53 protein-coding genes, 1 pseudogene and 1 riboswitch (2 of these 55 running past the window's edge) are annotated in these 55,701 nt (G+C 63.9%); of the genes and pseudogenes, 19 read left to right on the forward strand and 35 right to left on the reverse strand.

Features of this window, described 5'->3' with window-relative positions:
* Window positions 1-665: the 3' portion of a GlxA family transcriptional regulator gene (locus tag C7I87_RS26770; protein WP_306440518.1), read on the forward strand. The gene continues 286 nt to the left of window position 1, outside the view; 665 of the gene's 951 nt are visible here — the last part of the coding sequence; its start codon lies beyond the left edge, outside the window; its stop codon occupies window positions 663-665.
* Window positions 666-726: 61 nt separating this feature from the next.
* The gene (mutL, locus tag C7I87_RS26775; RefSeq protein WP_149907045.1) at window positions 727-2,616 is read left to right on the forward strand and encodes a DNA mismatch repair endonuclease MutL; all 1,890 of its coding nucleotides are present in this window, start codon (window positions 727-729) and stop codon (window positions 2,614-2,616) included.
* A gap of 36 nt (window positions 2,617-2,652) precedes the next feature.
* On the opposite strand, the gene C7I87_RS26780 is transcribed toward mutL, so the two are convergent.
* Window positions 2,653-3,546 (reverse strand): DMT family transporter, encoded by an 894-nt coding sequence (locus tag C7I87_RS26780; protein ID WP_149907046.1) that lies wholly within the window; start codon window positions 3,544-3,546, stop codon window positions 2,653-2,655.
* Window positions 3,547-3,635: 89 nt separating this feature from the next.
* Between C7I87_RS26780 and C7I87_RS26785 the strand changes: the two genes are divergently transcribed.
* Window positions 3,636-4,562: a LysR substrate-binding domain-containing protein gene (locus C7I87_RS26785; protein WP_149907047.1), complete on the forward strand. Its 927-nt coding sequence runs from the start codon at window positions 3,636-3,638 to the stop codon at window positions 4,560-4,562.
* 59 nt (window positions 4,563-4,621) lie between these two features.
* On the opposite strand, the gene C7I87_RS26790 is transcribed toward C7I87_RS26785, so the two are convergent.
* A complete protein-coding gene (locus C7I87_RS26790; protein ID WP_149907048.1) occupies window positions 4,622-5,221 on the reverse strand; it encodes a hypothetical protein in 600 nt (199 codons plus the stop codon).
* A 114-nt stretch (window positions 5,222-5,335) separates the two neighbouring features.
* Here C7I87_RS26790 and C7I87_RS26795 point away from each other — a divergent pair, with 114 nt between their 5' ends.
* A complete protein-coding gene (locus C7I87_RS26795) occupies window positions 5,336-5,569 on the forward strand; it encodes a DUF2093 domain-containing protein (RefSeq protein ID WP_149907049.1) in 234 nt (77 codons plus the stop codon).
* A gap of 119 nt (window positions 5,570-5,688) precedes the next feature.
* Here the strand turns inward: C7I87_RS26795 and C7I87_RS26800 are convergent, their stop codons facing one another.
* Entirely contained in the window at window positions 5,689-6,507 is an 819-nt protein-coding gene (locus C7I87_RS26800; protein ID WP_149907050.1) for an N-acyl homoserine lactonase family protein, read from the reverse strand.
* 95 nt (window positions 6,508-6,602) lie between these two features.
* On the opposite strand from C7I87_RS26800, the gene C7I87_RS26805 reads away from it, so the two are divergent.
* Window positions 6,603-7,493: a LysR family transcriptional regulator gene (locus tag C7I87_RS26805; protein WP_149907051.1), complete on the forward strand. Its 891-nt coding sequence runs from the start codon at window positions 6,603-6,605 to the stop codon at window positions 7,491-7,493.
* Between the two features lie 25 nt (window positions 7,494-7,518).
* On the opposite strand, the gene lpxK is transcribed toward C7I87_RS26805, so the two are convergent.
* The 6 genes from lpxK to C7I87_RS26835 form a co-directional block, all read right to left on the reverse strand.
* A complete protein-coding gene (gene lpxK / locus C7I87_RS26810) occupies window positions 7,519-8,547 on the reverse strand; it encodes a tetraacyldisaccharide 4'-kinase (protein WP_149907052.1) in 1,029 nt (342 codons plus the stop codon).
* A 1-nt stretch (window position 8,548) separates the two neighbouring features.
* Window positions 8,549-9,865, reverse strand: a complete 1,317-nt coding sequence (gene waaA / locus C7I87_RS26815; RefSeq protein WP_149907053.1) for a lipid IV(A) 3-deoxy-D-manno-octulosonic acid transferase — start codon at window positions 9,863-9,865, stop codon at window positions 8,549-8,551.
* Window positions 9,862-10,653, reverse strand: coding sequence for a lysophospholipid acyltransferase family protein (locus C7I87_RS26820; protein ID WP_149907054.1), 792 nt, complete (start codon window positions 10,651-10,653; stop codon window positions 9,862-9,864). Before C7I87_RS26820 ends, waaA begins: the two co-directional genes overlap by 4 nt.
* Before the next feature lie 5 nt (window positions 10,654-10,658).
* The gene (locus C7I87_RS26825; RefSeq protein ID WP_015318348.1) at window positions 10,659-10,904 is read right to left on the reverse strand and encodes a DUF4170 domain-containing protein; all 246 of its coding nucleotides are present in this window, start codon (window positions 10,902-10,904) and stop codon (window positions 10,659-10,661) included.
* A 76-nt stretch (window positions 10,905-10,980) separates the two neighbouring features.
* On the reverse strand, window positions 10,981-11,784 hold the full coding sequence (locus C7I87_RS26830) for a 3'(2'),5'-bisphosphate nucleotidase CysQ (protein WP_149907055.1): 804 nt from the start codon (window positions 11,782-11,784) through the stop codon (window positions 10,981-10,983).
* A complete protein-coding gene (locus tag C7I87_RS26835) occupies window positions 11,771-13,114 on the reverse strand; it encodes a TldD/PmbA family protein (protein ID WP_149907056.1) in 1,344 nt (447 codons plus the stop codon). The genes C7I87_RS26830 and C7I87_RS26835 overlap by 14 nt, the downstream gene beginning before the upstream one ends.
* Window positions 13,115-13,288: 174 nt before the next feature.
* Here C7I87_RS26835 and C7I87_RS26840 point away from each other — a divergent pair, with 174 nt between their 5' ends.
* Complete coding sequence (locus tag C7I87_RS26840) at window positions 13,289-13,705, forward strand: VOC family protein (protein WP_149907057.1); 417 nt, start codon at window positions 13,289-13,291, stop codon at window positions 13,703-13,705.
* 17 nt (window positions 13,706-13,722) lie between these two features.
* Here the strand turns inward: C7I87_RS26840 and epmA are convergent, their stop codons facing one another.
* Window positions 13,723-14,769, reverse strand: coding sequence for an EF-P lysine aminoacylase EpmA (epmA, locus tag C7I87_RS26845; protein WP_149907058.1), 1,047 nt, complete (start codon window positions 14,767-14,769; stop codon window positions 13,723-13,725).
* 165 nt (window positions 14,770-14,934) lie between these two features.
* Between epmA and efp the strand changes: the two genes are divergently transcribed.
* Window positions 14,935-15,504, forward strand: coding sequence for an elongation factor P (gene efp, locus C7I87_RS26850; protein WP_140808992.1), 570 nt, complete (start codon window positions 14,935-14,937; stop codon window positions 15,502-15,504).
* A 43-nt stretch (window positions 15,505-15,547) separates the two neighbouring features.
* Here the strand turns inward: efp and C7I87_RS26855 are convergent, their stop codons facing one another.
* The 5 genes from C7I87_RS26855 to C7I87_RS26875 form a co-directional block, all read right to left on the reverse strand.
* Window positions 15,548-16,420: a patatin-like phospholipase family protein gene (locus C7I87_RS26855; protein WP_149907059.1), complete on the reverse strand. Its 873-nt coding sequence runs from the start codon at window positions 16,418-16,420 to the stop codon at window positions 15,548-15,550.
* Window positions 16,417-17,817 (reverse strand): M16 family metallopeptidase, encoded by a 1,401-nt coding sequence (locus tag C7I87_RS26860; RefSeq protein WP_188394007.1) that lies wholly within the window; start codon window positions 17,815-17,817, stop codon window positions 16,417-16,419. The genes C7I87_RS26855 and C7I87_RS26860 overlap by 4 nt, the downstream gene beginning before the upstream one ends.
* Before the next feature lie 2 nt (window positions 17,818-17,819).
* Window positions 17,820-19,202 (reverse strand): M16 family metallopeptidase, encoded by a 1,383-nt coding sequence (locus C7I87_RS26865; RefSeq protein ID WP_149907061.1) that lies wholly within the window; start codon window positions 19,200-19,202, stop codon window positions 17,820-17,822.
* 118 nt (window positions 19,203-19,320) lie between these two features.
* Entirely contained in the window at window positions 19,321-19,875 is a 555-nt protein-coding gene (rsmD, locus tag C7I87_RS26870) for a 16S rRNA (guanine(966)-N(2))-methyltransferase RsmD (protein WP_149907062.1), read from the reverse strand.
* Window positions 19,872-21,959 (reverse strand): pseudouridine synthase, encoded by a 2,088-nt coding sequence (locus C7I87_RS26875; RefSeq protein ID WP_149907063.1) that lies wholly within the window; start codon window positions 21,957-21,959, stop codon window positions 19,872-19,874. Before C7I87_RS26875 ends, rsmD begins: the two co-directional genes overlap by 4 nt.
* Before the next feature lie 180 nt (window positions 21,960-22,139).
* Here C7I87_RS26875 and C7I87_RS26880 point away from each other — a divergent pair, with 180 nt between their 5' ends.
* Window positions 22,140-22,589 carry a nucleoside deaminase gene (locus C7I87_RS26880; RefSeq protein ID WP_149907064.1) on the forward strand — a complete coding sequence of 150 codons (450 nt, stop codon included), beginning with the start codon at window positions 22,140-22,142 and terminating at the stop codon, window positions 22,587-22,589.
* Between the two features lie 43 nt (window positions 22,590-22,632).
* Here the strand turns inward: C7I87_RS26880 and C7I87_RS26885 are convergent, their stop codons facing one another.
* The 3 genes from C7I87_RS26885 to C7I87_RS26895 form a co-directional block, all read right to left on the reverse strand.
* Window positions 22,633-23,304: a metal ABC transporter substrate-binding protein gene (locus C7I87_RS26885; RefSeq protein WP_149907065.1), complete on the reverse strand. Its 672-nt coding sequence runs from the start codon at window positions 23,302-23,304 to the stop codon at window positions 22,633-22,635.
* A gap of 204 nt (window positions 23,305-23,508) precedes the next feature.
* Entirely contained in the window at window positions 23,509-26,493 is a 2,985-nt protein-coding gene (gene ileS, locus C7I87_RS26890) for an isoleucine--tRNA ligase (protein WP_149907066.1), read from the reverse strand.
* Between the two features lie 282 nt (window positions 26,494-26,775).
* Window positions 26,776-27,588, reverse strand: a complete 813-nt coding sequence (locus C7I87_RS26895; RefSeq protein ID WP_149907067.1) for a MipA/OmpV family protein — start codon at window positions 27,586-27,588, stop codon at window positions 26,776-26,778.
* Between the two features lie 188 nt (window positions 27,589-27,776).
* Here C7I87_RS26895 and C7I87_RS26900 point away from each other — a divergent pair, with 188 nt between their 5' ends.
* A complete protein-coding gene (locus C7I87_RS26900) occupies window positions 27,777-28,331 on the forward strand; it encodes an HdeD family acid-resistance protein (RefSeq protein ID WP_149907068.1) in 555 nt (184 codons plus the stop codon).
* Window positions 28,332-28,356: 25 nt separating this feature from the next.
* Here C7I87_RS26900 and C7I87_RS26905 read toward each other — a convergent pair whose 3' ends face one another.
* The gene (locus tag C7I87_RS26905) at window positions 28,357-29,337 is read right to left on the reverse strand and encodes a bifunctional riboflavin kinase/FAD synthetase (protein WP_149907069.1); all 981 of its coding nucleotides are present in this window, start codon (window positions 29,335-29,337) and stop codon (window positions 28,357-28,359) included.
* Between the two features lie 6 nt (window positions 29,338-29,343).
* Entirely contained in the window at window positions 29,344-30,204 is an 861-nt protein-coding gene (locus tag C7I87_RS26910) for a TIGR01459 family HAD-type hydrolase (RefSeq protein ID WP_149907070.1), read from the reverse strand.
* Between the two features lie 259 nt (window positions 30,205-30,463).
* Here C7I87_RS26910 and C7I87_RS26915 point away from each other — a divergent pair, with 259 nt between their 5' ends.
* Together C7I87_RS26915 and C7I87_RS26920 are read left to right on the forward strand one after the other, a co-directional pair.
* Window positions 30,464-32,449 carry a TadE/TadG family type IV pilus assembly protein gene (locus C7I87_RS26915; RefSeq protein WP_188394008.1) on the forward strand — a complete coding sequence of 662 codons (1,986 nt, stop codon included), beginning with the start codon at window positions 30,464-30,466 and terminating at the stop codon, window positions 32,447-32,449.
* A gap of 125 nt (window positions 32,450-32,574) precedes the next feature.
* Window positions 32,575-33,207, forward strand: coding sequence for a LysE family translocator (locus tag C7I87_RS26920; protein WP_149907071.1), 633 nt, complete (start codon window positions 32,575-32,577; stop codon window positions 33,205-33,207).
* A gap of 11 nt (window positions 33,208-33,218) precedes the next feature.
* Here C7I87_RS26920 and C7I87_RS26925 read toward each other — a convergent pair.
* A pseudogene (locus C7I87_RS26925) lies at window positions 33,219-34,130 on the reverse strand (dienelactone hydrolase family protein).
* Entirely contained in the window at window positions 34,127-34,951 is an 825-nt protein-coding gene (locus C7I87_RS26930; protein WP_149907072.1) for a DUF2189 domain-containing protein, read from the reverse strand. Before C7I87_RS26930 ends, C7I87_RS26925 begins: the two are co-directional and overlap by 4 nt.
* A gap of 247 nt (window positions 34,952-35,198) precedes the next feature.
* Between C7I87_RS26930 and C7I87_RS26935 the strand changes: the two genes are divergently transcribed.
* Window positions 35,199-36,422 carry a TadE/TadG family type IV pilus assembly protein gene (locus C7I87_RS26935; RefSeq protein ID WP_149907073.1) on the forward strand — a complete coding sequence of 408 codons (1,224 nt, stop codon included), beginning with the start codon at window positions 35,199-35,201 and terminating at the stop codon, window positions 36,420-36,422.
* Window positions 36,423-36,498: 76 nt separating this feature from the next.
* Window positions 36,499-37,014, forward strand: a complete 516-nt coding sequence (locus tag C7I87_RS26940) for a CAP domain-containing protein (RefSeq protein ID WP_149907074.1) — start codon at window positions 36,499-36,501, stop codon at window positions 37,012-37,014.
* A 46-nt stretch (window positions 37,015-37,060) separates the two neighbouring features.
* Here C7I87_RS26940 and C7I87_RS26945 read toward each other — a convergent pair whose 3' ends face one another.
* From C7I87_RS26945 to C7I87_RS26975, 7 genes are all read right to left on the reverse strand, one after another.
* Window positions 37,061-38,596 (reverse strand): DHA2 family efflux MFS transporter permease subunit, encoded by a 1,536-nt coding sequence (locus C7I87_RS26945; protein WP_149907075.1) that lies wholly within the window; start codon window positions 38,594-38,596, stop codon window positions 37,061-37,063.
* 304 nt (window positions 38,597-38,900) lie between these two features.
* Window positions 38,901-40,079, reverse strand: coding sequence for an HlyD family secretion protein (locus C7I87_RS26950; RefSeq protein ID WP_149907076.1), 1,179 nt, complete (start codon window positions 40,077-40,079; stop codon window positions 38,901-38,903).
* Window positions 40,076-40,555 carry a MarR family winged helix-turn-helix transcriptional regulator gene (locus tag C7I87_RS26955; protein WP_149907077.1) on the reverse strand — a complete coding sequence of 160 codons (480 nt, stop codon included), beginning with the start codon at window positions 40,553-40,555 and terminating at the stop codon, window positions 40,076-40,078. The genes C7I87_RS26950 and C7I87_RS26955 overlap by 4 nt, the downstream gene beginning before the upstream one ends.
* 161 nt (window positions 40,556-40,716) lie before the next feature.
* Window positions 40,717-41,766, reverse strand: coding sequence for a FecCD family ABC transporter permease (locus C7I87_RS26960; protein ID WP_188394009.1), 1,050 nt, complete (start codon window positions 41,764-41,766; stop codon window positions 40,717-40,719).
* Complete coding sequence (locus tag C7I87_RS26965; protein ID WP_149907078.1) at window positions 41,766-42,713, reverse strand: ABC transporter substrate-binding protein; 948 nt, start codon at window positions 42,711-42,713, stop codon at window positions 41,766-41,768. The genes C7I87_RS26960 and C7I87_RS26965 overlap by 1 nt, the downstream gene beginning before the upstream one ends.
* 46 nt (window positions 42,714-42,759) lie before the next feature.
* Complete coding sequence (locus C7I87_RS26970; RefSeq protein WP_149907079.1) at window positions 42,760-43,548, reverse strand: ABC transporter ATP-binding protein; 789 nt, start codon at window positions 43,546-43,548, stop codon at window positions 42,760-42,762.
* On the reverse strand, window positions 43,545-43,922 hold the full coding sequence (locus C7I87_RS26975) for a DUF1636 family protein (protein WP_188394011.1): 378 nt from the start codon (window positions 43,920-43,922) through the stop codon (window positions 43,545-43,547). The genes C7I87_RS26970 and C7I87_RS26975 overlap by 4 nt, the downstream gene beginning before the upstream one ends.
* A 125-nt stretch (window positions 43,923-44,047) precedes the next feature.
* Window positions 44,048-44,256, reverse strand: a riboswitch (cobalamin riboswitch).
* Window positions 44,257-44,462: 206 nt separating this feature from the next.
* Here C7I87_RS26975 and C7I87_RS26980 point away from each other — a divergent pair.
* Window positions 44,463-45,296: an AraC family transcriptional regulator gene (locus C7I87_RS26980; RefSeq protein WP_149907080.1), complete on the forward strand. Its 834-nt coding sequence runs from the start codon at window positions 44,463-44,465 to the stop codon at window positions 45,294-45,296.
* A 7-nt stretch (window positions 45,297-45,303) separates the two neighbouring features.
* Here the strand turns inward: C7I87_RS26980 and C7I87_RS26985 are convergent, their stop codons facing one another.
* The 4 genes from C7I87_RS26985 to C7I87_RS27000 all read right to left on the reverse strand — a co-directional run bounded on the left by C7I87_RS26985 (window position 45,304) and on the right by C7I87_RS27000 (window position 49,965).
* Entirely contained in the window at window positions 45,304-46,254 is a 951-nt protein-coding gene (locus C7I87_RS26985) for a bifunctional helix-turn-helix transcriptional regulator/GNAT family N-acetyltransferase (RefSeq protein WP_149907081.1), read from the reverse strand.
* Window positions 46,255-46,328: 74 nt separating this feature from the next.
* Window positions 46,329-47,474, reverse strand: coding sequence for an alanine racemase (locus C7I87_RS26990; RefSeq protein ID WP_149907082.1), 1,146 nt, complete (start codon window positions 47,472-47,474; stop codon window positions 46,329-46,331).
* 2 nt (window positions 47,475-47,476) lie between these two features.
* Window positions 47,477-48,772, reverse strand: a complete 1,296-nt coding sequence (locus C7I87_RS26995; protein ID WP_149907098.1) for a D-arabinono-1,4-lactone oxidase — start codon at window positions 48,770-48,772, stop codon at window positions 47,477-47,479.
* A gap of 5 nt (window positions 48,773-48,777) precedes the next feature.
* A complete protein-coding gene (locus C7I87_RS27000; RefSeq protein WP_149907083.1) occupies window positions 48,778-49,965 on the reverse strand; it encodes an MFS transporter in 1,188 nt (395 codons plus the stop codon).
* Window positions 49,966-50,089: 124 nt separating this feature from the next.
* Between C7I87_RS27000 and C7I87_RS27005 the strand changes: the two genes are divergently transcribed.
* On the forward strand, window positions 50,090-50,716 hold the full coding sequence (locus C7I87_RS27005) for a TetR/AcrR family transcriptional regulator (protein WP_149907084.1): 627 nt from the start codon (window positions 50,090-50,092) through the stop codon (window positions 50,714-50,716).
* A 64-nt stretch (window positions 50,717-50,780) separates the two neighbouring features.
* Here C7I87_RS27005 and C7I87_RS27010 read toward each other — a convergent pair whose 3' ends face one another.
* Window positions 50,781-51,632 (reverse strand): hypothetical protein, encoded by an 852-nt coding sequence (locus tag C7I87_RS27010; RefSeq protein ID WP_149907085.1) that lies wholly within the window; start codon window positions 51,630-51,632, stop codon window positions 50,781-50,783.
* A 73-nt stretch (window positions 51,633-51,705) separates the two neighbouring features.
* Here C7I87_RS27010 and C7I87_RS27015 point away from each other — a divergent pair, with 73 nt between their 5' ends.
* From C7I87_RS27015 to groL, 3 genes are all read left to right on the forward strand, one after another.
* Complete coding sequence (locus tag C7I87_RS27015) at window positions 51,706-52,500, forward strand: class I SAM-dependent methyltransferase (RefSeq protein ID WP_149907086.1); 795 nt, start codon at window positions 51,706-51,708, stop codon at window positions 52,498-52,500.
* A gap of 231 nt (window positions 52,501-52,731) precedes the next feature.
* Entirely contained in the window at window positions 52,732-53,028 is a 297-nt protein-coding gene (gene groES / locus C7I87_RS27020) for a co-chaperone GroES (RefSeq protein ID WP_006203049.1), read from the forward strand.
* A gap of 64 nt (window positions 53,029-53,092) precedes the next feature.
* Window positions 53,093-54,748: a chaperonin GroEL gene (gene groL, locus C7I87_RS27025; RefSeq protein WP_149907087.1), complete on the forward strand. Its 1,656-nt coding sequence runs from the start codon at window positions 53,093-53,095 to the stop codon at window positions 54,746-54,748.
* Window positions 54,749-54,831: 83 nt separating this feature from the next.
* Here groL and C7I87_RS27030 read toward each other — a convergent pair whose 3' ends face one another.
* Window positions 54,832-55,440, reverse strand: coding sequence for a TetR/AcrR family transcriptional regulator (locus C7I87_RS27030; RefSeq protein ID WP_149907088.1), 609 nt, complete (start codon window positions 55,438-55,440; stop codon window positions 54,832-54,834).
* 97 nt (window positions 55,441-55,537) lie between these two features.
* Here C7I87_RS27030 and C7I87_RS27035 point away from each other — a divergent pair, with 97 nt between their 5' ends.
* Window positions 55,538-55,701 carry the 5' end (the start) of a zinc-dependent alcohol dehydrogenase family protein gene (locus tag C7I87_RS27035; protein ID WP_149907089.1) on the forward strand. 850 nt of this gene lie beyond the right edge of the window, so 164 of the gene's 1,014 nt are visible here — the first part of the coding sequence; its start codon is at window positions 55,538-55,540; its stop codon lies off the right edge, out of view.

Raw genomic sequence — 55,701 nt, forward strand, 5'->3', positions numbered from 1 at the left:
GCGCGCTCCTTGCCTTGGCCGAGGCCGGCACGCGCATCGGCGCCGCCTGCATCGGCACCTTCGTACTCGCCGAATCCGGCCTGCTCGACCGGCGGCCGTCGACGACCACATGGTGGCTGGCGCCGATGTTCAGGCAGCGCTATCCGCGGGTGCGGCTCGACGCCTCGCGCATGCTGGTCAATGACGGGCAGTTCGTCACCGCGGGTGCGGCGCTTGGCCATATCGACCTCGCCTTGCTGGTGATCCGGCAGGCGAGCCCGGAGCTTGCGGCGCTGACCGCGAAATATCTGATCGTCGACAGCCGGCCGCTGCAATCGGCCTATGCGATCCCGGACCACCTCGCCCATTCGAACCCACTGGTCGAGCGCTTCGAACGCTGGGCGCGCGGGAGGCTTGCCGAGGGCTTCAATCTCGATGAGGCGGCGGCGGCACTCGGCGCCAGCAAGCGCACGCTGGCGAGGCGCGTCAACGATGTGCTCGGCAAGACGCCGCTCTCCTATTTCCAGGATCTGCGCGTAGAGCAGGCGGTGCATCTGTTGAAGACAACGTCGGACAGCGTCGAGGAGATTGCCGCCAAGGTCGGCTATGGCGACGGGGTGACGCTGCGCAATCTGCTGCGACGGCGGCTACGCAAGGGCGTGCGCGAGATCCGCGCCGCCGGCTGATCCACAACCACCATCATTCTGCCTCTCCCCGACGAGATGCGAATCCGCCTATAGTACCTGCATGCCCATCCGCCAGCTATCCGAAACGATGATCAATCAGATCGCCGCCGGCGAAGTCATCGAGCGTCCGGCGAGCGTGGTCAAGGAACTGGTCGAGAACGCGCTCGACGCCGGTGCAAGCAAGGTAGAGGTCGTCACATCGGGCGGCGGGCTGAACCTGATCCGCGTCACCGATGACGGTTCTGGTATTCCAGAGAAAGAGCTTTCTCTGGCGATAGCGCGCCACTGCACCTCCAAGCTTGCCGAAGATATTCACGATATCCGCTCACTCGGCTTTCGCGGCGAGGCGTTGCCGTCGATCGGCTCGGTGTCGCGGCTGTCGATCCGCTCGCGCACGGCTTCGGGCGACAGCGCCGCCGAGATCGGCATCGAGGGCGGCCGCGTCCTGCCGGTCCGGCCGGCGGCGGCCAATCGCGGCACCACGGTCGAGGTGCGCGACCTGTTCTTTGCCACGCCGGCACGGCTGAAATTCATGAAAGGCGAACGCGCCGAAAGCTCGGCCATCAGCGACATCGTCAAGCGCATCGCCATCGCCTTCCCCACAGTGCGTTTCACGCTGGCCGGGTCCGACCGCACGACCCTGGAACTGCCGGCGACCGAGGACAGCGCGGACGGCAGCCTGCGCCGTGTCGCGCAGGTAATGGGCGCCGACTTTCCCGACAATTCCATTGCCATCGACGCGATGCGCGAAGGCGTGCAACTGACCGGCCATGTGTCGATCCCGTCCTTCACCCGCGCCAACGCGCTGCAGCAATATGCCTATGTCAACGGCAGGCCGGTGCGCGACAAGCTGATTGCCGGGGCCATCCGCGGGGCCTTCGCCGATGTCCTGCCGCGCGACCGCCATGCGGTGACAGTGCTGTTCCTGACGCTCGACCCGGCCACCGTCGACGTCAACGTCCATCCGGCCAAGGCCGATGTCCGCTTCCGCGATCCGGGCCTCGTGCGCGGGCTGATCGTCGGCGCGATCCGGCAGGCGTTAGCCGATGCCGGCATCCGTTCAGCCACCACGGGTGCCGCCGGTATGATGGCTGCGTTCCGGCCGGGCGCCGCATCCTATGATCACGGCGGCCCGACAAATGGCCATCGCAGCTACGAAGCGGCTTTCCGTGCGTCCGGCTCGGCCGGCTTCGACCCTTCGCGCTCGCCGCAGCGGCCACTCGACATGCAATTCGCAGGCGCCGGCTTTGAACGCGGCACCGCAAGAACCGGCGGCTTCGGTGAACCCGACCAGGCGGCATTCGATGCCGGCCCGCTCGCCAGCGCCGATGCGCGCGCCGGGCAGAATGAGGCAACCGAGACGCTGCTCGGCGCGGTGCTGGGGGCTGCGCGAGCGCAGGTGCACGAGAACTACATCGTCGCCCAGACCAGGGATTCGCTCGTCATCGTCGATCAGCACGCGGCGCATGAGCGGCTGGTTTACGAGGCGCTGAAGAACGCCCTGCATTCGCGGCCGGTCCCCTCCCAGATGCTGCTTTTGCCCGAGATCATCGACCTGCCGGAAGAGGACGCCGAGCGGCTCGCCATGCATTCCGAAACGCTCGCCCGCTTCGGCCTCGGCATCGAGCGTTTCGGCCCGGGCGCCGTCGCCGTGCGCGAGACGCCGTCGATGCTGGGCGAAACCAATGTCGGTCAACTGGTGCGCGACCTCGCCGACGAGATCGCCGACAACGACACAGTCGAGACGCTGAAAGAACGGCTGGACAAGATCGCGGCGACCATGGCCTGCCACGGCTCGGTGCGTTCCGGCCGGCTGCTCAAGGCCGAGGAGATGAACGCGCTGCTGCGCCAGATGGAGGCGACGCCAGGTTCCGGCACCTGCAATCATGGTCGCCCGACCTATATCGAGCTCAAGCTGGCCGACATCGAGCGGCTGTTCGGGCGGAGGTGAACCGGCTCCCAACGAGCCAGTGCAAGGCGCTTTGATTTACCGCCTCAAATTCACCACGATGACGCCGCCGAGCGCCAGCGCGCCGCCGAGGATGCCGAGCAACGTCGGCACTTCGCCCAGCCAGAAGAAGCCGATCAGCGCCGACATCGGCGAGACCAGGTACAGAAAGTTCGAGGCACGCGCCGCCGGCAGGCGCGACAACGCGGTCGCCCAGGCCGCATAGGCGATCAGGCTCGGCACGATGCCGAGATAGATGACGGCGCCGAGGCCGGCGGCGTTGGCGACAGTCGCTTGCTGGAGAGCGGCGGGCAGGAAGGGCGCCAGGCAGAGCGCGCCGAGCACCATGTTGGACGCCGCGATGGTCAGCGGATGGTGGCGGGCAAACAGTGGCTTCTGGACGATGGTGTTGACGGCCGAGCAGAGCGCCGAGCCAAGCACCAGCAGCGCGCCGGCATTGAAATGCAGGCCATGCCCGTCGGCGACGGCTATGATGCCGATGCCGGCGAAGGAAATGACGGTGCCGATCCAGGCCAGGCCGGAGAAACGCTCGCCAAGCAGCGCCATCGCCATGATGGCGGTGAAGATGGGGCTGACATTGATGATGAAGCCGGCTGCTCCGGCCGAGACGGTCAGCTCGCCGAAATTGAGCATCGCCGTATAGAGCGCGACGAAAATGGCGCCGCCGAAGGCGAAGCGCCACCAATCGCCGATCCTAGGCAGCGCCGGACGCTTGACGGCAAGGTAGATCGCCGCCGGCACGGCGGCGATGGCAAAGCGCAGGGCGCCAAGCTCCAATGGCTGGAAAGCGGCGAGCCCGGCCCGGATCGCCGGGAAAGCGGAGGCCCAGCCGATCACCGTCAGCGCCACGGCGATGGCGGCCGTGGTGTCCATTCGCTGTGTCGAATTCAACGTGCCTGTCGTCGCGCTCATCTCATTGCCTCGGATTCTTCAGTCTCGGCAGCAGAAAGCGCCTTTCCAGGTCGATTGACAAACGACCAAATCGAGGGTCACCTGTGAGCATGGATCACAGCTCGAACAGCCTGCTGCCGCTGGAGACCTTGCGCGCTTTCGACGCGGCGGCGCGCACGGGAAGCTTTTCGGCCGCCGCTGAAAGGCTCAACCTTACCCATGGCGCCGTCAGCCGGCAGATCGCCAAGCTCGAGGACTGGCTTGGCCTCAAGGTTTTCGAACGCGGCGCGCGCGGCGTGACGCTAACCAACGAAGGCAATCGCCTGCATCTCAGGACCACCGAAGCCTTCGCCCTGATCTCGGTCGATTCGGACCGCTGGGTGGAGCCGCGCGGCACCGCAGTGGTGCGCCTGGCCTCCATTCCCTCGGTGAGCGGCCTGTGGCTGATGCCGCGCATGGCAATGCTGGAAAACGACCCTACCCGCCTGCGCATCGTGCTCGACGTCGACAACCGTCAGGCCGATCTCGCCGATGAAGGCATCGATCTGTCAGTCCGCTGCGGTCGCGGCCGCATCCCGGGCCGTGTCTCGGTGCAACTGTTCGAGGAACATCTCTTCCCTATCGCCTCGCCGGGCCTCGCGCGAGAGATCGGTAGCGGCGATCCGGCCCGGCTGCTCAAATTCCCGCTGATCAACGATTCCGACGCTTCAGGCTGGCGCGCCTGGTTGGCAGCGCAGGACATGGACTACCGGCCGCGCCCGCAAGACCGCCGCTTCGAGGACTACAATCTGGTGCTCGATGCCGCAGCCCATGGCCTCGGCATCGCACTGGCGCGGCCGCCGCTCACCGAGCACCAGATACAATCGGGGCGCCTCGTCGCCGTCGACGATCGCACCGCGCTCAATCCGGTGTCCTACTGGCTCGACCGGCCGGTCGGCCGGCCGCGCGCCGCCGCGGCCGATCTCGCCCGGCGCATCGCGACACAGGCTGGGCTGGCCGCAGAAAAGGTCGACCAGTTCATCGAAGCCGAGAGTTAGGTTCTTGATCTTTGGGCAATTCCGGACGGAAAACCGCTGGGTACTTTTCCTGGAATTGCTTAGCTGAACATCCGCAAGGCCAAACCGAATGCCGCGGCCCCGAGCAGGCCGGCGGTTGCCGAGACGAAGGCAACCTTCAGCAACAGGCGCTCGGAATTCTGCTCCGGCATGCCGTTTGGCCGGGAAGTGGTCTGCCCTCGCTTGGCCGGGATATTCTGGTTGGATGCCTGGCGCCAGGCCGGAGCCATTGGCGTCACAGCCGCCGGCCCTGCCGCCGCCGGGCCGCCGGCCTGGTCGCCGTTCTCGGCTTTTACCAGAGGTACCGTCAAACCTTTTTGCGCCTCGACGTCCTGCGCGGACCGCCTTGCCACGGCAGCGGCCGTGGGGGTCGCATCGGCGCCATCGGCGGGTTCTGCCTGAGCCAGATAAGCCTCGACAATCCCGGCCGAAGCGATCTGCTGCACTTTGGCGGCCATCGCCGTTGAAGGCAGGGCCAACAGTACCGGCGCCGTCTGTTGTGCCAGCAGAGACGGCGCCGGCGGCTGGACCAACGCCTTGACCAGAGCCGCCTTGGCCGGATCGGCTTTCGCCGACGGCACAGCCTGCGGTGTCATCGTTTCCACCAGCAAAGACGCCAGCCGTGCAGAAGAAATATCCATGCCACCCTCAAAACTGCCGTTTCCGATTGTTCGATAGCAGCTCTGCATTGCGCCAAGCTTGACCTTCCGTGCGATTTATGGCGATGACATCTTCATGAAGCTCGGCACCACCGCATGATGAACCGTTTCGAAGGCCCCGGCGGCAAGGAAGCCCGCATCCGCTACCTCGATGGCGATTTCCAGGTCACCAGCCCCGGCTCGTTCGTGCGCTGCGCGGTGACTGGCGAAAGCATCCCCCTGGACGAGCTGAAGTACTGGAGCGTCGCCCGGCAGGAGCCTTACGCCAACGCCACCGCATCGCTGCGCCGCGAAATCGAGGTCCATCCGGAGTTGAGAAGCCGGCGATAAGGTTCGCTGCGCGAAAGCCCTCGCGCGTCGCGCTCCTTCGCCCTCTCTGTCCTCCCGGACATCTCCCCACTTGGGGTGAAATTGGATGTGATTGCGGCTTTCGCCAATCGCCATCGTTGCTAACCAGCCGATACGACCTGCCGGTTGACAAGGCGGAGACCCGATTCCGGATCATGCGTCGGCAGATAGATTGTCGGACGGCTTTGCGCAAAGGTCTTGATGGCATCAAGCGTGGCTTTTGCGATACCGTCACCGGCGCTCACCCCGTCGACCGTTCCTGAAAGCATGAGCGCCTGATTGTAGGAAGTGTCGCCGGCGAGGAAAATCGCGGTGTCGCCATCCTGAACAACGACAGACATATGGTTTGGTGTGTGTCCAGGCGTTGCTACCGCAACAATGTCGCCCGCCATTGTTAGCCGCTGGCTGCGCTTGAACGAGCCAAATTGTTCCAGTGGCAGTTCGACCGGCGTTGGGTCGAACCAAGTGGGCCAACGATGGGGAAGGTATCCCCGCACCCGCCCGAGCAATCCGCGAGCCTGCGCGAGTTCACCGGCTGGGACAATGATTTCGCTATTGGGGAAGTGCGCAAGGCCCCCGTCATGATCCATATGAAGATGAGTGAGCACGACTTTTTTTATGTCGCGCGGACCGATCCCCAAGGCCCGGAGCTGCGGCCCAATCTCGTGCTCGCGCTCGATTTGGAAGCCGACTTCCCATCTCACATAGGGATTGAGCTCACGCGAATGCTCCAACAGATGTGTCCCTTGGCCGCTGTCGACGACAATGACGCCTTCAGGATGCTCGATCGCCCATGCGAATGTCGGCACCCAGTCGGTCCAATTCGGATCGAGGAATATATCAATGAGGCCGTGGCCTCGGCCTTTGACCTGGGCGGTTTTGATTTTGACTGTCCCTGTCTGGATAGCATGGATGCGCATCTGGGTTTCTCCTGAAAGCGTCGGTGGACCCAAAATACGCCCTCCTCCGGATGAACGGAATTGTCGAAGCTTCTTGAGTAGGTATACAAGAATGCATGGACAAGAATCCAAGCTGGGAACTGTATAGGTCATTTCTGGCGGTCCTGCGCGAGGGGAGCCTCTCGGGTGCCGCGCGCTCCCTCAACCTCACCCAGCCAACCGTCGGTCGGCACATCCGTGAGTTGGAGGCCACTCTCGGTATGCCGCTTTTCACGCGCGCCCAAGATGGGCTGAGGCCGACCGCGGCGTCCGTCATTGCGCAGCCGCACGCCTTGGCCATGGCCGCCGCCGCCGAAACGTTGCAGAGAGCGGTTTCGAGCAAAGCGGGCCAGCCCCGCACAGTCGTCCGCCTCGCGGCCTCCGAGATCGTTGCGACGGAGATTCTTCCGCCAATTCTTACTGAATTGGAGCGAAGCCAGTCGGGATTGGTCGTCGAGATCTCCGCTTCTGACCGGCTGGAAGACCTATTGCGGCGGGATTGCGATATCGCCATTCGCATGGTGAGGCCGACACAGGCCGATCTCGTCGCGCGCAAGGTGGGTCAGGCTCGGCTGGGATTCCATGCTCACATGGACTACTTGGAAAAGAACGGCAAACCCGCCAATTTACGCGAGCTGAACCGGCATTGCCTGGTGGGCTTTGATCATGAGACCTCTGCTGTCCGAGCCGTGCATCGGCTCGGTCTGCAATTGAGGCGGGACGACTTTACACTGCGGTCCGACAGCGCTCTTCTTCAGTTGGCGGCCATTAGGGCGGGATTCGGAATTGGAATCTGCCAACGCGCGGCAGTGCGCGAGGACGCCCGACTAGTGCATCTCCTACCTGAAGAATTTTCACCGAGCCTCGACGTCTGGGTCACGATGCATCAGGACTTGCGCAATAGTGCGCCCATGAGATCAATGTTCGACCATTTGGTAGAAGCGTTGAAACTTGTCTACGGGTCATGATGAACTTGACGCAATGCTTCGAAACTCACCCCCGCATCTTACGCTGGCGCCACGCATCCAGCGTTTCGTCGATGATGCGTTCGGGCACGTGATCGAGTTCGAAGACGGCGTCGATATCGAGCACGTCGAGGAGATCGAGGAAGCCCGCCGGCGTCGCGCCGTGGCGCAACCGGGCGGCGTCCTTGGCGGTGGTGATCAGGCCAAGGCTTTCGGACCGCGCCGTCGCGACCAGTTCGGCCAGTTCGTCCTCGGCGTAGAAGTGATGGTCCGGAAAGGGCCTGGACAAGACCACTTCGCCACCGGCCCCACGCACCGTGTCGAAGAACTTTTCGGGATGGCCGATGCCGGCAAAGGCCAGAAACCGCTTTCCGGCGAGCCCTGCCTTGCTGCTCGGCTCAGTATGCGCCTCGAAGATCGCGCGGCCGGCACGCGCTGCCTGACGGACCACCGTGTCCGCGGCCGTGCCCTCGCCCATCTTCAGCAGGCCGCTGGTGAAGACCAGCTGGTCGACGATCCTGGCCCTGAGCGGACCGCCCGGAATGACGCGGCCGTTGCCGATCCCATAGCGGGCATCGACGACCACCAGCGCATAGTCGATGTGAATGCGCGCACTCTGGAAGCCGTCGTCCATGATCAGGAAATCGCAACCGTGTCTTTCCAGCAGCAGCCGGGCGCCGGCGGCACGATTGGGCGTCACCGCCACCGGAGCATGTTCGGCCAGCAGCAGCGGTTCGTCGCCGACATGTCTAGCGCTGTCATGGCTGACATCGACGACATGCGGCTCGGCAAAGGAGCCGCCATGGCCGCGCGACAGGAAGCCGGGCTTCAGCTGCATGCGCTTGGCCTGTTGGGCGAGCGCGATCGCCACCGGTGTCTTGCCGGTGCCGCCAACAGTGAAATTGCCGACGCACAGAACCGGCGCCTGGATCTTCTCGCGCCGGGCTCGCCGCATGCCGCGACCGGCGACCAGCGCGTAGACAGCCGACAGCGGCGATAGCGCCAGGACTTTCCAGTCCGGCTCTTCCCACCAGAATGGTGGTGCTTCCGAGGCCACGTCAGCGCCCGTTGGCGCCCTTCAGGCGCGCCTTGACCACCAGCGGCTGGATATAGGGTTCGAGCGATTTGAGCGTGCGTGCCAGCGCGCCGCGCATCTCATCGACAGTCGCGATCCCCGCCGCCATCATCTCGTGGCGCGCCACTTCATTGGTCAGGAGGAAATTGACAGCGCCAGCCAGCATGTCGCGGTCGCGCACCAGCTTGGCGCCGCCGCTATCGAGCAGGCGCTGATAGGCCTCGCGAAAATTCTGCACGTTGCGCCCGGCGAGAACGGCGGTGTCGAGCATGGCCGGCTCGAGCGGATTCTGGCCGCCTTCGGAGGTCAGCGAGCGGCCGACGAAAGCGATTTCGGTCAAGCGGAGATACAAGCCCATTTCGCCGATCGTATCGCCAAGCAGGATATCGGTGTCGGGCCCGATACGGTCGCCCTTGCTACGCCGCGCAACTGTCAGCCCCATTCCGGAAATCTCCCCGGCAAGGGCTTCGGCCCGATCGGGATGGCGCGGAACGACGATCGTCAAAAGGCCGTGGTGACGCTTGTGCAACGTCGCATGGACTTCCGCCGCGACCACTTCCTCGCCATCATGGGTCGAGATCGCCGCCCAAGTCGGGCGACCGCCGATCTGCCGCTGCAAACTGCCAAGCGCGCGATCGTCGACCGGCGGCGGATTGGTGTCGACCTTGAGATTGCCCGACACCGTGACCGGTCGGGCGCCGAGCGCGCGAAAACGCTCGCCGTCGACATCGGACTGGGCAACGACATGGGCCAGGTTCTCGAACAGCGCCTCGGCGATGTTGGCCCGCTTCTTCCACGACGTGAAGGAGCGATCGGAGAGCCTGCCATTGACCAGCACCTGCGGCACGCGGCGTGCACCGAGTTCGAGGATGGTCATCGGCCAGATCTCGGATTCGGCGATGATCGCCAGATCGGGTTTCCAGTGATCGAGAAAGCGGCTGACCGCCGGCTTCAGATCGAGCGGCACATATTGGTGGATGATGCGATCACCGAGCCGCTCGTCGACGACCTGGGCAGAGGTCACCGTGCCGGTTGTCAGCACGATGTTGACGCCGTAGTCGAGGATGCTTTCGACCAGCGGCACGACGGCCAAGGTCTCGCCGACGCTCGCCGCATGGATCCAGATCACCGGTCCCTCGGGGCGCGGCCGGCCGGCGACGCCATAGCGCTCGCGGCGGCGGTTGCGGTCTTCCTTGCCGCGCGAGGTGCGCCAGGCGACGTAGGGCCCGACCAGCGGGTAGGCAACGGCGCCGGCAAAACGGTATGCCGACAACATGGTACGCGCCCAGCGGCCGCTCACCGCGAACCATCCACGAGACGGTACGCCTCGGCGGTCGCGGCGTTGAGGGCAGCCGTCACTTCCTGGCGCTTGCGCTCCATTTCGGCATCGTCGGCATCCGCCGCCACAAAGATCGGCGTGCCGATGGTCACCGCGGAGCGGCCGAAGGGCAGGTTGATGGTGGTCTTGTCCCAGCTCTTTTCCAACACCTTGCGGCGGCTGGTGGCGATGGCGACGGGCAGCAGCGGCCGGCCGGAGAGGCGTGCCAAAAGAACGATACCGAGCCCTGCATCGCGCGGGGTACCGTGAGGAATGTCTGCGATCATGGCGACGTTCTTGCCTGCGGTGAGCGACTTTTTGAGGGCTATGAGCGCCTTGGCCCCGCCCTTGTCCAGGTGCCTGGCATTGTCGCGTCCTCCCGACCCGCGCACCGCCTCGATGCCGAATTTCTCCAGCATCAGCGCGTTGAGTTCGGCATCGGCGCTGCGCGACACCATGGCGACCAGAGGCTTGCGCTTGGGGTAGTAGGCCGGCGTCAAAAGATGCTGGCCATGCCACAGAGCAATGATCCCGGGCTCGAACTCGGCATAGGCGCCGCCCGAAAAGCGCGCCGATCCGGCGACCAGCGGGCTGGTCAGGCGAACCAGCCGCACGAACTGCGCGAGCAGGCTGGCGATGGCGTTCTTGACGAATCGGGACTGCGCGAGCGGTTCGCGTATCCTGCGCCAGAAGGCCTTGGTCGTGCGGCTGCCGCCCCTGCCGGTGGGCGCGGCATTGCTGGCTGGCTCTTTCGCCAGATCATGCTCCATCGAAGTCAACCGGCGGCCTTGCTATCGGGATCCAGCAGACGGTGCAGATGAACGACGAAATAACGCATATGGGCATTGTCCACGCTGGCTTGCGCCTTGGCTTTCCACGCGGTGTGCGCGGATTGATAGTCAGGATAGACGCCGACGATGTCGAGCGCGTCGAGATCCCGGAACTCGGTACCGCCGAGCTTCTTGAGTTCGCCGCCGAACACCAGATGCAAAAGCTGTTTCTTTCCGTCTTCCGCGGCCATGTCGGTCCTTCACATATCGTGAGTTTGTGACAGGTCTAGACCAAAGCCGCAGACTTTGGAACCGTCGAAAACGCTTTCAGCCATCCAGCCCGGCGATGACATCGACGAGCACCGCCAACAGGTCCCCGCTGCCGGCCGCGAGCGCGCCGTGGCGGATCACCTCGCCGGCATAGAGCGGGGCGCGGCCATTGGGGTCGAGCAGCTGGCCGCCCGCCTCGCGCAGGATGAGATCGGCGGCGGCGATATCCCAGTCATGCGCGTTCGGCTTGACGAACGTTGCGTCGAGCGTCCCGTTGGCGATCATCGCCAGGCGGTAGGCGAGCGAGGGGATGTAGGGTGCCCGCTGCAGCCGCTTCTGCCAGCCGGCAGGCACCAGGTCGATCAACTGCTTCAATCCTGAAATTTCAGCCTTGTCCCCAGGCTTGCGCACCGCGATGCGCTTGTCGTTGCGGAAGGCGCCCTGGCCGGGCAGCGCCCAGTAAGTCTCATCCATCGCCGGACATTCGAGCACGCCGGCGAGCGTGCGGCCATTCTCGACGACGGCAACGCTGACGCACCATGTCCTCTGGCCTTCGAGGAAGCCGCGCGTGCCGTCGATCGGGTCGACAACGAAGGTACGGCGCGCCGAAAGCCGCACCGGATCGTCGGCCGTCTCTTCCGACAGCCAGCCATAATCCGGCCGCGCCGCAAGCAGCGTCTGCCGCAGATACGCATCGGCGGCATGATCGGCTTCGCTGACCGGCGAAGTGCCGCCCTTCATCCAGACTTGGGGACTGTTGCCGAAGTAGCGCATGGCGATGAGACCCGCCTCGCGGGCGGCGTCGCGCAGCAGCGGCAGGTCCAGATCGGCACTGGCAATGATCAGGTCATGCTCCGGCAAGGGTCATGCCTTCGATCAGGAGCGTCGGGGCGGCGGTGCCGAAATTGCGGTCGAGGTCATTCGCCGGCACCATGTTGAGGAACATCGCCTTCAGGTTCGAGGCGATGGTCACCTCGGCGACCGGATAGGCGAGCGCCCCATTTTCGATCCAGAAGCCGGAGGCGCCGCGGCTGTATTCGCCGGTGAGCATGTCAACGCCCTGGCCAAACACCTCGGTGACGTAGAAGCCGGACTTGAGCGAGCCGATCAGGTCTTCCGGCGAGCGCTCGCCCGCCTCGATGGCGAGGTTCGTCGACGACGGCGAGACGGAGGAGCCGCCACGCGTGCCGCGACCGTTGGTGACGAGGCCGAGTTCCCGGGCCACCGATGTCGACAGGAACCAGTGGTTGAGGACACCCTTTTCAATCATCAGGAGCTTCTCGCCCTCGACGCCCTCGCCATCGAATGGGCGTGAGGCCTGGCCACGGCGCCGCAGCGGCTCGTCGGTGACTGTGATGCCGGCAGCGGCCACCTGCTTGCCCATCATGTCGCGCAGGAACGAGGTCTTGCGTGCGACGGAAGCGCCGTTGATGGCGCCGGCGATGTGGCCGGCAATGCCGCGCGCGACGCGCGGATCGAACACCACGTCGACCGGTCCGGTCGCCGCCTTGCGCGCGCCAAGGCGGCGCACGGCCCGTTCGCCGGCCATGCGGCCAATATCCTCGGGCGCGTCGAGATCGGCAAAATGCTGGCGCGAGGAGTATTCATAGTCGCGCTCCATGCCGATTCCCTCGCCGGCTATCACGCTGGCCGAGCGCGAAAAGCGCGAGGCGACATACTGGCCGAGAAAGCCGTGCGAGGTGGCCAGAACCAGCCCGCCCAGCCCGGCGCTGGCATTGGCGCCTGACGAATTGGTCACGCCCTTGACGGCAAGAGCCGCCGCTTCGGCCGCAAGGGCTGCTTCCTTCAACTGGTCGGCCGACACTTCCGTCGCGTCGAACAGGTCCAGATCGCGCGTCTGCCTGGCGAGCAGCGCAGGGTCGGCAAGACCCTGGTAGGGATCCTCTGGAGACACCTTGGCCATGGCGACGGCTCGCTCGGCAAGCGCCTTCGGATCGGACGCGGCGGTGGCCGATACGCTGGCCACACGCTGGCCGACGAAGACCCGCAGCGAAACGTCGTCGCCCTCGGACGCCTCGGTGTTTTCGACCTTGCCAAGCCGCACCGAAACGCCGGTCGAGCGGCCACGCACCGCGACGGCGTCCGCGGCATCGGCGCCGGCGCGTTTCGCGGCCTCGACCAGGGCCGCGACGCGGTCCGTCAATTTCGCGGCGTCGAGCTTGTCGGTCATGCACTTGATCCTGTTTCTTCAGCCTGTCCGGAAGGCAGGTGCTGCCGCACCATCTATTGTTCCAATGCCGCTTGTGCAATGGCAGAAGGGCAATCAGGATGCCGCGACCAAATCGCCATCGAAGCGCCCGCAAAGAGCGGACGCCGCAGCTTTTGCCTATCTGGAGCCCTCGCCATGACGCCTTTCCATCTTGCCTTCCCGGTTCGTGATCTCGATGAAACCCGAACTTTCTATGGCGATGTGCTGGGCTGCGCGATCGGCCGCTCGTCGGCAACCTGGGTCGATTTCGACCTTTATGGCCATCAGATGTCGGCGCATCTGCGGCCGCAGGCCGCGCAAGCCGCCAGCGACGGCAAGGTCGACGGTATCACCGTGCCGATCCCGCATTTTGGCGCTGTGCTCTTGATGGACGACTGGCAGCGCCTGGCGGACCGGCTGGAAGCACGCGACGACATAGACTGGCTGGAGCGGCCAATGGTCCGTTTCACGGGCGAGCCCGGCGAACAGGCGACATTGTTCATCCGCGACCCCTCGGGCAACGCCCTGGAATTCAAGGGTTTTCGCTCACTGGAGCAGGTTTTCGCGCATTGAATGAGGTCTGGCCTCATTCAAGATGCCGCGACCGGCGTCCAGATCACATCCTCGATCTTCTGCGCACCCGTCGCCAGCATCACCAGCCGGTCGAAGCCAAGCGCGATGCCGCTGGCCTGCGGCATGACGGCAAGGGCGGCGAGAAAATCCTCGTCCAGCGGGTAGCGCTCGCCATAGATGCGCTCTTTCTCGTCCATCTCGATGATGAAGCGCCGGCGCTGCTCGGCCGCGTCGGTCAACTCGCCAAAGCCGTTGGCGAGCTCGACGCCGCAGCAATAGAGCTCGAAACGTTCGGCGACGCGGGGATCCCCGGGACTCGGCCGGGCAAGTGCCGCCTCGGCGACCGGATATTCGCACAGGATGGTCGCCCGCCCCTGCCCAAGGAACGGCTCGACCTTTTCCACCATCACGCGGCTGAACAAATCCGCCCAGTTGTCATCAGGCGCTGTGCGCAGGCCGGCCTGGACCAGTGCGGCGTGAAGCGCGTCCCGGTCCGTGCCGCCGTCGACGGCGACCGTGGCCAGCAGGTCGATGCCGGCATGGCGGCTGAAGGCGTCCGCCACGGTCAACCGCTCCGGTTCGGCGAACGGATCGCAGTCGCGGCCCCGGAAGGAAAAGTGCGTGGCCCCTGCCCGCGTCGCGGCCAGCGCCAGCAGATCGGCGCAGTCGCGCATCAGGCTTTCATAGGTCTCGCCCACCCGATACCATTCGAGCATGGTGAATTCGGGATGATGCAGGGGACCGCGTTCACGGTTGCGGTAGACCGGACCCAGACTGAAAATGCGCGGTTCTCCCGCGGCAAGCAGTTTCTTGCAGGCAAATTCCGGCGAGGTATGGAGATAAAGCGGCGAGCGGACGCCATCCGGCCCTACCGCTTCCGTGGCGAAAGCCGCCAGATGCGCCTCGTTGCCGGGCGAGATCTGCAGCGCGGCCGTCTCCACCTCGATGAAATCGTTGCCGGCGAACCAGTCGCGCAAGGCGGCCGTCAGCCCGTTGCGCAGCAGCAGGCGCGGACGGCGGTCGGCGTGGACATGCGGCGTCCACCAGGGCGACGCGGCGGTCATGAGCGGAAAGGCATGCCGGTGCGCCCCATGTCAGTTCGCTCCGCCCCAGTTCGCCCCAGCCAGTTCGCATTGGGGGGCTGGCGGTTCGCGCCAAGATGCGCTAGGCCCCCATCCAGCGCCGCACAAGCCGGCAAACGCCAGTCAACTCTCGCAGGATTTAAAACCGTGGTGAAAGTCATCGCCAGTTCGCTCCGCAAAGGCAATGTCGTCGACAAGGACGGCAAGCTTTATGTGATCCTCTTTGCCGAAAACATCCACCCAGGCAAGGGCACGCCCGTAACGCAGCTCGACATGCGGCGCATCGGCGACGGGGTGAAGGTGTCGGAGCGCTACCGCACCACCGAACAGGTGGAGCGCGCCTATGTCGAGGAGCGCGAGCACACCTTCCTCTACGCCGACGGCGAAGGCTATCACTTCATGAACCCGGAAACCTACGACCAGGTGGCGGTGTCCGAAGCCGTGGTCGGCGACGCGGCGCCCTATCTGAAGGAAGGAATGCCGGTCCAAGTCTCCCAGTTCAACGGCATCGCGATCGCCCTGGTGCTGCCGCAGCGCGCCACCTTCGAAGTGGTCGATACGGAGCCGACGACCAAGGGCCAGACGGCGTCGTCCTCCTATAAACCGGCCGTGCTTTCCAATGGCGTGCGCACCACCGTGCCGCCGCACATCGCGCCTGGCACCCGCGTTGTGGTGATGACGGCCGACGGGTCCTATGTGGAGCGGGCGAAGGACTGAGGGCAAGCCTTCGCAGTCTTGCTGGCGGAATCTCTGACAGCGATCACGTCTTGGCTGGTGTTTTTGTTCTTTTCGCTTTGTCCTTGGCGGAGCGCTGTTCAACTGCGGCCTCCACCTCCCGCTTCAGCCGATCCTTGATTTCAACCGTCTCGTTCATCAAGGCGTCGATCTTCAGGAAATCGAGCACCCGGTATTTCGACACTGCCGGACGGACCAATATGTCGGGCTGGCATTGTTTCAGCTTGTTGGCGATGATCGACTGCATCATCAGCTGCGTGGCGCCGAACATCAGGTCGACTGAGGTGGGCTGCTTGCGGTCGGCCTCTTCGGGCGCGCCGACCACGTCGACGCCGATGATGATGTCGGCATCCTTCTCGATCAGATCGAACGGCACGGGGTTGTAGATGCCGCCGTCGATCAGCAGCCTGCCGTCGCGCGTCACCGGGCGGAAGACGGCGGGGATGGCGGCCGAAGCGGCAAGGGCCGAGTGCAGGTCGCCGTCGTCGAAGACAGCGAGCTTGTGGCCGAAATAGTCCGTCGCCGTCACCTTCAGCGGGATTTTCAGCTCGGCGAAGGTCTCGGGGATGGCCTCGGGCAAGAACGCCTTGAGGATGCGCTCGACATTGAACTGGCTAACGCGGATGCCATTTTGCATGGCTTCCGCGATCGTGCCTGGCCGCGCCCGCCACATGCGGCTCGCAACCTCGGCGCGCCGGCCAAGGATCGAGCGGGCATAATCGTGAATGTCCTTGCCGGTCATGCCGGAGGCCATGCCGGCGCCCATGATAGCGCCAATCGACGAACCGGCTATCGCCACCGGCTTGATTCCGAGTTCGTTAAGCGCCTCGATGACATGGATATGCGCCAGGCCACGCGCGCCGCCGCCGCCGAAAGCTATGCCGAAAGTCGGGCTCATCCCTTGCCGGCTCCCGCCAGCGGCGGTCCCACCACCATGATGGTCGGTTCGGCCGTCAGCAGCTTCTTCGCCGCGGCCTTGACCTGATCAAGCGTCACCGCGTTGATATAGCCGGCCCGGCGCTGCATGTAGTCGATGCCGAGATCGTCGAGCTGCAGCTCGACCAGCGTCGCGGCGATGGAAACCGACGAATCCAGATTGTTGATCGCATAGGCGCCGATCAGATATTTCTTGGTCGCCGCCAGTTCGGCCTCGGTCGGGCCGTCCTGCGCCAACCGCTTGACGACGTCGCGCACGATGCCGAGGGTCTCGGCGGCGCGGTCGGAACGCGTTCCGGTGGTGACGATCAGCGCGTCGGCGTGGTCCTGGTTTACCAGCGAGGAATTGACGCTGTAGGCAAGCCCGCGCTTTTCGCGCACCTCCTGGAACAGGCGCGAGGTGAAGGTGCCGCCGCCAAGGATTTCGTTCATCAGCGCGGCGGGGAAGAAATCCACCGCCGTGCGCTTCACGCCCGGCCAGGCGAGCTGCAGCGAGGTCTGCGGCAGGTCGTAATTGACCTCGATATGCTGCGCCAGCTTGGGCTCGATATCGGCGACGGTGGCGAGCGCCTGGTTTGGCGGCAGGTCACCGAACACCATGTCGAGCTTCTTCTTCAGCGTCTCGGCGTCGATGGCGCCGACCACGGCGACATGCAGGCCGCCGCGCGCAAACACCGCCTTGTGCAGGGCCCTGAGATCGGCCTGCGTGATGGCGGCGATGCTCTGTCTGGTGCCCTGATCGGAGCGCGAATAGGGATGGTCGCCATAGACGGCGCGCGCCCACCGGTTCTGCGCCACCGTGTCTGGATCGTTCTCGTTGGCGATGATGCCGGACAGGACCTGGGCGCGAATGCGGTCGATCGGCGCCTCGTCGAAGCGCGGCTCGTTGACCGCCAGCCGCAACAGGTCGAAGGCTTCGTCACGCTGTTCAGCCAGCATGCGCATGGAGCCGTAGATGCCGTCGCGGGTCTCCTCGAAGCTCATCTCGGCGCCGGCATCGTCGAGCTTGATCTGGAAGGCTTCCGAATCGAGCGGGCCAGCGCCCTCGTCGAACAGGCCGGTCATCAGATTGGCCAGCCCTTCCTTGCCCGGCGGATCCTGTGTCGAACCACCACCGAAGACGAAACGGATGGCGACAACCGGCACGGAATAGTCCTGGACCAGCCAGGCCGTGACACCCTTCGGCGAGGTGACGGACTGGATCTCCATGGCGCGGGCGGCAAGCGCCGGCAGGATCAGGAAGAGAATGGAGAGGAGCAGGGTTGCGATGGCGTGCAGGGCCTTCCCTTCTCCCACAACAAGGGGAGAAGGGGGAGCCTGGCGGGGAGAAGTCAACGCGCCGCTAAACTGGTTCGTCATCATCAATTCCCCGCCTGTTGCTGCGGCAAGAGATAGCCGGTCGTCGAACGGGCCAGCACCAAATAGCGCGCGGCAACGGCCTTGACCTCGTCGGTCGTGACCTTGCGGATGCGGTCCGGCCATTGCTGCACGTCCTGCACATTGCCGCCGGTGGCGAGCGTCGAGCCATAGATGTTGGCCATGGAGTCCTGCTTGTCGCGGGCAAAGATCATCGACCTGACATAGCGGTCCTTGGCTTTCTCGAGCTCGTCGGGGGTCACGCCGTCGCTCACGATGCGCGCCACCTCGGCATCGACCGCGGCTTCGACATCGGCCAGCTTGGCGTCGCCGCGCGGCGCGCCATAGACGGTGAAATTGGTGTCGTCGAGCATGGTGCCCTGGAAGTACGCGCCGGCGCTGGAAGCGATGCCCTGCTTGACGACAAGCGCCTGGTAAAGCCGGCTGCGGTTGCCGCCGCCAAGGATCTCGGCCAGCAGGTCGAGCGCTTCGGCTTCGCCGGGCTTGGCGGTGTGGTAGGAGGGCACGACCCATTGCGTCGAGAAACTCGGCACGCTGACGCGGGCATCGGAGAGCGTGACGGTGCGCTTGGTGTTCTGATCCGGTTCGACCGGGCGGACGCGCGGCGGCAGATCCGGCCCGCGGGCCACCTTGCCGTAGGTCTTCTCGGCCAGCGCCTTCACCGTTTCCGGTTCGACATCGCCGGCCACGATCAGCACGGCGTTGTTGGGCCGGTAGTATTTGTTATAGAAGGCGACGGCGTCGGTGCGGTTCAGTTGCTCCATCTCCTGCATCCAGCCAATGACCGGAATGCGATAGGGCTGGTTCTGCCACAGCGTGGCATCGACCTCCTCGTCAAGCACGGCTTGCGGATTGTTGTCGATGCGAGAGCGGCGCTCCTCCAGGATCACATCGCGCTCGGTCTTGATGACGTCATCGGTGAGGATGAGGTTGCGCATGCGGTCGGCCTCGAAGCTCATCATCAGTTCGAGCGCGGACGGCGCCACCGTCTCGTGGAAAGCCGTGTAGTCGTAGGAGGTGAAGGCGTTGTTGGAGCCGCCAATGTCGGAGACGGCGCGGTCGAACTCGCCGGCTTCATGATGGGCGGTCGCCTTGAACATCAGATGTTCGAAGAAATGAGCGATGCCGGATTTGCCCGGAGGCTCGTCGGCACTGCCGATCTTGTACCAGACCATATGGGTGACGATCGGCGCGCGATGGTCGGGAATGACCACCACTTCCATACCGTTGTCGAGCAGGAAATCCGTCACCTTGAACTCGGCCGGCACTGTGTCAGGCAATACGGGGCTGTCCGCCAGGACAGGGTCGGTCATGAACAGCGACGTCGCCAGCAGCGTTGCCCTCAGCCACTCAGTCCTGGATGTCATCGATGGCTCCGGTTCATGCAGCGACGATAGGCAAGGCGCTGGCGACAAGCAAAGTGAATTGTTGCTCATGTTGCCGGCAAAGGCGGCGGCAAAGAGGCCACTGCTGAAAGCAGGCGTATCAGGCAGCCTCGATGAATCGGATCACGGTCTCGCCATAGTTGCGCTCATCAAGCACGGAAAAGCCCGGCCCCGGCTCGAAGGGAACCGCCGCCGTCTCCTCTACCACGCAGAGCGCGCCTGGTCGCAGCCAGCTGCCGGCCATGGCCGAGCGCAGGGCGCGCTCGCCAAGACCCTTGCCATAGGGCGGATCGGCAAAGACGAGGCCGAACGGCGCCAGCGTGCCCGCCTCACCCAGGCCCGTTGCATCGCGGCGGAAGATCTTGGTGCGTCCGGTCAGGCCGAAGGCCTCGACATTGTCGCGGATCAGACCCCGGCCTTCGGCCGATTCCTCGATGAAGACGCCATAGGATGCGCCGCGCGACAGGGCTTCCAGACCAAGCGCACCGGTGCCGGCGAACAGGTCGAGCACGCGCGCGCCCTCCAGTTGCCCGGCAAAGCGATGCGCCAGAACGTTGAAGACGGCCTCGCGGGTGCGGTCGGTCGTCGGGCGGATGGCGCTGCTGCGGGGCGTCGCCAACGGACGCCCGCGAAACTCACCGCCGACGATCCTCATCTTGTCCGTGGGCCCTTGGGACCGCGCGGCCGCTCACCGCCGCCGGCGCCCCCCGGACGCTCGCCACGCGGCTTGCCGAATGGCTTTGCGTCACCTGGTTTGCCGGCGGGCTTGCCATAAGACGGCTTGAACGAGGCCTTGCGCGCCTTGGCCTCGGCCGCCTTGGCCGCATCGGCCTCCGCCCTGCCCTTGCCGATCGGCCGGGCTCCCGGCGCCATCCAGACATTGGCCTTGCGCTGCCCTGGCGGCTCGATCGGCCGCTGCTCGCGTTCGGATTTCTTGCCGCCGCCCCGAGGTTTGTCACCGAAGCCGCCGCGCGGCTTGTCGCCAAAACTACCACGCGGCTTATCACCAAAGCCGCCTCGCTCCGGTCGCGGACCGCGTTCGCCGAAGCTCTTTTCTGGTCTCTCGCCTCTGTCGGGGCTTGTCGACAGTTTGCCGAGCGCCTCGTCGCGGCTGCCTTCCCGGCGCTTGCGGTTCTTGATCAGCCCGCCCTCGCCGATCGGCCGCCGCTCGCCGTCTCGCGTAAACTTCGGCCGTTCGGGCTCGGCCTCACGGACCTCGGTACGTCGCACCGGCTGATTGGAAAACGGTTTTGTTATCTCGGCGTCGAAATTGGCGCCGGATTCCTCGACCAGGCGCTCGCCAAGCTGGTCGCGCAGCACCCGGCCCTTGATCTCCAGCACGTGACCTTCGGCTAAATCCTCGAGCTGGAACGGGCCGTAGGAGATGCGGATCAGCCGCGTGACGTCGAGGCCGAGCGCGCCGAGGATGTTCTTGACCTCACGGTTCTTGCCCTCGCGCAGGCCGATCGTCAGCCAGGCGTTGGAGCCCTGCTCACGGTCGAGGCTCGCTTCGATGGCGCCGTAGAAGACGCCGTCGACGGCAATGCCTTCGCGCAGGCCGGCAAGCGCGCTTTCCTCGACCTTGCCGTGGACGCGCACGCGGTAGCGGCGCAGCCAGCCGGTGGCGGGCAGCTCGAGCACGCGCGACAGGCCGCCATCATTGGTCAGCAGCAGCAGGCCTTCGGTGTTGATATCGAGCCGGCCGATGGTCATCAGCCGTGGCAGTTCGGCCGGCAGCACGTCGAAGACGGTCTTGCGGCCTTCGGGGTCGCGGTTGGTGGTGACGACGCCGGCCGGCTTGTGGAACAGGAACAGGCGCGTGCGTTCGATCGGCGGGATTTCCATGCCGTCGAGATGGATGATGTCATTGGGCATGACGTTGAACGCCGGCGAGGCCAGCACCCGGCCATTGACCTTGACGCGGCCGGCGGCGATCAACTCCTCGGCGTCGCGGCGCGAGGCGAGCCCAGCACGTGCCAGGCGCTTGGCGATGCGCTCGCCGGCTTCTTCAGTTGCTTCGGTCGATCGCGGACGTGGCTTGAAACCGCCCGATGCGCCTTGGGGCCGATCACTGAAATCACGCTTGGGTCTGTCGCCGCCAAAGTCGCGCTTCGGACGGTCAGAGAAGTCCCGCTTCGGACGATCTGCGAAATCACGCTTGGGACGATCGAAGCGCTTTTCGCCACCCTCCGCCGAAGCAGAAACCGGACGGTCGCCATGTGGCGCGTAGGGCTTGCGTGGCCCTTCACGCTTTTCATACGGCTTCCGTTCGCCTTCGGCCGCCATTGGACGATCGCCGCGCGGGGCGTAGGGTTTGCGCGGCCCCTCCCGCTTCTCATACAGCTTGCGTTCGCCTTCGGCCGTCATTGGACGGTCGCCACGCGGGGCGTAGGGCTTGCGTGGCCCTTCGCGCTTCTCGTACGGCTTGCGCTCGCCTTCGGCCGTCATTGGACGGTCGCCACGCGGGGCGTAGGGCTTGCGTGAGCCCTCGCGCTTTTCATAGGGCTTGCCTTCGGGGCGCGGTCCCTTGCGGAACGGCTTGTCGCCGCTCTTGAAGTCGCGCTTCGGGCGCTCGCCTTCAGCGGCTGCCGGCCGGTCGCCCCGTGGTGCATAAGGCTTTTTCGCACCAAAGGACGGCTTCCCGCCCTTGCTGGCATCTCGGCCACGTGCACCTGCCGATTTCGGGCCACTCCTGCCCGGACCCTTTTGGCGCGGAGATTTCTTGTCGTTGTCGTCCATGTGGCCTTTGTCCGTTTGCGCTGCTACAGCGTGGCGCATCCGTTCGGCGCGCAACGAACGCTGTAGCATTTTTGATTTGGCGCATGATCTTTTCCGAAAATCGAGTCCGATTTTCGGGCTGATGGGCTCCATAACAGGATCGCCGCCGGGTGGCGAGGAGATAATGGGAAGGCAAACCGCTTGAGTAGGCCGGATTTCATGGCCCTGGCGCTGCAGGAAGCCGAAGCGGCAGCCTTGCGCGGCGAAGTGCCGGTCGGCGCCGTGATCGCCAACGGCGGCACGGTCATTGCCAGTGCCGGCAACCGCACGCGCGAGCTTGCCGACCCGACGGCCCACGCTGAAATGCTGGTGATCCGTGAAGCCTGCGGCAAAATCTCAAGCGAGCGGCTCACCGGCCACGATCTCTATGTGACGCTGGAACCTTGCGCCATGTGCGCCGGGGCAATCTCCTTCGCCAGGCTGCGCCGTCTCTATTTCGGTGCCGCCGACGAAAAGGGCGGCGCCGTGGTCAACGGTGTGCGCTTCTTCGCTGCACCAACCTGCCATCACACACCCGACATCTATCCGGGCATGGCCGAGACCGAAGCGGGCCTGCTGCTGAAGGATTTTTTCAGGGGACGTCGAGACTGAGCCAAGGCCGCTGCAAGACTAGGCGGCGCGACTGTTGTTACAGCTACTGCAACCAGTCGAACCAGCCGCCCTTCTTGCCTTCCGCCTTTGCCTTGAGGCGGCGTTCCTTCTTGTACTCGTCTTCGCCGAGTTCGTTCTGCGGCGCGGCATCGGAAGCGACACGGTAGGCCAATGGCGGCTCGCTGAGGTATTTGCGCGTGTTCGGGTCGCCCTGCTTGCTTTCGGCAAGGCGGCGCTGGATCTCGGCAGCGCGGCCCTTGTCGGAATCAGCGGGTTTCCATGCCGGCGGGTGGCTTGAACCGGAATCTTCCATCGCCTTCTTCACCGAAGCGGGATCCGTCTGCACGTCATCGACGATCTCCGACTGGTAGGCCGGGTCATTCTGGTGGGCGGTGGCGTCGGCGCGCAGGCGCGCGCGGCGCTGCTCGGGCGATTCGGGCCAGCCGGCGTTTGCCGTCTGGATGCTTTCCTGCGGCGCTGGCAGCGCTTCCTTCTGGCCAGGTGCCGGCTTCACCAGGGTAGGACGGGGCTTATAGTCGATCGGGTCCTTGCGCTTCGGCGCGAAGGAGACGGCGCCTGTAAGATCGCCGGCCAGCTGTTCGGCGGCGGTCTTGTCGGTGCCATAGGTCGGAGAGCCCATGCAGCCGGACAAAGCGAGGCCCGATGCGACAAGCGGCGCCAGCAGCGCAAGGCGCGCGTTATATCTCTCGGTCATGCCAAAAAGTCCCACTCTAGACAGCCTCTCGATCGCACCGGCCTTGTGTCCGGTCCCCATCGTGCAAGCACTTGCGACGGGAATCCGGCGACAATTTGTCTTCCGGAGTTTCGCGTGTTTACCTCAACCACTCGTTAAGGGCAACGCACGGGCGGATTTGCACCGCCCGGCGTGGCATTTGTGCACTGCTTTGGACGACAGGCACTAGAGCCTTCCCAGCGCTTTCAGTTCGTGCAGCACGGCGGCATCACGTGCCGAAACATCCGGGAACTCCGGATCCTGCCCGACATCGGCCGTGTAGCGCCAGGACCGCGCGCATTTGACCAGGCCGCGATCCTCGGCTTTCTCGACCACCACGGCGACGCCCTTGACGTCGTCGAGGGCAAAGGCGGTTTGCGGCGCCTGGCCATGGGCAATGACGAGATCGCTGGTGATCGCCATTTCAGCCATGTCGACGTCCGATATCGCCGCCTCGAGCGCCGCGTCGTTGATCGTGACCACCGGTACAGCCTCCAGAGAGGAGCCGATTACCTTCTGGGCACGGGCGATCTCGAGCGCGCCGGTGACGACGCGGCGCACCTGCCTGACCTTGCGCCATTTCTCCGCCAGCGCCTCGTTCTTCCAATCCGCCGGGATTTGCGGGAACTGGTCGAGATGCACCGAGACCGCGTCGGGATGGCGGTCGAGCCAGGCCTCTTCCATGGTGAAGGGCAGCATCGGCGCCAGCCATTTCACCAGGCAGTCGAAGAGATGGCGCACCACCTGGACCGAGGCCTTGCGCTTCACGCTCGACGGGCCGTCGCAGTAGAGCGCGTCCTTGCGGATATCGAAATAGAAGGCTGACAGTTCGACCACCATGAAATCGAGCAGTGCACGCGTTATGCGCTTGAACTCGAAGGCGTCGTACCCCTGCCGCACCACCTCGTCGAGCTCTGCCAACCGGTGCAGCATCAGCCGCTCCAGCTCCGGCATCGTCTCCAGCGGAACGTCCGCGCCATCGTCATGGGCCAGCGTACCCAGCATCCAGCGGATGGTGTTCCTGAGCTTGCGATAGGCGTCGATGTTGGTCTGCAGCACGTTCTTGCCGAGCCGCTGGTCTTCCCAGTAGTCCGTCGTCACTACCCAGAGCCGCAGGATATCGGCACCGGACTGCTTGATCACATCCTGCGGCACGACCGTGTTGCCGAGCGATTTCGACATCTTGCGGCCATCCTCGTCCATGGTGAAGCCATGGGTGACGACGGTGTCGTAAGGCGCTCTGCCCCTGGTGCCGCAGCTTTCGAGCAGCGAGGAGTGGAACCAGCCGCGATGCTGGTCGGAGCCTTCGAGATAGACGTCGGCCGGCCACTTCAGATCAGGCCGGTCTTCCAGTGTGAAGACGTGTGTCGAGCCCGAATCGAACCAGACGTCGAGAATGTCCATCACCTGCCTCCATTTGGGGGCATCGTGATTGCCGAGGAAGCGCTCCTTGGCGCCGGGCGCGAACCAGGCGTCGGCGCCCTCCGCCTCGAAGGCGTCCATGATGCGCTGGTTGACCGCCTCGTCCTTCAGCACATTGCCATCCTCGTCGGCGAAGACGGCGATCGGCACGCCCCAGGCACGCTGGCGCGACAGCACCCAGTCGGGGCGCTCCTCGATCATGGCGCGGATGCGGTTCTGGCCGGCGGCCGGGACAAACCGCGTCTCGTCGATCGCCTTCAGCGCGCGGCTGCGCAGCGTGGTGCCGTCGCCGAGATCCTTGTCCATGTAGACGAACCATTGCGGCGTGTTGCGGAAGATGACCGGCTTCTTCGAACGCCATGAATGCGGATAGCTGTGCTTCAACCGGCCGCGCGCGAACAGCGCGTTGCGCTTGATCAGCTCGTCGATGACCGCCTGGTTGGCGCCGCCCTTCTTGCCGTTGTCGTCGATGACGCGCGCCGGTCCGCCTTCGCGGTCCGGGCCAAAGCCCGGCGCGTCCTTGGTGAAGAAGCCGGCATCGTCGACGGTGAACGGGATTTCAGTGTCGATGCCGCGTTGGCGCAGCGCGGGCGCGGCATCCATCCAGGCATCGAAATCCTCGCGACCATGGCCGGGAGCCGTGTGCACGAAGCCCGTGCCGGCATCGTCGGTGACATGGTCGCCGGCAATCATCGGAACCGGGAATTCGTAGCCGCCACCGAGGTCCTTGAAGGGATGCGAAAGCACAAGATTTCCAAGCTGTTCGGCGCTGATGCCGTGAAGGCGCTTCAAGGTGACCTTGGCCTTGGCCTGGCTTTCCTCGGCCAGGGCATCGGCAAAGATCAGCTTCTCGCCCGGCTGCGGGCCAAAGGCATTTTCGGCCGCCGTCACCTCGTAGAGCCCATAAGCGACGCGCGGCGAATAGCTGACGGCGCGGTTGCCCGGGATGGTCCATGGCGTCGTCGTCCAGATGACGACATGGGCATCCAGCAGGTCAAGCGAGCGCCCACTCAGGTCCGGATCGAGCTCCGCCGGCTGCCCGTCCACGACACTGGCGAGGACGAGATTGGCCACCGGAAACTTCGCCCAGATCGTGTCGGACTCGTAGTCCTGGTATTCGATCTCGGCCTCGGCGAGTGCCGTGCGCTCGACGACGCTCCACATCACAGGCTTCGAACCGCGATAGAGCTGGCCAGACACGGCGAATTTCAGCAATTCGCCGGCGATGCGCGACTCGGCGTGGAAGGCCATGGTCGTATAAGGGTTCTTGAAGTCGCCGATGACGCCGAGACGCTGGAACTCGCCGCCCTGCACGGAGATCCAGTGCGCGGCGAACTCACGGCATTCCTTGCGGAATTCGTTGACCGGCACCTCGTCCTTGTTCTTGCCCTTGGCGCGGTACTGTTCCTCGATCTTCCACTCGATGGGCAGGCCGTGACAATCCCAGCCCGGCACATAGTTCGAGTCATAGCCGCGCATCTGGAACGAGCGGGTAATGACATCCTTGAGGATCTTGTTCAGCGCGTGGCCGATGTGGATGTTGCCGTTGGCGTAGGGCGGACCGTCATGCAGCACGTATTTCGTCCGGCCCGCCGCGCTCTCGCGCAGCTTGCGGTAGAGGTCCATGTCCTGCCAGCGCTTGACCAGCACCGGTTCCTTCTCGGGCAAGCCGGCGCGCATCGGAAACTCCGTCTGCGGCAGGTAAAGCGTCTTCGAATAGTCGATCGTTGATTGGTTTTCGTCGGTCATTGGTCTGCCATGTGCATGCCGGGCCAGTGGCCTGCGGCGTGGAATTCTACTTCATACGCATGCCGTTCTCCCAACCGGGCCACTTCTGGGCGACATGCCTTGATGATCTGGAAAAGCGCGAGAGGCCGCGCGCAACAGTCCCGGCGGCTCCGGCAGCCTTCAGGCTGCTGGGAACACCGGGCTGGTAATTCGTATCGTCGGCGCGTAAAGGCGCGAAAAGCTCGTCATTGCTGGGCTTTTAGCGGAGAAGAGCGCAGGAATAAAGCGTCTCCTTCGATTCACTTACATCTTGAAGTCGAAACGATAGGTGGTCGACACGCCGACCATGAACTGGTTGCGGTCGCCACGCTCCTTGACTAGGCTGGAATCGGCCGCCGGACCCTCGAGGCGCGAATATTCGCCAAACAGGCTGGCGGTCATCGGATCGGTCACCTTCCAGGTCACAGCGCCACCAAGGCCGACGGATTTCAGGCCGCCGCCGGGATTGTACTGGCTGAGCCCCGAGGCCACGGCTTCCTGCGCGTTGACGCCATAATAGGCATCGAAATAGTTCGCCGAGGCAAAGGACACGCGCGGGCCACCCGAAATCCTGACGGTTGGCGTCACGTCGTAGAAGGCATCGGCGGCGATGTCGGCGACAAAGCCGTTATGGGCACGGATGCCATGCCGCAATTCGGCACGCGCGCGCATCCAGTCCGTCGGATAGAATTCAAAGAAACCCCCGACTTCGCCACCCCAGCGAACAGGATCGAGACCCCTAAGTTCGTCGGCATTGCCGTCGTCGCGCGAGAACAGGAACTTGCCGGTCAGGCCGGCGCGAACGCTGCCATCGTCGACAAGCGCCAGCGAAATGTTGTCGTTGCGGGAGGTGAAGCGGGCAGCAGGGCCGGCCTTGCCCAGCGAAATAATGGGCTGGGCGCTCAGCATGTATTTTTTGCCGCCTTCGAAATTCGGCGCCACCAGGCCGGTCGCGCCGACCGTCAGATACCAGTCGCCGGACAGCCAGCCGAAAGCGCCGTCGCCGGCCTCGGCCGCGCCCGACGTAGCCAGCACGACGGTAGCCAAGGCTATAGAAATCTTCCCGACCCGACTCATGGCCACTCCACTAACACGATACAACTGTCCTGCGGCGACAGCTTTGACGAGGCTTTGGTAAAATTTGATTTAAGGGCGAGACATCTGGCGCGTATTGCCTGCGCCATCGCACCCGCCGTCGGCTGGACGCGGGTCTGCGCCGAGGATAACCTCCCCGTATGCTGGCGGTCTTCAATAGAGGTGGCGACATGACCTTGCACGGCGATACACTGAAGAACGCGATCGGCCAGACGCGCGACAAATGGGGATGGTTTGTCGGCCTGGGCGTGGTGCTGCTGGTCCTCGGCGGCATCGCCTTCGGCAATCTGTTCATCGCCACGGTGGCTTCCGTCTATGTCGTGGGATGGCTGATGCTGGTGGCCGGCATCATCGAGATCATGCACGCTTTCGGGGTCAAGACCTGGGGACGCTTCTTCTACTGGCTGCTCAGCGAACTGCTTTATGCGGTCGCCGGGTTCTTTGCTTTCGACAATCCGCTGCTCGCCTCGGCGGTGCTGACCTTCCTCCTGGCCGTCGCCCTCGTCGCTTCCGGCGCGCTGCGGGCCTGGGTCGGCTACAGCCATCGTCCGGAGCGCGGCTGGGGCTGGATTGTCGCGGCAGGCGTCATCAGCGTGCTTGCGGGCCTGATCATCGCCATGGGCTGGCCGGTCAACAGCCTGTGGGTGCTCGGAATGTTCTTGGCGATCGACCTGATCTTCCAAGGCTGGACCTTCATCGCCGTCGGTCTTGCGTTGAAGAAATAGCGACTCGTTCCCCCTTTTCGGGGCTTCAGAATGCCACCGCGGCGTCCAGACTGGATAGTGGCTTGACGCCGCCAAGCAGCGCGCGTGCCTCGGCTTCATCGCGCTTCATCTGCGCCACCAGTGCATCGAGCCCGTCGAACTTGATCTCGCTGCGCAGGAAGCCGAAGAACGACACCGCGCAAGTCTCGCCATAGAGATTGCCGGAAAAATCGAAGACGAAGGTTTCCAGGAGCGGCGCGCCATTGTCGTCGACGGTCGGGCGGCGGCCGAAGCTGGCGACGCCGTCGTACAGCGTGCCGTCGGCCCGCCGGAAGCGGACGGCGTAGATCCCTTCCTTGAGCGTGGCTGCCGCCGGAAGCCTCATGTTGGCTGTGGGAAAGCCGAGCGTTCGCCCGAGCTGTTGGCCGCCGACAACCTCGCTTTCCACCGTGAAGCGATAGCCGAGCAGACCGGCGGCCTCAGCCACGTCGCCCTCGCAAAGCAAGGCGCGGATACGGCTCGACGAAACCACCTCGGCGCCTTCGTCGCGAAAGGCGTCGACGAGGGTGACGCCGAAGCCGTGGCGCTCGCCGGCAGCCATCAGATAGGCCGGCCCGCCCTGGCGGTCCTTGCCGAAATGGAAATCGAAACCGGTCACGGCGTGGGTGATGCCCAGCGTGCTCTCCAGCACATCGGTGACGAAGGCTTCAGCCGACAGCGAGGCGAAGTCGCGCGTGAAAGGTTGCTCGACGAGCCCGGCAAAGCCCAGCAGCGACAGGAGCCGCGCTTTCATTGGAGGCGGCGTCAGCACGAAAAGCGGCAAATCAGGCTTGAAAACCGTTCGCGGGTGCGGCGCGAAGGTCAGCACCAGCGCCGGCACGCCTCGCCTCGTGGCCTCCGCCAATGCCCGTTCGAGCACGGCCTGGTGGCCACGGTGGACACCGTCGAAATTGCCGATCGCCACGACCCCGCCCCGCAGATCGGCGGGCAGCGGTGCCGTTGTCGCAAGATGCTGGAACGCGCCCATTGTCACCTACTGCAGCCGTGCGATGACGGCCACCGGACGATAGCCGTGCCGCTCCAGGAAGAGCCCGAGCCTTGCCGGATCCGGCCGGGATGGATCGCCGTAGTCGCGGGCATGAATGCCGCCGGAGACATAGAGGATGTCGAAACCGTTGTCGGCCGCGCCCTTGACGTCGGTCATCATGCCGTCGCCGATGGCCAGTATTTGCGAACGCTCAACCGGCCGGCCGAGGATCTCGGCCACCTCCTTCATCGCGACCTCGTAAATCGGCGAGTAGGGTTTTCCGGCGATCAGCGTGCGACCGCCGAGCTGCGCGTAGTCGCGCGCGAGCGCACCGGCGCACCAGATGATCCGTTCCCCGCGTTCGACCATGATATCTGGATTGGCGCAGATGAATGGCAGGTTCCTGGCGCGCAACCGGCGCAGCAGTCCCGTATAGTCATCAGGTTTTTCGACCTCGTCGTCGAACAGCCCGGTGCATACGACGCCGGCGGCCTCGAACTCCTCGACCAGTTCGACATCGAGGCCATCATAAAGGGTCAAATCGCGGTCGGCGCCGATGTGGAAGACTTTGCGTGGACCCTCCGCGATCAGGTCACGGGTCACGTCGCCCGAGGTCACCACACGGTCGTAGGCTGACGGCGGAACGCCGATCACGCTCATCTGGGCCACGACATCGGCCCGGCGGCGCGGCGAATTGGTGATCAGAACGACAGGGGTGCCGGCCGCCCTTGCCGCCGCCAGCGCGGCCGCGGCCGCCGGAAAATGCCATTCGCCATTGTGCACCACGCCCCAGACATCGCAGAGAATTGCCGAATAGGCTTTCAACACGTCTTCGAGCGAGCCGACGATTTCGGGCGAATCCGCCATGCCGTTTCCTTCAGTATGATCGTTGCGGGTGCGGCGGTCGACGGGTCGCCGCAGCCGGTTCGAATTATCCGAACAGGCCCATGCTGTCACCAGCTTTCGCCTTGATCGGCACGAATTGCGGCGCAAGCCGCGGCCTTGATTGGTTAGCGGTTGGTGAAGCGCCGACCAAGCAATAGAGCGGTTTCTCAAACCCGTCCTTCAGCGTTTTGTGGAAAGCTGGCGCCGACCGAGAATTCGTCGGCGGGGGCCGCTTCAAGACATGCATGAAATCTGGCGTCAGTTCCGCCGCGACAGGCGCGGCAATTATGCTCTTATGACGGTTGTGGCGATGGTGCCGCTGATGGGCGGCCTGGCGATCGCTGTCGACTTCACGGAAATGAACCGTGAAAAGCAGATGGTAATGAACGCGCTCGACGCCGCCAACTTCGCCACCGCCCGCCGGCTGACGGAAGGCGCGACCGACGACCAGTTGAGAGCGTATGCGCTCGACTTCTTCAACGCCAATCTGAACGATATCGATCCCGCCAGCGCGACGCTCAACGTCACCTTGCCGAGCAACACCAGTGGCGGCGGCCTGCTCACCATGACCGCGCAGCTCAACTACAAACCTTATTTCTACCCCGCCTTCGCCCAACTCGTCGGTAAATCGGCGACCGATGCGAACCAGAAACTCAGCTTCAACGTCACCTCGCAGGTGCGGCTGAAGAACACGCTGGAAGTAGCCCTGGTGCTGGACAATTCCGGATCGATGACCACGCTCGGCACGGGTTCGGGGCAAAAGCGCATCGACCTTCTCAAGACGGCTTCCAAGCAACTGGTCGACACGCTGGCCCAGCAGGCGGTCATGATCAAGCAGATCGACAAGCCGGTGCAATTCGGCCTCGTGCCTTTTGCCGCCTCGGTCAATGTCGGCCCCGGCAATGGCAATGCGTCGTGGATGGACACCGAAGGGTTGTCGCCGGTGTCGAACGAGAATTTCGACTGGTCGACGCTGAACGCCGCCAACAAATACGCTCAGCAAGTCAACGGGATCTGGTACAAGCGTGGCACTGGCTGGGGAACCGGGGAAGGCCAGATGTTGACCCGGTTTTCGCTCTACCGCGACATGCAGGTCGTCACCAACCACGAGCGTGTCGTCAACAGCAAGCGCGTGGTCTGCGACGCATACAACTCCAACAACACCTGCAAGAGCAGCCACAACGAATATGACTATATCGATACCTACGGGCCGTTCGCCAGTTGGCAAGGCTGCGTCGAGGCCCGGCCCTATCCATACAATGTCAACGACGCCGTGCCGTCCGGTGGCTCGGCCAACACCGGAATCGGCGTCGGCGATCCGGCAACGATGTTCGTGCCCATGTTTGCTCCTGACGAACCCGGCAATCATTGGAAGCTCACCCAAGACCCCAACGAAGCCGCGCCGGTAACCTATGGCGCCGTCAACAGTTGGTGGAACGACGATCCATCGAGCAGCACAGGTCAATCGCGGCTGCGCAACATGGCCAAGTATTTCCAGCCGCGGCCTATCGATGCGCCGGCGCTGCCGGCAGGCAACGGACCGAATTACAGCTGCACCACCAACCCGATCACGCCGCTGACCGATGTCAGCGTCGCCGACGGGCTCACCTCGATCAAGGCGGCGATCGACCTGATGCAGCCGAACGGCGGCACCAACGTCCCCGAAGGCATGGCCTGGGGCTGGCGTGTGGTTTCGAGCGGAGAGCCGTTCACGCAAGGGCGCCCGGAAACGGAGAAAGGCAACGACAAAGTGGTGATAGTGCTGACCGACGGCGCCAACACCTACTACACGCCATCCTCGCTGGGCTACTCGGATCCCGCCAGTTCGAAATCGACCTATGCGTCCTATGGCTATCTCAACCCCGGCTACAACGGCACCTCGGTCGGCCGCATGTTCATGGGCACGTCGAGCGCCATCGGCCGGTTCGACTATTCGAACGGCAACTACACCAACGCGCTCAACGAGCAGATGGCAACGCTTTGCAACAACGCCAAGGCGGCCAACATCCTGGTGATGACGGTGGCACTCGACCTGTCCACCACCAAGACCGCCGACATGCAGGCAATCAACGCGCTGAAATCCTGTTCGTCCGACTCGCGCTTCCGCAAGGACCCGACGGACCCGAGCAAGCCGGCCAAGCTGTTCTGGAACGCGACCGGCGCCAGCCTGTCGAACGATTTCAAGGAAATCGGCGACGAACTGTCGAACCTGCGGGTGGTCGGCTAGCCCAGGACCGTCCCTCTGGCGCAACGCCTGGCGCCGTGAAGCCCTTGCGGGCGCCTGCCGTGACCGGCACAGATTGACCGCTCGCGCGGTCCCTTCATTCATCGCGGCACGCTGGGGAACGAACAATGCCCGACACCGCCAACCATTTCGCCTTCGCGCTGGTCTGCCTCGGCATGGTGCTGACGCCGGGCCCGAACATGATCTACCTGATCTCGCGCTCGCTGTCGCAAGGGCCGAGGGCCGGACTGATCTCGCTTGGCGGGGTTGCGGTCGGCTTCCTGTTCTACGTGCTGTCGGCGGCGTTCGGCATCACCGCGCTGCTGCTCGCCGTGCCATTCGCCTACGATGTGCTGCGCTTTGCCGGCGTACTCTATCTCCTGTGGCTGGCCTGGCAGGCCGTAAAACCCGGCGGGCGCTCGCCATTTCAGGTGCGCGACCTGCCAAAGGACGGGCCGCGCAAGCTGTTCGCCATGGGGCTGATGACAAACCTGCTCAATCCCAAGGTGGCCGTTCTCTATCTGTCACTGCTGCCGCAGTTCATCAGCCCCGGCAAGGGTCACGTCCTGTCGCAGCTCCTGGTGCTAGGCGCGACGCAGATCTCGATCAGCCTCAGCGTCAATGCCGTCATCGCGCTGACGGCCGGCTCGATCGCCACCTTCCTCGCCGGGCGACCGCTATGGTTGGTGATCCAGCGCTGGATGATGGGAACCGTGCTGACGGCGCTGGCGCTGAAGATGGCGACCGACGCGCAGCGCTGAGGCCGCATGGGTCAATCGCCGAAGGCCTGCTTCAGGAAGGCGTGCACGTCGCTTTCGGATCGATCGGCCGCGGCCGCATTGTACTCCACCCAGTGGCCGTAGGCCTCGACGCCGGTCTTGAACTCAGGGGCGTCGAACGCGTGATGGGCACCCTCGTAGACGTCGAGCTGCACCGGGCTTCCCTTGCCCGTCCGATGCGCCATCATCTCCCGGCATTTCTGGACGGGGCTGAAATCGTCAAGCTCGCCGATCAGGATCAATGTCGGCACGGCCATGTCGCCGCTCGCTACCTAACAGTTCGGATAGTAGGCGATCGCCACGCTGAATTTGTGGTCCATGAGCCGCTCCGCGCCACCAAGCTGTACGGCTTCGAGCGTCGCGATGCCGCCGGCGGAGAAGCCCATCAATGCGACGCGCCGCGGGTCGACAGAACTGTCTTTCGACAGGAACTCCAAGGCGCCATAGGCATCATAGACGCGATCGGAGAGGAGGCTGTGGCAAGTATCCTTTATGCCACGCGTGCCGAAGCTGTCGACAACGAGAGCGACATAACCCCAGGAAGACAGCCGCTCGAGCCAGACTTCCCTGTCGTTCGAGAGCACACCAGCGCATCCGTGCAAAACGACTATAGCCGGGAATGGGCCCTCACCCGGAGGGCGTGTCAGGTATCCCCGTAGCGGAATGCCGGGAACAGGTTTCGCTATCTCGCCTCTTTCTTGCGCATTGCGTTCCTGAAGCTGTGTCGGCTTCACGGTCGCGCTTTCAAATTGCACCACCTCGTCTGCCAGGGCAGACGCCGCATCGAGGCAGCCTCCAAGGTAAAGGCACGCCAAGCCGACTCCTTTGAGCAAATCCACCACTTTGCTCAGCCAAGCCTCGGTTTGTCCTTTGAGAGCTTTGGGCCGGGCCGGACGCTTGCTCACATCGGACGGCGGGGTGGCCGGATCTGGGCCGGCTCGACCACCTTGCGGTAGAGGTGCCAGGTGGCGTGGCCCAGGATCGGCATGACGACAGCGAGACCGGCAAACAGCGGGATCGAGCCGATCACCAGCAGCACCGCGACGATCAGACCCCAGAGCGCCATCTGCAGCGGATTTGCCATGACCGCGCGCGCCGATGTCTCTATTGCCGAAACGGCGCCGACATCACGATCGAGCAAGAGCGGGAAGGCAACGACCGTGGTCGCCAGCACGATCACCGCGAAGACCAGGCCAGCCACGTTGCCGAGAAGAATCAGCGTCCAGCCCTTGCGGGTCGTCAGCACATCGCGCAGGAAGGCCCCGACCGAAGCCGGCGGCTCGCCGCCAAAAAGGCTGGTGTAGATCGACTGCGCCGTGAACAGCCACAACAGGAACAGCGCGAACAGCATGATGCCGATGACCGCTATCGAGGGCAGCGCCGATGAGCGGCGGACATCGAGCGCATGTCGCCAGTTGGTGTTCATGCCGAGCTCGCGCCGGCGGCTGATCTCATAGAGTCCGATCGCGGCGAACGGACCGACCAGAGCAAAGCCCGACATCAAGGGATAGACGAGCTGGATGGCGTTGGAGCCGGACGTCCACTGTGTCAGGATCAGGCCGACGATCGGATAGATCAGGCACAGGAACACGTAATGCGAGGGCTTGGCCCAGAAGTCCTCGGCGCCAAGCCTGAGCGCGTCCCAGAGGTCCGCCGTGGAAATGCGGCGGACCGCTGGTTGCACATGCATCCCATAGGCGTCCGCCATGACATGAAAGCCAGCCATAACCTTCCTCCGTTTTTCGGGGGGCGGTCACCGCCTAGGGTGGCCGCCCGTAGCTGCCACTTCAAGAACGCTGGCATCATAGCCGATCTTCCCGGAATTGTCGCCGCATCTCATCGGGATTGCCGGGCGGCCTTCGTTTGGCGCACCACCGAGTTCACTTGGAATGTGGGCATTTTAGTTATTGCTTAAATTACTCGTAGAGACCCAGGGCTTATCACCTGAGCTTTACAAATCTTGGCGAGGGGCGATGTTCGGATTGAAGGGCTTCTGGTCTTCGGAGCGCGGCAATTTTGCCATGGCGACTGCCATAGCGATGCTGCCGATAATGGCTGTCATCGCCGGCACCCTCGATCTGACAGGCACGAGCGACGACGCCGCGCAATTGCAGAACTCGCTGGACGCGGCTGGGCTTGCCGTCGGCACCAAGTACCTGCCCAGCATGAGCGCGAGTGATGTGCAGGGACTTGGGCTGACATTCTTTGCAGCCAACATGAGCGTCGCCGACCAGCAGGAATATTCGGGCAGCGTCTCCGCCTTTTCGGCCACCGCCAGCGGCGATCCGAACGCCTATTACATCTCGCTTTCGTCCGGCATCAACCGTCCGAGCTTCATCAACGGCGCTGCCGCCTGGCCAGCTCACAGGTCGGCGACTGTCAAGATGCACCCGGGTGCACAGGCCTGTGTGCTGGCGCTCGATCCGCATGCGTCGGCCGCGGTAAGCCTGCAAGGCTCAACCAATGTCTCGATGAGCAATTGTGTGATCGCGGCAAACTCGGACGCGTCGGATGCCGTCAGCAGAGGCGGTTCGGCACAGGTTTCGGCGGGCTGCGTCTCGACGGTCGGCGGCACTTCCGGGCTTTCGCCACCCAATGCCAATCTCACCTGCGGCTCGCCGCTCGTACATCAATATGCTTCCTTCGATCCCCTGGCGGACATCGTGCCTCCCCCTTACACATTCTGCCTGCCAGTGCCGAACGGCAAAACCTACACGCTGTCGCCCGGCACCTATTGCGACAAGACATTGTCAGGAAACATCACGCTCAACCCAGGCGTCTACATCCTGCGCGGCGTAACCCTGAAGCCGGGCGGGAACGGCAGCCTGAGCGGCCAGGGCGTGACCATATTCCTCGTAGAGGGAGCACAGATCTACATAAACGCCAATGAAACGGTGAACCTTTCGCCGCCAACCAGCGGGCCTTACGCCGGCATCACCATCTACCAGAGCCGCGGGAACACATCGGCCTTGACCCTGAATGGCGGCGCAAATTCCGTGATCAGCGGATTCGTCTATGCGCCTGACGCGGCCGTTTCGTTCGCCGGCAACTCGGATATGAGTGGCCAGGGCGACTGCCTGAGGCTTGTTGGCTTGACCGTGCAGATGACAGGCAACTCATCCATCAAGACCGACTGCACGGCCGTGTTCGGAAATCGCGAGATGTACTCCAGCCGCCTCATCACGCTTGTGAACTAGCCGCCAACTGCCCTTCGATTCGAAATTTCACCGCCCTGCCCGGCAAAAGCCATGATCGCGATCGAGTCAGGCACGCATGACCACTTCGAAAATCGATTGCGATCGAACCGCGAACTTGAACAGGCGCACCTGGCTCATAGCGGCTGGCCTGGCGGCCTTGCTCGGGCTTGCCGCCTGCAGCACCGTCTCGCTGCCAACAGGGCAAGGCGCCGGGGTTTCCTCCTCGGCAACCGGTACGCTGGCGAGCCTGCGCGCCTCGTCTGGGCTCGGTCCGCTGGTCCCCGATACACAGTTGGAGCAAGCAGCGCTCCAGCAGGCCAGCTACATGGCGTCGCGCGAGCACATGAGCCACACCACCGGGTGGGGCAAGGATTTCGCCTCGCGCATGAAGGATAACGGCGTACACGGTGCCGCGGCCGAGAACATCGCGGCCGGCCGCTTCGATCAACAGAAGCTGTTCGACATCTGGATGCATTCGCAGGGACACCGGCGCAACATACTCGATCCGGACTTCAGCCGCTTTGGGCTTGCCTATGTCCGTGACGGCCGCGACCCCAACCTGCGCTACTGGTCGCTGGTGCTCGGCAGGTAGCAAAGCTATCGCCGGCGGCGGGCACCCTTGGCGAGCAGCCGCTACATCAGTCCATATGGGCAGCAGGCGCAGCGCCGCCAGCCGGACCGGCCTTCGGCTTGCGCAGCAGGAATACAAACGGGATGGCGACCAATGTCATCATCATCAGTATTTTGAAGTCGTTGACGTAGGAGATCATCATCGCCTGGAGATTGACCATGCGATCGACCTCCGACAGCGCCGTCGGGTCGCCGCCGGCAGCCGCCGGCGAGACCGCCCAGAGATTGGGATTGAACGGGTTGATGAAGGCGGAAAGCTCGGCATGGTTGATCTGCGTGTTGCGCACCAGCAGCACCGTCACCACCGATACGCCGATCGACGAGCCGAGATTACGCACCAGGCTGAACAACGAGGTAGCATCGGTGCGGTAGCGGGCGTCGAGCGTGGCGAAGGCAACCGTCGACAGCGGCACGAACACCATTCCCATGCCCAGGCCCTGGATCACGCCGGAGCTGAGGATCAGCCAGTTGTCCATCTGCGGGGTGAAGCTGGCCATGGTGTAGAGCGACTGCGCGGTCAGGAGGAAGCCGATGACGACGAGAATCCTGGCATCGATCTTGCCCATGATGCGCCCGACGACGAGCATGGAAATCATCGTGCCGACGCCACGCGGCCCGATGACGATGCCGATGGTGACGGTCGGATAGCCGAAGATGGTCGACAGCATCGGCGGCAGCAGCGACATAGAGGCCAGGATCAGCACGCCCATGACGAAGATGAACGCCAGTCCGGTCACGAAATTGCGGTCGAGGAAAATCTTCGGATCGATGAAGGGATGTTCCGATGTCACGGTGTGAATGATGAACACCCAGAAGCCGGTGATCGAAAGACCAAGCTCGATCCAGATCTCGACCGAGGAAAACCAGTCGACCTCGCCGCCGCGATCGAGCATCAGCTGCAGGGCGCCGACGCCGAGTGATATCATGGCAAAGCCGAAGAAATCGAAGCCGCGCACCCGACGGGCAACGGCCGGCAGATAGGCGGCCATGCCGAGGAAGGCGAGGATGCCGACCGGCAGGTTGATGAAGAACACCCAGCGCCAGTTGAAATTTTCGGTCAGCCAGCCGCCAAGCGTGGGGCCGAGGATCGGTCCCAGCATGATGCCGGCGCCCCATATGGCCATCGCCTGGCCATGGCGCTCCTTGGGGTTGATGTCCAGCAGGAAGGTCTGCGACAGCGGCACGATCGCGGCGCCGAACACACCTTGCATCAGCCGGAAAAGCACGATGGTTTCCAGGCTCCACGCCAGGCCGCACAACATCGAGAAGATGGTGAAGCCGACCACCGCCGTCAGGAACAGTTCCTTGCGGCCAAAACGGTCGGCGAGCCAGCCGGTGACGGGCGTCATGATGGCGGCGGCGACGATGTAGGAGGTCAGCACCCAGTTGATGTTGTCGGGTGAAGCGCCGAGATCGCCCGTCATGGTCGGCAGCGCGACGTTGGCGATCGTGGTGTCGAGCGCCTGCATGACCGTCGCCAGCATGAGCGCGACCGTAATCAGGCCACGATGCGGCACTTCTTTGAACGGTTCGGACGTGCTCATGGCCTAGAACTTCCAGAAGGTAACAGAAACGTGTACAACGGGTTTCCGGGCGGCAAAGCCTTCCGTTGAGAGACCCTCATCGCGGTGGGACGCGATTATCGATGTGGGGGTTACATCGACCGAACGTCTCTAGCTGAGCGGATGCCTGCCGCCCGGAAACCTGAGGACCGACGGGGCCGTGTCGAAGGTTCAGATCTTGGACAGCCACGCGGCTCGGCCCAAACATTGATCCTTCCCACCCCTCCCATCGGACCAATCCTGCAACTCGCTTCCACCCGCGTGGTCCCCGCGGGCTTCCGCTGACTTACTGCGCGGGCTCGCCGGCCGTGGCGTGGCCGAAGATCGACGGCCAGCCGCGCGCGACGCCCGTATCGACGGTAACCGAAGCACTCATGCCGGTGCGCAGCGCCATCTTGGCATCGGGGTCGGTCAGTTCCAGGCGCACCGGAATGCGTTGGGTGACCTTGACCCAGTTGCCCGTGGCGTTCTGGGCGGGCAGCAGCGAGAAGTCCGCGCCGGTGCCGGCACCAATAGCCTTGACGGTCGCCTCGAAGGTCCTGCCCGGATAGGTATCGACCACGATCTCGGCCTTCTGGCCCTGCTTCATGTTGGTGAGTTGGGTTTCCTTGAAATTGGCGTCGATCCAGGTGTCGCCGGTCTCGACCAGCGCAAACAGCGGTGTCCCGGAGCCGACATACTGGCCGACCTTGAAGGAGGCGGCTTGATAGACGACACCATCGGAAGGCGCTTTCACCGTGGTCTGCGCCAGATCGTAAGCAGCCTTGTCGCGCGCGGCGAGCGCCGACATCACGGTCGGATGCTTGTCGGTTTCGATGTCGGGGTTGCCGCCGAGCGCGGCCTTGGCGCTGATGATGCCCTGCTGGGCGACGGCGACTTGCTGTTTTGCCTTGTCGAGGTCGTTGCGGGCCTGATCCAGCGACGACTTGGCGTTGATGCCCTTCTGCGCGAGATCGGCGGCCCGGTCGTACTGCGACTGGGCGTAGTCGACCTCGCTGCTGGCGGACTTCTCCTGCGCCATCGACTGACTGTAGGCGGCACGCAGCTGCTCGACATTGAGGCGCGCGGCCGCCACCGCGGCATCGGCCTGGGCAAGTGCGATCCGGTAGGGCTCGGGGTCGATGGCGAACAGCAGATCGCCCTGCTTCACCGTCTGATTGTCCGATATGGCGACATGGACGATACGGCCGGCCGTGTCAGAGGCGATCGACACCTTGGCCTGCTGCAGGTTGGCGTTTTCCGTTTCCTGGTAGCGCCCGCCCGTCACCCAGACATAGCCTCCGCCGATGATCAGTGCCGCCGGCAAGGCGAACATCAAGAAGAGGCGGCCGATGCGGCGCTTCTTCTTCGGCGCCGGGAGCGGCTGCACGGGAGCAGCGACCGCGACGGGTGTGGCAGCCGGCTGGGCCGGCGCTTCCATCTCCACCTTGGGAGCGTTTTCTTCTACCTTGGCTACCGCGTTCATGCTGCCGCGCCTTCCGCACTCTTGATCTTTTCCATCGACGAAGCTTCGCCATCCGTCAGATTCTGCACGATTACATCCAGCGCCCGGATCAGGACGCGCCGATCTTCCGGCGAAACGCCGCTGAGCGACTCCTCATAGACCTCGCCAGCGAGGCTCTTGACGTCCGCATAGGCCGCGTTCGCCTTCTCGGTTGGGAAGATCATCCGCACGCGCCGGTCGGCCGCGTCGGAGCGGCGTTCGATCCAGCCGCCCTCCTCCATCCGGTCGACCAGTCGTGAGACGCTGATCGGCTCGATTTCAAGCAGTTCGGCGAGCCGCGCCTGTGCAACGCCCGCTTCCTTGGCAACGCGGACCAGAAGCCGCCATTGCGCCGAAGAGAGGCCGAGTCCGCTGGCGCGCGCCTCAAAGCGCTTGCGCATCAGGCGCTGCACGTCGTGGATCAAAAATCCCAATCTGTCGATGCCATCTGAAACCATGAGCGATACATATAATAAGCGTGCTTACTATTCAAGATGCCATGTCACGATGAAAGCCGGCAAAATGCGCATGGCAGGCCTGCAACGCGATCCTGGTTAGCAACAGGTGAACGCCGCACCCATGCGCAACACCCGCGCGGAAGGGCACGAAGACGCCGTCTTCAGAGGCGGTTCCGGACAACCATGGTGACGACGAAGAATGCGCCGAGCGAGCTGGTGATGACGCCGATCGGCAGCTCCTGCGGCGGCAGCAAGGTCCGGGCCAGAAGATCGCTTGCCAGCAGCAACACCGCCCCGAACAGCGCGCAACTTGCGATCAGGCGCAGATGCAAGGGGCCGGCCAGCGGCCGCGACAGATGCGGGATCATCAGTCCGACGAAGCCGATGACGCCAGCGACCGAGACGAGGATCGCGGTCGAGAAAGCGGCCACGAGAAATGTCGCTCTGCGCATGCGGGCGACCGGAATGCCAAGACTCTCGGCGGCGCTTTCACCGGCCAGGAAGGCATCCAGCTTGCGGTGGTTCCACAACCCGTAGGCCGCGATCGTGCCAGCGCCGACCGCACCCAGCCACACATTGTCCCAGCGCGCCAGTCCGAGCCCGCCCATGGTCCAGAACAGCACCGAATGGGCCGCGCGCTGATCGCCGGCAAAGACCAGGTAATTGGTCAAGGCCGTGAACATAAAGGAGACGGCAAGGCCGGCGAGGATCAGCCGCTCAGGACCTTGCCCTCTCACCCGCGCCACCAGCAAAAGCACGATAGTGGCGGCGAGTATTCCGCCGGTGAACGCGGCCACAGGCAAGGTCCAGATACCGAAACTGTCACCAAGGACGGTGATGACGGAAACGGCGCCGGCAGCCGCCCCCGACGACAGGCCGAAGAGGAAAGGGTCGGCAAGGTCGTTGCGGGTCACCGTCTGCAAAAGCGCGCCGACGATACCCAGGCCGCCGCCGACACAGATCGCCAGGATCGTGCGCGGCAGCCGCAGGTCGACGACGATCTTGCCGACCGGGCCCGATATCCGAGGCTCATCCAGCCCGACGGCACGGCCAAGTGCCGCGACGACATCGGTTAGAGGTATCAGCGTAGAGCCGTAAGCGATCGACAGCAGTGCGAGAGCGACGAGCGCCACCGCGCCCGCCGTCATGGCCAGCGCGAAGGCCTTGTGCCCTGAAAGCGCGCCGGATTTGTGCTCTCGGGCAAGATCCATCAGAACGCTTCCGGATGCATCGCCCTGGCAATCTTGCCGATGGCTTCGATGTTCGCCGGTCCTGGCGTCAGCTCGGCATAACGAAGCGCGACGAAGCGCTCGTTCTTGACCGCGTCCGTTTCTTTCATCGCCGGGTGCGCCTTCAGGAAATCGAGCAGTTTCCTGTAGCCGCCGCCGTCCTGATAATCGAGCAGGATGAGGAATTGCGGATTGCGCGCCGCCACCGTTTCCCAATCCGTGTTGCCCCAGCTCGTTTCCATGTCGGCCATGATGTTGTCGCCGCCGGCTGCCGATATCATGGCGCTGGGGATGGCGAATTTTCCAGCGGTAAAGGGCTTGTCCTCGCCGGAATCGTACAGGAACACGCGCGTTCCCTTGGCGCTGCCGACCTTGGCGGTGATATCGGCGAGTTGCGTCTTCCAGCCGGCAACCAGCTTCTCCGCTTCTGCCTCCTTGCCGAAGATCTTGCCCAGCTTTTCGACGTCGCCATAAAGCAGGTCCATGGAGGCGGCCGGACGGCTCTTGTCGAGATGGACGCAGCTTTCGGTCAACACCAGCGTCTTGATGCCGTGCGGGGCGAGCGTGTCGGGGGTCACGTCGCCGCCGGGCTTCATGCCGTAGTACCAGCCGGCGAAGAAGAAATCGGGCTCGACGGCAACGAGATTCTCCAGCGTCGGATATTTCGGTGCCAGTTCGGGAATAGAACCCTGTTCGGCCTTGAATTCGGGGCCGACCTTGTACCATCCGGTGATGCCCGTCAGGCCGACGATCGATGGCTGCAGCTTCAGCGCGAAGGCCATTTCGGCCATGTTGAGATCATGGATGACGGCGCGCTTCGGCGGCGCGTCGAAGGTCAGCGGCTTGCCGCAGCTGTCGACCGTGACGGGAAAGGCAAAGGCCGTCGAGGCCAGCAGCGAGAAGACGAGGGAAAGGGCGAGGCGTTTCACGGATTTGCTCCTTGGTTGAACTGTGTCGGATAAAGTGCGGGTTTGATCAGGACGGGGGCGCGGCGCGGTTCGGAAGATCGAACACCGTCAGTTCGCGGTCCTCGGTGGGGTGGCGCAGGCGCAACACGTCGACGCCGAAAATCTCGCGGATCAGTTGCTGTGTCAGCGCCTCGTGCGGCGGCGCCAGCGCCTGCAGCCGGGCCTCGTTCATCACCGCGACCCTGGTGGCGAAAGGCGCCACCAGGGTCAGATCGTGCAGCACCGCGATCACGGTCATGCCGAAGCCGGCCACCAGTTCGAGCAGTTCCGCGCGTGCGCGAGGGTCGAGGTGGTTGGTCGGCTCGTCGAGGAACAGGATTTTGGGCTCCTGCGCGATGGCGCGCGCAAGCTGGGCGCGCTGGCGTTCGCCACCAGACAGCGAACCGATGGTGCGGCCGAGCAGCGGCAGGAGACCGGTCCGGCGCAGCGCGTCCACGACAATGTCGCGTTCCTCGCCGCGACGCCTCAGGCCGGCATGCGGGACGCGGCCAAGCTCGACATAGTCGATCACCGCCAGCCGTGGGTCCGGCTGGTCTGTCTGGCCCACGACGGCGATATGCAAGGCGCGCTCGGCGGGCGAAATCCTGTCCAGGCGTCGCCCGCCAAGCTTCACCTCTCCGAAGCTCGGCCGGAGCATGCCGGACAACATGCGCAGTAGCGTGGTCTTGCCGGCGCCGTTGGGGCCAATGATGGCGAGTCGGTCGCCCGATGTCACCGACAGGCTGACCGCGTGGACCAGATTCCGGCCATTCGCCATCGCGCTCAAGTCACGCGCATCGAGAAGCGACGTTGTCATTGGTTGCCATCCGCCGGTTTGCCCGGTGCCGGGATGCGGGCCAGCGTCTTGCCGGCTAGGCGCGGCGGACGTTGTCCGGAATTGCACCAGCCGTCGGCAAGCGAAGCGTAGAGCCTGGCGAATCGCACGAGATCGGTAGCGTCGGCCTGGGCGTCGATCGACCCGAAGAGATAGGCGGCCTTGCCTGGCGCCTGGAAAGCCACCGCCAGGGGGCGTGCGCAACCGGCCATGCAAGCTACGCCTTCAACCGTGAAACCATGCGCCATGTCAGGCTGGGCCGAGAGGCGGGAGCGCAACTCGGTGCACAAACTTTCGCCCAACCTGACGCCGGTCGGCACGTCGCGGCAAAGGGTGCACACGATGATTTGGTGCATGGGGCTGGGCTGAATACGATCGATTGCGCCGTCCAACTTCCCGTCACTTTCAAAACTGGCGACGGAAGGATGTTGGTCGACCGGCCGACAAGACCGATGTCCACGTTTCCTCCCGGCACACCCCGTCCGGTCAACTCAGCGATGGCAGGTCTCCTGGCTCACGGGTCTCTGCGCAATCCTGCCTTCCCAGCCTTGCCGGCCAGTGGCATTCCGGATCTTGCTCGCCGCTTACAGTTGCGGGGGCAGCCGCGGCCTCGACCTGAAATGGGGTCTCACCGCGTTCCCTTTTCACCCCTCGCCTTTCGGCTCGGGGACCATCACGAGTCGCAGCCTAGGCCGCGAGCGGTTTCGAGGCAAGGCAATCGTTTTGTTTTGTTATAACAGAACTAGAACGAGAGCAAGCCTGTCGTCAGCAAGGGCAAGCACGGACTTTGCGTCCACCGCCTAACATTGCCGTTTCGATTTTGCGCCAGGCGCAATTTCGATCAAACTGGCCGGGCAACGAGGCGCCAGAGTAAGGACGCCACATGCGAGGAACACATGAACCCGACCGAGAAAGCGCTATGGTTTGTCGAAAGCCATCTGCCGGAGGCTGTTACGCTCGACGACGTTGCCCAAAGCAGTGGCGTGTCGCGCTTTCATGTGACGCGCGCCTTCGGTGCCGCCACCGGCCGGTCAGTGATGGGTTATATGCGCTCGCGCCGGCTGACCGAGGCGGCGCGCAGGCTCGCCGGCGGTGCGCCCGACATCCTCTGCGTCGCGCTCGACGCCGGCTACAACTCGCATGAGGCTTTCAACCGCGCCTTCCGCGACCAGTTCAGCACCACGCCGGAACTGGTGCGCGCGCAAGGTTCGACCAAGACACTCGATCTCGTGGAGCCTATCCTGATGGACCATTCCCTGCTCACCAGCCTCGAACCACCGCGCTTCGAGACCAGCCGACCCTTTCTCGTCGCCGGCTTCGGCGAGCGCTACAGCTGCGAATCGAGCGCCGGCATTCCAATGCAGTGGCAGCGTTTCAGCCCTTATATCGGCAACATCCCCGGCGAAGTCGCCGGCGTTTTCTACGGTGTCTGCCTCAATGGCGACGATGCCGGCAATTTCGACTATATCGTCGGCGTCGAAGTGCGCGACTTCGCGGATCTGCCGAAGGAATTCTACCGGGTGCGGGTTCCGGCGCAGAAATACGCCGTTTTCACGCATCGCGAGCACATCTCGACCATCCGGCGTACGATCAACACGATCTGGAACAGCTGGCTGCCCGCCTCCGGCCATGAAATTGCCGACGCGCCGGAATTCGAGCGCTACGGGCCCGAATTCGATGCCCGCACCGGCAATGGCGGGCTGGAGATCTGGGTGCCGGTCAAGGCATGACACGCCGTTACAGCTCCAGATCCCAGTTCTGTCCAACCAGATCCTTGCCGAAGGAATGGTGTGGCTCTTCCTCGATCAGCTTGAAACCGGCCGCCTGATAGATGTGCCGGGCCGCGGTCAAAATGTCGTTGGTCCATAGGGTCAGCGTCTTGTATCCCCTGGCGCGGGCAAAGCCGATGCATTCCTCGACCAGGCGCTTGCCGATGCCGAGGCCCCGCGCCGAAGGTTCGACATAGAGCAGCCGCAGCTTCGCCACCTGATCCGACTTGCGCACGACGAAGACCGAGCCGACGACCTCGCCTTCCCGCTCGGCGATCCAGCCGCGCTCCCATTTCGGGTCGAAGGATTTTACGAACGCAGCGAGGATTTCGGCGACCAGCGCCTCATAAGTTTCGTCCCAGCCATAGTCCTGCGCGTAGAGCATTCCTTGCCGGCGGGTGATCCAACCGATGTCACCGACCTGCAGCGGCCTCAGCAGATAAGGGATTTTCGGTTCGGCATTGTCATCCAGCAGACGCTGCACCGTGCGCATGGACTTGACCAGCCGCTCCTGCTCCGACGCGGGCAGCCGACCGAGCAGCGCCGCGACCTGGTCGTGCGAATCCTTGTTCAGCGGCGCGAAGGCGTCCCTGCCCGCCGGAGTCAGCGCGATCGACGATTGCCGCGCGTCCGAAACCAAAGTGACCCTTGAGATCAGATGAAGGCGCTCGAATTTCTTCAGCAAACGGCTGACATAGCCGGCATCGAGACCGAGATCGCGCCCGAGATCGGTCGCGGTCAGTCCCTCACGATGCGCCAACTCGTACAGCACGCGCGCCTCGGTCAGCGAGAATGCGCTCTTCAGCAGCCCTTCGTCGAGCAGTCCGATCTGACGGGTATAGAAGCGGTTGAACGCCCGCACCGCATCGATCAAATCCTTGTTGGGCGCAGCCTTGTCGGGCTGATGATGGATTGTCATCGAGTCATCTCCTGCCAGCACAGGATCAATCATTTACTTGACGGAGTCAACTATATAAGAGGTGACCGTGACGCTTACATCATCGGCAGCACCGGCCAGCGATCGACGATCCTGCCACCGGAAAGCACCGCGATCGCCCCGAGTTGCTGCAGCACGGCTTCGCTCTGCGTCGGCCGCAGGAATGCGTAGTCGCCGGGCCTGACGACGGCCCCGGCGGGCAAGCCCATGAATTGCTGGTTCGAGGACAAGCCGAGCAGGCTGTTCGTCGTCATGCCTTCGGGAAACACCGGTTCGGCCATCCATTTGCCGCCGTAGAGATAGCAGCCCTTGCGCGGAAACCTGCCCAGCGCCTGGAGCAGACGCGAGACCGCCGGCGGGCCGGGCAGCATCGGCTCGACCACTTTCAGGATCGGTGTCGCGATGAAGGCGGCCGGCTGGAAGCCTCCGAGGCCTGGCGTATCGAAATCGCCGGGCAACACGAAGGCCGACCCCATCGACACTTCATTGGCAGCGCCACCATGATGAAGCAGCGCGGTCTTGCTGCCACCAATGTTCAGGATATGGCGCTGGTCCATGCCGAGGCGAGCCACGAAAGCAGCGGCCCGTTCCGAAGCTTGCGTCAACGCCTTGGCGGGTCCACCGAACAGGCCGGGTATGTGCGGCGCATGCGCTTCATAGGCCATGACTCCTTCGCAGCGCAGCCCTTTATGGGCCGGCAGCGCCTTCAGCGCCTGCGAGAGAGCTTCCGGTTCGGCAAAGCCGCCGCGATGCAGTCCGACATCGACCTCGAATGCGATGCGCAGCTCTACGCCCAGTTCGTCGGCGAGCGCACCATATTCCGCCAGCCTCTCATGGGTATCGATCAGCCAGCATACCCGCGACCCGGCTGCGTTCCCCTTAGAAAGCGCCGCCCTTGCCGCGCCGACCGGCATCGGTTTGCCGTACAGCAGATCCGCATCCGGAAACGCGCTCAACACCGCCTCGCCGATCGGCGGATGGAAGGTCATGAAGCGGCGGGTTCCAAGCGCCTTGCCGATATGGGCAAGCAACGGCAGGCAAGCGAGCGACTTGTCGACCAGCCGAACGGCAAGGCCGGGATCGAGCCTTTGCTTCACCAGGGCGATGTTGCCATCCAGCCGATCGAGGTCGAGCAGCAGGCAGGGTTGGAAAATGCCCGCCTGCTTCAACGCATCCGAAAGCGTGGCGAAATAGGCTTTCATCGTTAGATGCCAAAAGAACTGGGTTCGATGCCTAACAGGTCGGCCATGTACGGCGAGACGAAACGGCTCTGCGGATCGATGTCGCGGCGCACCGCCATCGCTTCGTCCCAGCGCGGATAGAGCTTTTTCAGGTCGGCGGCTTTCAGGCTGTGCATCTTGCCCCAGTGCGGCCTGCCGCCATGTACGCGGAAGATCGGCTCGGCCGCGCGCATGAACGGCAACGGATCGTTCGCCGCATCATGGTGGATGGCGATGGAACAGGTCGGCCTTTCGTAGAATGGCGAGAGCCAGAACCGATCGGACGCAACGCTGCGCACCTCGATCGGGAAATAGACCTCCGGAAAATGCTTCTCGGTCAGATCGATGATCTCGGCCAGCGCTTTCGGACCCTCCTCGAAGGGAAGGTGGTATTCCATTTCGTTGAACCTGGTCTGCCGGTCGCTGGCATAGACGTTAAGCCAGTCCTGCACATAGTCCTCGGCCGACACCTTGGCGACGGCGCCACGGATCAACCGGCGGCGCAGAGACGGCAACCAGGCAAGCCCGGTGCGCAAGCGGCGCAACGTGCGCAAGGAGCCCTCGTCATCCTCGGTCGGGCGCGGGTTGGTGGCTTCGGTGCTGAAGTCGCTGGCGATGAACTGCGCGTAGCCGGAGAAGGGAATGTAATAGAATTCTGCCGAGCGATGGGCGGCCATCATCGTTTCGAAATCGCGCAGCATGTCGGCGATCGGCAGCACCCATTTGCGGCGGCGCAGCCGGTAGGTCGCGATGTTGTTCAGCGTCACTTCACTGAGCACACCGAAGGCGCCGAGTGCGACACCGATGGCATGGATCGTCTCCTGATCCCCTTCCCGCTTGAATTCGCGGACCTTGCCAAGCCCATCGACGATCTGCACCGTTTCCAGTTGCGTGTGATAGGCGCCAAGCGTCGGCCCCGAGCCATGGGTGGCGGTGCCCAGCGCGCCGCCTATCGCCTGGCGGTCGATGTCGCCCATGTTGGGCAGGCCCTGGCCAATGCCTTGCAGGATGTGCATGAGCGGACCAAGCCGGGTCCCTGCCCGTACGCGGGCCTGATGTTTTTTCGCGTCATGCGAAACCAGGCCTTCGAGCTTCTCCAGCGACAGGATCGTGCCTTGCGACTTCACCAATGGGGTGAAGGAATGGCCGGCGCCGACGACGCGGACTGGACCCGGTGCGGTGCGAATGAGATCACCGAGTTCACCAACGTCGGCGGGGCTGGCAAGCAGCCGCGGCTCGGCGGTGACAAAACCCGACCAGTTGCTCCAACTGTTCGACATGGTGCTCACGCAACCACGCGGCGACGCCGCACCACGAGGACAAACAGACCGAGCAGCGCCACGCTGGCGACGGCACTCGCGGCGGCGAATTCCGGAACCGCGCGAAAATCCTCGCCGTCGATGAGCAGCGACGCCGCAACCGGTCCGATCGCCAGGCCGAAAAGCTGGGCGGCCGGTACCAGCAGCACGGCGGTGCGCGTGCCATCGGCGGTGATCGCCAGCCGGATCTGGTAGGGCACGATGAACAGCAGGATAAAACCCATGACCAGGGCGGCGACCCAGAATGTCGTGAGGCCAGGTCCGCTGGCAAGAACGAGCGAGGCGAAAAATGCGACGATGCCTATCGCGGCGATGGCGAAGCGATAGTCGATGCGCGCCTCGAACACGGTCGCCGTCATCGCGCCCAGAACCTGCACCGCGAGGCTGGCCGAGACGATCAGCCCGACGGTGCGGCCATCGATGCCGAATTGTGCGCCGAGCGGCTCCAGAAACGCCCAGACCGCGCCAAAGAACATGAAGTAGCAGAAAACCGACAACAGCGCGGTGACTGAAGGGACTGTCATCACATTGGCCAGGTTCTCGTCCTTCGGCAGGTCGGCATAGTCGGCGGGAACAATAAAGGCGACCACCAGCGACAAGACGCAGACGACCGCGAGAACGAGGAAGCCGCCCGCCGATCCGGCGGCGGGGATGACATAGAGCGCCAGCAGCAGCGCAAGAGCGCATTGCGCCATGGTCTGCATGGTGACGAAATAGCCGCCGATGCGTTCGGCGCGCCGCGAACGGGCGATCAGTTCGGTGGCGACCGCGACAAGACCGCCTTCGGCAAGGCCGGCCAGCGCGCGAGCCGCTATCAGCGTCTTGGCGCCGCCGGCATAGGCTGTCCAGACGTTGGCCAGCGCCAGCAGCAGCAGGAGGGCGGCACTTTTCCAGCGCATGTTGTGGGCGGAAAGCAGCATCGCGACGGTCGCCGAGCCGATCGCGATAGCGATCATCTCGGCGGTGGCGACCAGTGCCAGCTCGTCGCCACTGACATGGCCCTCGGTATAAAGGGCGCCAAGCAGGACGGGCTGCAGACCGAGAATGAGCAGGCCGACCGACCCTATCCACAAGGCCGAGGCAAGCTGTCCGCCGGTCGGATTGCCGACCAACCAGTCGCCATCGCCCTGAAGACCGGTGCTTGTCGAAGTCAAAGGCGCCTCCCAACGTCCTTGCCGCGCGGCAGAAAAGCTGACAATCTGTCAGCATTTCAGAACCTGATACTTGATCATATTTTTTGTCAACCGGAATTTGGGAACCCGTACGAAAGATCGGTGCATGACGGAAGCAAGTCGAACGGCCACCGAGCCCAGGCGTAGGCCCAAGCAGGAGCGCAGCCGCGAACGCATCGACGCCATCCTGTCGACCACCATGCGGCTGATCGGCGAGAAGGGCATCGACGCCGTCACCATGAAGGAGGTCGGCATGCTGGCTGGAGGGCCGATCGCCACCGTCTACCACTACTTCCCCAACAAGTCGGCGATCCTGGCGATGCTCTATGAGCGGTTCTCGGAGGTCAGCCGGGCGCGCTTCGGCGCGATCATCGCCGAAATCCAGGGGCTGGGCGACGTGACCGGTGCCGCGGACCGCCTGCTCGACGACTACTACAGCCGTGTCGCGGCTGACCCGGCCATTCAGGACCTGCAGAATGCCATCCAGGCCGACAAGGCGCTGCAGCATCTCGACATCGCCGAGACGAGACATCAGTCGAAGATATTGTGCGACCACGTCGGTCCGATGCTTCAGGCGGAGCAGCGCGAGGCGTTCGCGCGTCTGGTCTTTCTCATCTTCCAGCTTGCCGGCGGCGTCGTGCGCCTGGCTCTGACGCAAGATGAGGAAGAAGGCCGGCGCACGATCGAGGACTACCGCTCGATCATCCACACACAGTTGCGAGTGTTCTTGTAAGCCCTAATGATGATAGCCACGCCGAATAAGAGGGTGACTGCCGACATGAATGTCAGGACGCCGGTTATGTGACCTCGCGGATGAGGCCTTCGAAGCCGTCGGCAAGATTGGCATTGCCGGCGGCGAGAAAGGCAGAAAGATTGCGGGCGCCGCCGGGTGTCTTGTTGGCGTCGAGTAGCACCGCCTTGCCCTCATGCATGACAAAGTCGAACTTGCCGTAGTCAAAGCCAAGTTCGCGCCGCAGCGCGCGAAGCTCCTCGGGAACCGGAACCGGCTCACGACGGATCGTGTCGTCGCCCTTGACCAGGCTTTGTGGCGAAACATGGCGGGTGCAGCGCTCGCGCTCCCCGCAAAATATCCAGAAGCGGGCGCCAAAGCCGTCCGGTTCCGGCTCGGGAATGAACTTTTCGACGACGAGATCCCTGCGGTCGAACACCGCAGGCGCTACATCCGAAAGGGACGTACAGACGCGGTAGCCCTCGATAAGCTCGGCGCCGGGAAATGGCTCCGGCTTTTCGGCACGTCGCGATCGCCGGTTAAGCGACTGCTCACGCATTCCCAGATTGTTGAGATTGCTCTTGACGATGACCGGCCCTGGCCAGTCGTCATCCCTGCCGACCACGGCGCCGCTGACACGGCGCTTGGAGATGTCGGCTGCCCCGACGTTCAGGCAGAAGGGAAAAGCGCGCGCATATTCGACATATTCGGCTGGCGTCACGGTCGCATCGACATGCAGCACCGCTATATCGGCCTCCGGCTTCGCCGACGTTCCTGAGAGTATGCGGACGGAATGGCCGCGCCGCTTCAGTTCTTCCAGCAAATCAAAGAGCATGTAGGGACTGTCGCGGCGCAATAGCGGGCCGCGCCAGCGTTCGAACCTGTCGAACTCATGTGTGATAACCGCGATGCGAGTCATGCGCCCCCCGCACTTGGTTTCATTAGCGTCCTCGATTATGCGTTTGAATACAATACCGGCTCGGGGGCCAGCGATGACTGATCATTGGAATGCCATTCGAGGGCACTGGAAGTTGCTCGGACCACCGCTGCGGCCGCCCGCGGAAGCGGTGGAAACCTACCATCGCGAGCTCGACCTTTCGAAGGCGCATGTCGTTCTGCTCGGCGTGACGCCGGAACTCGCCGGGCTCGGCGCCACCATGATGGCCGTCGACGAATCCTCCGACATGATCGCTGGAATCTGGCCAGGTGACACTGCGTCGCGAAAGGCCGTCAAAGGCGACTGGCTCGACCTGCCGGTTTCCGGTGCAAGCGTCGATGCGGTGATCGGCGACGGCTGCCTGTCGGTGCTCGGGCTTTCAACCGCCCGCCGAGCGCTGTTCGCGGCAATCGCCCGCGTGCTGCGCCCTGATGGCCGCGCGGGCCTGCGTCTCTTTGCCAGTCCCGAGACACCGGACGATCCGGCAGCGGTGCAGGCGCTTGCGCTTTCTGGCGGTGTCTCCACTTTCCACGAGCTCAAATGGCGCGTCGCCATGACCGCGACAGGCCGCGCTCCCGACCATGCGATTCCAGTCAGGACGATCGCGGAAAGGTTCGATGCACTATTCCCTGATCGCCAGGAGCTTTCCGCGCGTACGGGCTGGGAATTGCCGGTCATCGCCACTATCGATGTCTATCGGAACTCGCCGGCCATCTACAGTTTTGCGCCGCCCATGGCGCTCATCAGCGAGGCGGAAGCGTTCTTCAGTAACGTCCGCATTGTTCCAACCGGCAGCTACGGGCTCGCCGAGCGATGCCCGCTTCTGGTGCTGCGGTCGCCGAGGGGCTGAACGACCTGATGAAATTCTTCGCTTTTGCGACCGGTAACCGCCGCATTCTTCGCCACGATGCAGCGAGAGCAAAATTTCGCGCGATCGAGCACTTGCGCGCGCCTTGACTCTCGCAGGTCGGCGGCCTATTTCAGCGCCACGTTAGCACTCGCCATTGGCGAGTGCTAACTACGTGTCCGGCGCCGCCGGATGGAGGAACTGTTTCTCACCGTTCTCATCGAGGAAGAAAAAATGGCAAAGTCGAAGTTCCGCCCGCTTCATGACCGCGTGGTCGTTCGCCGGGTCGAATCCGAATCCAAGACCGCCGGCGGGATCATCATCCCGGATACGGCGAAGGAAAAGCCGCAGGAAGGCGAGATCATCGCCGTCGGCTCCGGCGCCCGCGACGAAGCTGGCAAGCTGGTTCCGCTGGACGTCAAGGCCGGCGACCGCATCCTGTTCGGCAAGTGGTCGGGCACCGAAGTCAAGCTCAATGGCGAAGACCTTCTGATCATGAAGGAATCCGACATCATGGGCATCATCGGCTGATCATCGGCCTCACCTTCAACTTGAATTTTCAGGCTCTATCCGAGCCCCTGCCAGGAGCTAAAACATGGCTGCCAAAGACGTAAAATTCTCCCGTGACGCCCGCGAGCGCATGCTGCGCGGCGTCAACATCCTCGCCGACGCGGTGAAGGTCACGCTCGGTCCCAAGGGCCGCAACGTCGTCATCGACAAGTCGTTCGGCGCCCCGCGCATCACCAAGGACGGCGTCACCGTCGCCAAGGAAATCGAGCTTGAAGACAAATTCGAGAACATGGGCGCGCAGATGGTGCGCGAAGTCGCGTCCAAGACCAGTGACATTGCCGGCGACGGCACCACGACCGCGACCGTTCTGGCGCAGTCGATCGTCCAGGAAGGCCACAAGGCGGTTGCCGCCGGCATGAACCCGATGGACCTGAAGCGCGGCATCGATCTGGCCGTCACCGAAGTGGTCGCCGCTCTCGGCAAGGCCGCCAAGAAGATCAAGACCTCCGAGGAAGTCGCCCAGGTCGGCACGATCTCGGCCAATGGCGACGAGTCGGTTGGCAAGATGATCGCGGAAGCGATGCAGAAGGTCGGCAACGAAGGCGTCATCACCGTCGAGGAAGCCAAGACCGCCGAGACCGAACTCGAAGTCGTCGAAGGCATGCAGTTCGACCGCGGCTACCTCTCTCCCTACTTCGTCACCAACGCCGACAAGATGGTTGCCGAGCTCGAGGACGTCTACATCCTCCTGCACGAGAAGAAGCTCTCCAACCTGCAGGCCATGCTGCCCGTCCTCGAAGCCGTCGTGCAGACCTCGAAGCCGCTGCTCATCATCTCGGAAGACGTCGAAGGCGAGGCGCTGGCCACGTTGGTCGTCAACAAGCTGCGTGGCGGCCTGAAGATCGCCGCCGTCAAGGCGCCGGGCTTCGGTGATCGTCGCAAGGCCATGCTTGAAGACATCGCCATCCTCACCGGTGGCCAGGTCATCTCGGAAGACCTCGGCATCAAGCTCGAGAACGTCGGCCTCAACATGCTCGGCCGTGCCAAGAAGGTGTCGATCTCCAAGGAGAACACCACCATCGTCGACGGCGCCGGCAAGAAGGCCGAGATCCAGGGCCGCGTTGCCCAGATCAAGCAGCAGATCGAGGAGACCACCTCGGACTACGACAAGGAAAAGCTGCAGGAACGTCTGGCGAAGCTCGCCGGCGGCGTTGCCGTGATCCGCGTCGGCGGTGCGACGGAAGTCGAAGTCAAGGAAAAGAAGGATCGCGTCGATGACGCCCTCAACGCGACCCGCGCGGCCGTGGAAGAAGGCATCGTTGCTGGCGGTGGCGTTGCCCTGCTGCGCGCTTCGGCCAACATTAAGGTGACCGGCGTCAATGCCGACCAGGCCGCTGGCATCAACATCGTGCGTCGTGCACTGCAGGCTCCGGCCCGCCAGATCGCTGCCAACGCCGGTGCGGAAGCATCGATCGTTGCCGGCAAGATCCTCGAGAACAAGGGCGCGACCTTCGGCTACAACGCCCAGACCGGCGAATATGGCGACATGATCGTCATGGGTATCGTCGATCCGGTCAAGGTCGTGCGCACGGCCCTCCAGGACGCGGCCTCGGTCGCCGGCCTGCTCGTCACCACCGAAGCCATGATCGCCGAAGCTCCGAAGAAGGACTCGGCTGGCGGCGGCATGCCTGGCGGCATGGGCGGCGGCGGCATGGGCGGCATGGGCGGCATGGACTTCTAATCCAACCACTTTGCTAAGCTTACGGAAAGGGCGGCCCATGGGTCGCCCTTTCTCGTTGGAACTTACCTATTCAGTTTGCTTGCTTAGACAGCGGCGTCAGCGTGCTGCGCCACCTTGCCGGCGAGCACCGCCTGCTCGATAAGCGCAGCAACTTCGTCGGCCACGGCATTGAGTGACGAGCGATCGCGAGTGGCGCGGGCAATCACCATCAGGCCTTCAAGCGAAGATTCGACCAGCAGCGCCAGCGCGTGTGCGCGACGTTCAATCACCCCTGCCCTGACGAATGCCTGCCGCAGCAAGCCGATCCACTGCTCGAAAGCCGAGCGGCAGATCTCCTCGAGTTCAGGCACGTCGTTCGGCGCGTCGAGTACGACCGGCGCGATCGGGCAGCCGAGCGAAAACTCGTTGTCCTCCAGCATACGCGCCACCGACTGATAGATGTGGTGGACGGCGACAGCCGGGTCGCTTTCCCCCGCAAGCGCTGCGCCGAGCCGCTCGGTCACGTCGGCCACGCTGGCGCGCGTCACTTCGATGACCAGTTGGTCCTTGCCGCCCGGGAAATGGAAATAGAGCGAGCCGCGCGGCGCGCCGCTGGCACCCAAAATGTCGTTGAGCGAAGTGCCGTGATAGCCGCGCTGCCGCAAAAGCAGCGCCGTCGCCTCGATCATCCGCGTGCGTGTGTCCGTCGCCATGTCAACCTCTGTCAGGAATGTGCATTATAGGGCTTGCCCCAAATATGACAATCGGTCTACATAATATGTAAATCGGTCTACATATTTAGGAGCAGCAATGCAGAGATATCGGTTGGAAGGACAGGACGGCGGCCTCCACAGGCTGGTGATGCGCGAGGAAGCGGTCCTCCAGCCAGGTCCGCATCAGATCCTGATGCGGGTGCGCGCCACCTCGCTCAATCGCCGCGACACGATGATCCTCAACGGCACCTATCCGCTGAC

This window comes from Mesorhizobium sp. SARCC-RB16n, from assembly GCF_008520305.1.
Classification (GTDB): domain Bacteria; phylum Pseudomonadota; class Alphaproteobacteria; order Rhizobiales; family Rhizobiaceae; genus Mesorhizobium.

What these genes read in the sequence shown, in the direction of transcription:
- C7I87_RS26970 (WP_149907079.1), bottom strand. Translation starts at nt 43,548, where the DNA reads ATGACAACGTCGCTTCTCGATGCGCGTGACTTGAGCGCGATGGCGAAT.
- C7I87_RS26825 (WP_015318348.1), bottom strand. Translation starts at nt 10,904, where the DNA reads ATGGCCGCGGAAGACGGAAAGAAACAGCTTTTGCATCTGGTGTTCGGC.
- C7I87_RS26940 (WP_149907074.1), top strand. Translation starts at nt 36,499, where the DNA reads ATGACCACTTCGAAAATCGATTGCGATCGAACCGCGAACTTGAACAGG.
- epmA (WP_149907058.1), bottom strand. Translation starts at nt 14,769, where the DNA reads ATGACCGCCGCGTCGCCCTGGTGGACGCCGCATGTCCACGCCGACCGC.
- C7I87_RS26805 (WP_149907051.1), top strand. Translation starts at nt 6,603, where the DNA reads ATGGACAAGAATCCAAGCTGGGAACTGTATAGGTCATTTCTGGCGGTC.
- C7I87_RS26945 (WP_149907075.1), bottom strand. Translation starts at nt 38,596, where the DNA reads ATGAGCACGTCCGAACCGTTCAAAGAAGTGCCGCATCGTGGCCTGATT.
- C7I87_RS27010 (WP_149907085.1), bottom strand. Translation starts at nt 51,632, where the DNA reads ATGACTCGCATCGCGGTTATCACACATGAGTTCGACAGGTTCGAACGC.
- C7I87_RS26975 (WP_188394011.1), bottom strand. Translation starts at nt 43,922, where the DNA reads ATGCACCAAATCATCGTGTGCACCCTTTGCCGCGACGTGCCGACCGGC.
- C7I87_RS26820 (WP_149907054.1), bottom strand. Translation starts at nt 10,653, where the DNA reads ATGGAGCATGATCTGGCGAAAGAGCCAGCCAGCAATGCCGCGCCCACC.
- C7I87_RS26955 (WP_149907077.1), bottom strand. Translation starts at nt 40,555, where the DNA reads ATGGTTTCAGATGGCATCGACAGATTGGGATTTTTGATCCACGACGTG.
- C7I87_RS26885 (WP_149907065.1), bottom strand. Translation starts at nt 23,304, where the DNA reads ATGACCGAGAGATATAACGCGCGCCTTGCGCTGCTGGCGCCGCTTGTC.
- groES (WP_006203049.1), top strand. Translation starts at nt 52,732, where the DNA reads ATGGCAAAGTCGAAGTTCCGCCCGCTTCATGACCGCGTGGTCGTTCGC.
- C7I87_RS26790 (WP_149907048.1), bottom strand. Translation starts at nt 5,221, where the DNA reads ATGGATATTTCTTCTGCACGGCTGGCGTCTTTGCTGGTGGAAACGATG.
- groL (WP_149907087.1), top strand. Translation starts at nt 53,093, where the DNA reads ATGGCTGCCAAAGACGTAAAATTCTCCCGTGACGCCCGCGAGCGCATG.
- C7I87_RS26855 (WP_149907059.1), bottom strand. Translation starts at nt 16,420, where the DNA reads ATGAGCCCGACTTTCGGCATAGCTTTCGGCGGCGGCGGCGCGCGTGGC.
- C7I87_RS26910 (WP_149907070.1), bottom strand. Translation starts at nt 30,204, where the DNA reads ATGGCGGATTCGCCCGAAATCGTCGGCTCGCTCGAAGACGTGTTGAAA.
- C7I87_RS26785 (WP_149907047.1), top strand. Translation starts at nt 3,636, where the DNA reads ATGGATCACAGCTCGAACAGCCTGCTGCCGCTGGAGACCTTGCGCGCT.
- C7I87_RS26935 (WP_149907073.1), top strand. Translation starts at nt 35,199, where the DNA reads ATGTTCGGATTGAAGGGCTTCTGGTCTTCGGAGCGCGGCAATTTTGCC.
- C7I87_RS26800 (WP_149907050.1), bottom strand. Translation starts at nt 6,507, where the DNA reads ATGCGCATCCATGCTATCCAGACAGGGACAGTCAAAATCAAAACCGCC.
- C7I87_RS26995 (WP_149907098.1), bottom strand. Translation starts at nt 48,772, where the DNA reads ATGTCGAACAGTTGGAGCAACTGGTCGGGTTTTGTCACCGCCGAGCCG.
- C7I87_RS26780 (WP_149907046.1), bottom strand. Translation starts at nt 3,546, where the DNA reads ATGAGCGCGACGACAGGCACGTTGAATTCGACACAGCGAATGGACACC.
- C7I87_RS26795 (WP_149907049.1), top strand. Translation starts at nt 5,336, where the DNA reads ATGATGAACCGTTTCGAAGGCCCCGGCGGCAAGGAAGCCCGCATCCGC.
- C7I87_RS26920 (WP_149907071.1), top strand. Translation starts at nt 32,575, where the DNA reads ATGCCCGACACCGCCAACCATTTCGCCTTCGCGCTGGTCTGCCTCGGC.
- mutL (WP_149907045.1), top strand. Translation starts at nt 727, where the DNA reads ATGCCCATCCGCCAGCTATCCGAAACGATGATCAATCAGATCGCCGCC.
- C7I87_RS26980 (WP_149907080.1), top strand. Translation starts at nt 44,463, where the DNA reads ATGAACCCGACCGAGAAAGCGCTATGGTTTGTCGAAAGCCATCTGCCG.
- C7I87_RS27015 (WP_149907086.1), top strand. Translation starts at nt 51,706, where the DNA reads ATGACTGATCATTGGAATGCCATTCGAGGGCACTGGAAGTTGCTCGGA.
- ileS (WP_149907066.1), bottom strand. Translation starts at nt 26,493, where the DNA reads ATGACCGACGAAAACCAATCAACGATCGACTATTCGAAGACGCTTTAC.
- C7I87_RS26905 (WP_149907069.1), bottom strand. Translation starts at nt 29,337, where the DNA reads ATGGGCGCGTTCCAGCATCTTGCGACAACGGCACCGCTGCCCGCCGAT.
- C7I87_RS26930 (WP_149907072.1), bottom strand. Translation starts at nt 34,951, where the DNA reads ATGGCTGGCTTTCATGTCATGGCGGACGCCTATGGGATGCATGTGCAA.
- C7I87_RS27005 (WP_149907084.1), top strand. Translation starts at nt 50,090, where the DNA reads ATGACGGAAGCAAGTCGAACGGCCACCGAGCCCAGGCGTAGGCCCAAG.
- C7I87_RS26860 (WP_188394007.1), bottom strand. Translation starts at nt 17,817, where the DNA reads ATGACGAACCAGTTTAGCGGCGCGTTGACTTCTCCCCGCCAGGCTCCC.
- C7I87_RS26990 (WP_149907082.1), bottom strand. Translation starts at nt 47,474, where the DNA reads ATGAAAGCCTATTTCGCCACGCTTTCGGATGCGTTGAAGCAGGCGGGC.
- C7I87_RS26985 (WP_149907081.1), bottom strand. Translation starts at nt 46,254, where the DNA reads ATGACAATCCATCATCAGCCCGACAAGGCTGCGCCCAACAAGGATTTG.
- rsmD (WP_149907062.1), bottom strand. Translation starts at nt 19,875, where the DNA reads ATGAGGATCGTCGGCGGTGAGTTTCGCGGGCGTCCGTTGGCGACGCCC.
- C7I87_RS26840 (WP_149907057.1), top strand. Translation starts at nt 13,289, where the DNA reads ATGACGCCTTTCCATCTTGCCTTCCCGGTTCGTGATCTCGATGAAACC.
- C7I87_RS26900 (WP_149907068.1), top strand. Translation starts at nt 27,777, where the DNA reads ATGACCTTGCACGGCGATACACTGAAGAACGCGATCGGCCAGACGCGC.
- C7I87_RS26950 (WP_149907076.1), bottom strand. Translation starts at nt 40,079, where the DNA reads ATGAACGCGGTAGCCAAGGTAGAAGAAAACGCTCCCAAGGTGGAGATG.
- C7I87_RS26835 (WP_149907056.1), bottom strand. Translation starts at nt 13,114, where the DNA reads ATGACCGACAAGCTCGACGCCGCGAAATTGACGGACCGCGTCGCGGCC.
- C7I87_RS26960 (WP_188394009.1), bottom strand. Translation starts at nt 41,766, where the DNA reads ATGGATCTTGCCCGAGAGCACAAATCCGGCGCGCTTTCAGGGCACAAG.
- C7I87_RS26865 (WP_149907061.1), bottom strand. Translation starts at nt 19,202, where the DNA reads ATGACATCCAGGACTGAGTGGCTGAGGGCAACGCTGCTGGCGACGTCG.
- C7I87_RS26915 (WP_188394008.1), top strand. Translation starts at nt 30,464, where the DNA reads ATGCATGAAATCTGGCGTCAGTTCCGCCGCGACAGGCGCGGCAATTAT.
- C7I87_RS26895 (WP_149907067.1), bottom strand. Translation starts at nt 27,588, where the DNA reads ATGAGTCGGGTCGGGAAGATTTCTATAGCCTTGGCTACCGTCGTGCTG.
- C7I87_RS27030 (WP_149907088.1), bottom strand. Translation starts at nt 55,440, where the DNA reads ATGGCGACGGACACACGCACGCGGATGATCGAGGCGACGGCGCTGCTT.
- C7I87_RS26875 (WP_149907063.1), bottom strand. Translation starts at nt 21,959, where the DNA reads ATGGACGACAACGACAAGAAATCTCCGCGCCAAAAGGGTCCGGGCAGG.